This window comes from Desulfosporosinus shakirovi, from assembly GCF_020595055.1.
Lineage (GTDB): Bacteria > Bacillota > Desulfitobacteriia > Desulfitobacteriales > Desulfitobacteriaceae > Desulfosporosinus > Desulfosporosinus shakirovi.
Genome location: NZ_JAJDOO010000032.1, coordinates 1 through 55,464, shown reverse-complemented (window position 1 = coordinate 55,464; position 55,464 = coordinate 1). Strand labels below are relative to the sequence as shown.

Annotated in this window: 52 protein-coding genes, 2 pseudogenes and 3 riboswitches; of the genes and pseudogenes, 47 read left to right on the top strand and 7 right to left on the bottom strand. The window is 42.0% G+C overall.

What is annotated here, in order from left to right; translation table 11 throughout:
• Window positions 1-561 precede the first annotated feature (561 nt).
• The 23 genes from LJE72_RS20595 (at window position 562) to cydC (ending at window position 25,648) form a co-directional block, all read left to right on the top strand.
• Window positions 562-2,472 carry a sulfatase-like hydrolase/transferase gene (locus LJE72_RS20595; RefSeq protein WP_396391606.1) on the top strand — a complete coding sequence of 637 codons (1,911 nt, stop codon included), beginning with the start codon at window positions 562-564 and terminating at the stop codon, window positions 2,470-2,472.
• A 78-nt stretch (window positions 2,473-2,550) separates the two neighbouring features.
• Window positions 2,551-2,889: an ethanolamine utilization microcompartment protein EutS gene (gene eutS, locus LJE72_RS20590; RefSeq protein ID WP_229249865.1), complete on the top strand. Its 339-nt coding sequence runs from the start codon at window positions 2,551-2,553 to the stop codon at window positions 2,887-2,889.
• Window positions 2,889-3,338, top strand: coding sequence for a EutP/PduV family microcompartment system protein (locus LJE72_RS20585; protein ID WP_229249864.1), 450 nt, complete (start codon window positions 2,889-2,891; stop codon window positions 3,336-3,338). Before eutS ends, LJE72_RS20585 begins: the two co-directional genes overlap by 1 nt.
• Window positions 3,319-4,752 carry a sensor histidine kinase gene (locus tag LJE72_RS20580; protein ID WP_229249863.1) on the top strand — a complete coding sequence of 478 codons (1,434 nt, stop codon included), beginning with the start codon at window positions 3,319-3,321 and terminating at the stop codon, window positions 4,750-4,752. Before LJE72_RS20585 ends, LJE72_RS20580 begins: the two co-directional genes overlap by 20 nt.
• Entirely contained in the window at window positions 4,749-5,318 is a 570-nt protein-coding gene (locus LJE72_RS20575; protein WP_229249862.1) for an ANTAR domain-containing response regulator, read from the top strand. The genes LJE72_RS20580 and LJE72_RS20575 overlap by 4 nt, the downstream gene beginning before the upstream one ends.
• 295 nt (window positions 5,319-5,613) lie before the next feature.
• The gene (eat, locus tag LJE72_RS20570; protein WP_229249861.1) at window positions 5,614-6,978 is read left to right on the top strand and encodes an ethanolamine permease; all 1,365 of its coding nucleotides are present in this window, start codon (window positions 5,614-5,616) and stop codon (window positions 6,976-6,978) included.
• A gap of 52 nt (window positions 6,979-7,030) precedes the next feature.
• Window positions 7,031-8,440: an ethanolamine ammonia-lyase reactivating factor EutA gene (locus LJE72_RS20565; protein WP_229249860.1), complete on the top strand. Its 1,410-nt coding sequence runs from the start codon at window positions 7,031-7,033 to the stop codon at window positions 8,438-8,440.
• 27 nt (window positions 8,441-8,467) lie between these two features.
• Window positions 8,468-9,832: an ethanolamine ammonia-lyase subunit EutB gene (locus LJE72_RS20560; RefSeq protein ID WP_229249859.1), complete on the top strand. Its 1,365-nt coding sequence runs from the start codon at window positions 8,468-8,470 to the stop codon at window positions 9,830-9,832.
• Between the two features lie 14 nt (window positions 9,833-9,846).
• Window positions 9,847-10,725: an ethanolamine ammonia-lyase subunit EutC gene (gene eutC / locus LJE72_RS20555; RefSeq protein ID WP_229249858.1), complete on the top strand. Its 879-nt coding sequence runs from the start codon at window positions 9,847-9,849 to the stop codon at window positions 10,723-10,725.
• A gap of 174 nt (window positions 10,726-10,899) precedes the next feature.
• Window positions 10,900-11,235 carry a BMC domain-containing protein gene (locus tag LJE72_RS20550; RefSeq protein WP_229249857.1) on the top strand — a complete coding sequence of 112 codons (336 nt, stop codon included), beginning with the start codon at window positions 10,900-10,902 and terminating at the stop codon, window positions 11,233-11,235.
• Window positions 11,236-11,294: 59 nt separating this feature from the next.
• Window positions 11,295-11,942: an ethanolamine utilization microcompartment protein EutL gene (gene eutL, locus LJE72_RS20545; protein WP_229249856.1), complete on the top strand. Its 648-nt coding sequence runs from the start codon at window positions 11,295-11,297 to the stop codon at window positions 11,940-11,942.
• A 22-nt stretch (window positions 11,943-11,964) separates the two neighbouring features.
• Window positions 11,965-13,458 carry an acetaldehyde dehydrogenase (acetylating) gene (locus LJE72_RS20540; RefSeq protein ID WP_229249855.1) on the top strand — a complete coding sequence of 498 codons (1,494 nt, stop codon included), beginning with the start codon at window positions 11,965-11,967 and terminating at the stop codon, window positions 13,456-13,458.
• 69 nt (window positions 13,459-13,527) lie between these two features.
• Window positions 13,528-13,836, top strand: coding sequence for a BMC domain-containing protein (locus LJE72_RS20535; protein ID WP_073033545.1), 309 nt, complete (start codon window positions 13,528-13,530; stop codon window positions 13,834-13,836).
• 90 nt (window positions 13,837-13,926) lie between these two features.
• The gene (gene pduL, locus LJE72_RS20530) at window positions 13,927-15,330 is read left to right on the top strand and encodes a phosphate propanoyltransferase (protein WP_229249854.1); all 1,404 of its coding nucleotides are present in this window, start codon (window positions 13,927-13,929) and stop codon (window positions 15,328-15,330) included.
• A gap of 2 nt (window positions 15,331-15,332) precedes the next feature.
• Window positions 15,333-16,196, top strand: coding sequence for an HFCD family protein (locus tag LJE72_RS20525; protein WP_229249853.1), 864 nt, complete (start codon window positions 15,333-15,335; stop codon window positions 16,194-16,196).
• Window positions 16,193-16,486, top strand: coding sequence for a EutN/CcmL family microcompartment protein (locus LJE72_RS20520; protein ID WP_229249852.1), 294 nt, complete (start codon window positions 16,193-16,195; stop codon window positions 16,484-16,486). Before LJE72_RS20525 ends, LJE72_RS20520 begins: the two co-directional genes overlap by 4 nt.
• 10 nt (window positions 16,487-16,496) lie before the next feature.
• Entirely contained in the window at window positions 16,497-17,891 is a 1,395-nt protein-coding gene (locus LJE72_RS20515) for a 4Fe-4S dicluster domain-containing protein (RefSeq protein WP_396391598.1), read from the top strand.
• Window positions 17,888-18,436, top strand: a complete 549-nt coding sequence (locus LJE72_RS20510) for a BMC domain-containing protein (RefSeq protein WP_229249851.1) — start codon at window positions 17,888-17,890, stop codon at window positions 18,434-18,436. The genes LJE72_RS20515 and LJE72_RS20510 overlap by 4 nt, the downstream gene beginning before the upstream one ends.
• A gap of 83 nt (window positions 18,437-18,519) precedes the next feature.
• Window positions 18,520-19,194 carry a cupin domain-containing protein gene (locus LJE72_RS20505; RefSeq protein WP_229249850.1) on the top strand — a complete coding sequence of 225 codons (675 nt, stop codon included), beginning with the start codon at window positions 18,520-18,522 and terminating at the stop codon, window positions 19,192-19,194.
• A 376-nt stretch (window positions 19,195-19,570) separates the two neighbouring features.
• On the top strand, window positions 19,571-20,959 hold the full coding sequence (locus LJE72_RS20500; protein WP_229249849.1) for a cytochrome ubiquinol oxidase subunit I: 1,389 nt from the start codon (window positions 19,571-19,573) through the stop codon (window positions 20,957-20,959).
• A complete protein-coding gene (gene cydB / locus LJE72_RS20495) occupies window positions 20,950-21,954 on the top strand; it encodes a cytochrome d ubiquinol oxidase subunit II (protein WP_229249848.1) in 1,005 nt (334 codons plus the stop codon). Before LJE72_RS20500 ends, cydB begins: the two co-directional genes overlap by 10 nt.
• A 200-nt stretch (window positions 21,955-22,154) precedes the next feature.
• Window positions 22,155-23,915: a thiol reductant ABC exporter subunit CydD gene (gene cydD, locus LJE72_RS20490; protein WP_229249847.1), complete on the top strand. Its 1,761-nt coding sequence runs from the start codon at window positions 22,155-22,157 to the stop codon at window positions 23,913-23,915.
• On the top strand, window positions 23,912-25,648 hold the full coding sequence (gene cydC / locus LJE72_RS20485; protein ID WP_229249846.1) for a thiol reductant ABC exporter subunit CydC: 1,737 nt from the start codon (window positions 23,912-23,914) through the stop codon (window positions 25,646-25,648). The genes cydD and cydC overlap by 4 nt, the downstream gene beginning before the upstream one ends.
• A gap of 75 nt (window positions 25,649-25,723) precedes the next feature.
• Here cydC and LJE72_RS20480 read toward each other — a convergent pair whose 3' ends face one another.
• The gene (locus LJE72_RS20480) at window positions 25,724-27,061 is read right to left on the bottom strand and encodes a DNA recombination protein RmuC (RefSeq protein WP_229249845.1); all 1,338 of its coding nucleotides are present in this window, start codon (window positions 27,059-27,061) and stop codon (window positions 25,724-25,726) included.
• Between the two features lie 266 nt (window positions 27,062-27,327).
• On the opposite strand from LJE72_RS20480, the gene LJE72_RS20475 reads away from it, so the two are divergent.
• The 9 genes and pseudogenes from LJE72_RS20475 (at window position 27,328) to LJE72_RS20425 (ending at window position 36,047) form a co-directional block, all read left to right on the top strand.
• Window positions 27,328-28,434 carry a diguanylate cyclase domain-containing protein gene (locus tag LJE72_RS20475; RefSeq protein WP_229249844.1) on the top strand — a complete coding sequence of 369 codons (1,107 nt, stop codon included), beginning with the start codon at window positions 27,328-27,330 and terminating at the stop codon, window positions 28,432-28,434.
• 29 nt (window positions 28,435-28,463) lie between these two features.
• Window positions 28,464-29,141: pseudogene (locus tag LJE72_RS26840) on the top strand (HD-GYP domain-containing protein).
• A gap of 48 nt (window positions 29,142-29,189) precedes the next feature.
• A riboswitch (TPP riboswitch) is annotated at window positions 29,190-29,303 on the top strand.
• Window positions 29,304-29,467: 164 nt separating this feature from the next.
• Complete coding sequence (gene thiD, locus LJE72_RS20455; RefSeq protein ID WP_229249842.1) at window positions 29,468-30,268, top strand: bifunctional hydroxymethylpyrimidine kinase/phosphomethylpyrimidine kinase; 801 nt, start codon at window positions 29,468-29,470, stop codon at window positions 30,266-30,268.
• The gene (gene cytX, locus LJE72_RS20450; RefSeq protein ID WP_229249841.1) at window positions 30,268-31,494 is read left to right on the top strand and encodes a putative hydroxymethylpyrimidine transporter CytX; all 1,227 of its coding nucleotides are present in this window, start codon (window positions 30,268-30,270) and stop codon (window positions 31,492-31,494) included. The genes thiD and cytX overlap by 1 nt, the downstream gene beginning before the upstream one ends.
• A complete protein-coding gene (gene thiM, locus LJE72_RS20445) occupies window positions 31,461-32,273 on the top strand; it encodes a hydroxyethylthiazole kinase (protein WP_229249840.1) in 813 nt (270 codons plus the stop codon). The genes cytX and thiM overlap by 34 nt, the downstream gene beginning before the upstream one ends.
• On the top strand, window positions 32,266-32,892 hold the full coding sequence (gene thiE / locus LJE72_RS20440) for a thiamine phosphate synthase (RefSeq protein WP_229249839.1): 627 nt from the start codon (window positions 32,266-32,268) through the stop codon (window positions 32,890-32,892). The genes thiM and thiE overlap by 8 nt, the downstream gene beginning before the upstream one ends.
• A 212-nt stretch (window positions 32,893-33,104) precedes the next feature.
• A complete protein-coding gene (locus tag LJE72_RS20435) occupies window positions 33,105-33,269 on the top strand; it encodes a Spo0E family sporulation regulatory protein-aspartic acid phosphatase (protein ID WP_248286486.1) in 165 nt (54 codons plus the stop codon).
• 138 nt (window positions 33,270-33,407) lie between these two features.
• Window positions 33,408-34,142, top strand: a complete 735-nt coding sequence (locus LJE72_RS20430) for an SDR family NAD(P)-dependent oxidoreductase (RefSeq protein WP_282437934.1) — start codon at window positions 33,408-33,410, stop codon at window positions 34,140-34,142.
• 891 nt (window positions 34,143-35,033) lie between these two features.
• Entirely contained in the window at window positions 35,034-36,047 is a 1,014-nt protein-coding gene (locus tag LJE72_RS20425) for an AI-2E family transporter (RefSeq protein ID WP_229249837.1), read from the top strand.
• A gap of 166 nt (window positions 36,048-36,213) precedes the next feature.
• On the opposite strand, the gene LJE72_RS20420 is transcribed toward LJE72_RS20425, so the two are convergent.
• Together LJE72_RS20420 and LJE72_RS20415 are read right to left on the bottom strand one after the other, a co-directional pair.
• The gene (locus LJE72_RS20420; RefSeq protein WP_229249836.1) at window positions 36,214-36,519 is read right to left on the bottom strand and encodes a hypothetical protein; all 306 of its coding nucleotides are present in this window, start codon (window positions 36,517-36,519) and stop codon (window positions 36,214-36,216) included.
• Window positions 36,520-37,003: 484 nt separating this feature from the next.
• Complete coding sequence (locus tag LJE72_RS20415; protein ID WP_229249835.1) at window positions 37,004-37,177, bottom strand: hypothetical protein; 174 nt, start codon at window positions 37,175-37,177, stop codon at window positions 37,004-37,006.
• A gap of 284 nt (window positions 37,178-37,461) precedes the next feature.
• Here LJE72_RS20415 and LJE72_RS20410 point away from each other — a divergent pair, with 284 nt between their 5' ends.
• Window positions 37,462-38,301 (top strand): MBL fold metallo-hydrolase, encoded by an 840-nt coding sequence (locus LJE72_RS20410; RefSeq protein WP_229249834.1) that lies wholly within the window; start codon window positions 37,462-37,464, stop codon window positions 38,299-38,301.
• 292 nt (window positions 38,302-38,593) lie between these two features.
• On the opposite strand, the gene LJE72_RS20405 is transcribed toward LJE72_RS20410, so the two are convergent.
• Together LJE72_RS20405 and LJE72_RS20400 are read right to left on the bottom strand one after the other, a co-directional pair.
• Window positions 38,594-39,028 (bottom strand): thioesterase family protein, encoded by a 435-nt coding sequence (locus LJE72_RS20405; RefSeq protein WP_229249833.1) that lies wholly within the window; start codon window positions 39,026-39,028, stop codon window positions 38,594-38,596.
• A gap of 481 nt (window positions 39,029-39,509) precedes the next feature.
• Window positions 39,510-39,914 carry a MarR family winged helix-turn-helix transcriptional regulator gene (locus LJE72_RS20400; RefSeq protein ID WP_229249832.1) on the bottom strand — a complete coding sequence of 135 codons (405 nt, stop codon included), beginning with the start codon at window positions 39,912-39,914 and terminating at the stop codon, window positions 39,510-39,512.
• A gap of 782 nt (window positions 39,915-40,696) precedes the next feature.
• Here LJE72_RS20400 and LJE72_RS20395 point away from each other — a divergent pair.
• The 11 genes from LJE72_RS20395 to thiC all read left to right on the top strand — a co-directional run bounded on the left by LJE72_RS20395 (window position 40,697) and on the right by thiC (window position 53,274).
• Window positions 40,697-41,839: an acyl-CoA dehydrogenase family protein gene (locus LJE72_RS20395; RefSeq protein ID WP_229249831.1), complete on the top strand. Its 1,143-nt coding sequence runs from the start codon at window positions 40,697-40,699 to the stop codon at window positions 41,837-41,839.
• Window positions 41,840-42,059: 220 nt separating this feature from the next.
• Window positions 42,060-42,242 carry a hypothetical protein gene (locus LJE72_RS20390; protein WP_092330985.1) on the top strand — a complete coding sequence of 61 codons (183 nt, stop codon included), beginning with the start codon at window positions 42,060-42,062 and terminating at the stop codon, window positions 42,240-42,242.
• Between the two features lie 476 nt (window positions 42,243-42,718).
• Complete coding sequence (locus tag LJE72_RS20385; RefSeq protein ID WP_229249830.1) at window positions 42,719-44,275, top strand: acyl CoA:acetate/3-ketoacid CoA transferase; 1,557 nt, start codon at window positions 42,719-42,721, stop codon at window positions 44,273-44,275.
• Window positions 44,276-44,295: 20 nt separating this feature from the next.
• On the top strand, window positions 44,296-45,081 hold the full coding sequence (locus LJE72_RS20380) for an acyl-CoA dehydratase activase (protein WP_229249829.1): 786 nt from the start codon (window positions 44,296-44,298) through the stop codon (window positions 45,079-45,081).
• An 18-nt stretch (window positions 45,082-45,099) separates the two neighbouring features.
• On the top strand, window positions 45,100-46,368 hold the full coding sequence (locus LJE72_RS20375) for a 2-hydroxyacyl-CoA dehydratase subunit D (RefSeq protein ID WP_229249828.1): 1,269 nt from the start codon (window positions 45,100-45,102) through the stop codon (window positions 46,366-46,368).
• Window positions 46,361-47,479, top strand: a complete 1,119-nt coding sequence (locus tag LJE72_RS20370; protein WP_229249827.1) for a 2-hydroxyacyl-CoA dehydratase subunit D — start codon at window positions 46,361-46,363, stop codon at window positions 47,477-47,479. The genes LJE72_RS20375 and LJE72_RS20370 overlap by 8 nt, the downstream gene beginning before the upstream one ends.
• A 214-nt stretch (window positions 47,480-47,693) precedes the next feature.
• Window positions 47,694-49,082 (top strand): FAD-binding oxidoreductase, encoded by a 1,389-nt coding sequence (locus tag LJE72_RS20365; protein WP_229249826.1) that lies wholly within the window; start codon window positions 47,694-47,696, stop codon window positions 49,080-49,082.
• Between the two features lie 2 nt (window positions 49,083-49,084).
• Complete coding sequence (locus tag LJE72_RS20360; protein WP_229249825.1) at window positions 49,085-50,389, top strand: (Fe-S)-binding protein; 1,305 nt, start codon at window positions 49,085-49,087, stop codon at window positions 50,387-50,389.
• Between the two features lie 173 nt (window positions 50,390-50,562).
• Window positions 50,563-51,228: a hypothetical protein gene (locus LJE72_RS20355; protein ID WP_229249824.1), complete on the top strand. Its 666-nt coding sequence runs from the start codon at window positions 50,563-50,565 to the stop codon at window positions 51,226-51,228.
• 69 nt (window positions 51,229-51,297) lie between these two features.
• A riboswitch (TPP riboswitch) is annotated at window positions 51,298-51,396 on the top strand.
• A gap of 52 nt (window positions 51,397-51,448) precedes the next feature.
• A riboswitch (TPP riboswitch) is annotated at window positions 51,449-51,547 on the top strand.
• A 163-nt stretch (window positions 51,548-51,710) separates the two neighbouring features.
• Window positions 51,711-51,833 carry a hydroxyethylthiazole kinase gene (locus LJE72_RS20350; protein ID WP_229249823.1) on the top strand — a complete coding sequence of 41 codons (123 nt, stop codon included), beginning with the start codon at window positions 51,711-51,713 and terminating at the stop codon, window positions 51,831-51,833.
• Window positions 51,834-51,969: 136 nt separating this feature from the next.
• Window positions 51,970-53,274, top strand: a complete 1,305-nt coding sequence (gene thiC / locus LJE72_RS20345) for a phosphomethylpyrimidine synthase ThiC (protein ID WP_229249822.1) — start codon at window positions 51,970-51,972, stop codon at window positions 53,272-53,274.
• Window positions 53,275-53,351: 77 nt separating this feature from the next.
• Here thiC and LJE72_RS20340 read toward each other — a convergent pair whose 3' ends face one another.
• Window positions 53,352-54,008, bottom strand: coding sequence for an ABC transporter permease family protein (locus tag LJE72_RS20340; RefSeq protein ID WP_229249821.1), 657 nt, complete (start codon window positions 54,006-54,008; stop codon window positions 53,352-53,354).
• 14 nt (window positions 54,009-54,022) lie between these two features.
• The gene (locus tag LJE72_RS20335; protein WP_229249820.1) at window positions 54,023-54,475 is read right to left on the bottom strand and encodes a hypothetical protein; all 453 of its coding nucleotides are present in this window, start codon (window positions 54,473-54,475) and stop codon (window positions 54,023-54,025) included.
• Between the two features lie 162 nt (window positions 54,476-54,637).
• On the opposite strand from LJE72_RS20335, the gene LJE72_RS20330 reads away from it, so the two are divergent.
• The 3 genes and pseudogenes from LJE72_RS20330 to LJE72_RS26830 form a co-directional block, all read left to right on the top strand.
• On the top strand, window positions 54,638-55,003 hold the full coding sequence (locus LJE72_RS20330) for a transposase zinc-binding domain-containing protein (protein WP_229249819.1): 366 nt from the start codon (window positions 54,638-54,640) through the stop codon (window positions 55,001-55,003).
• Complete coding sequence (locus tag LJE72_RS26835; protein WP_396391583.1) at window positions 54,975-55,220, top strand: transposase; 246 nt, start codon at window positions 54,975-54,977, stop codon at window positions 55,218-55,220. Before LJE72_RS20330 ends, LJE72_RS26835 begins: the two co-directional genes overlap by 29 nt.
• A 4-nt stretch (window positions 55,221-55,224) precedes the next feature.
• Window positions 55,225-55,464: pseudogene (locus tag LJE72_RS26830) on the top strand (hypothetical protein); the annotation flags it as partial.

Here is a 55,464-nt window from a genome sequence, read left to right as displayed (position 1 = left end):
CCAGGGCCAAGGATACTTGGAGCATAGCTCCTGGGAAAGTAGAATCCACACGGCATGAGAATTCGTCATGGGACGCCGTGTGGCGAAAGCCTCGTTCGCCTTCGTGTGTATGGGCACAATTACCTGGTTGATATCCAGGCGGCAACTCAACCATTAGAATTTGTAATTGCCTGCCAAAGGGCGCTGATAGTATTTCAAGTTCTGGTTCATCCCCATATTTTATTTAGGACGAGCATTTTTTCTTACCATTTCCGGTGGGAATGGTTGGTCTGCTAAGAAATTTCTGGTAGGAACCTTGAGCGCATTGGCCATTTTTTGAAGGCTTTCTAATGAGAGGGAAACCTTGTCATTCTCCACTTGCTAATGAAACCTTCGTTATGCAATTGTAGAGCGGAGGGGGAAGACTTTTGACCATATTGGTTTAAATCCAGATTGCTTTTGTTAAAATTAATCTATAAGTCTTTATAACGTGATAAGAAATGCGCAACCTATTAAAGGAAAGTTAATGTTTTTGTCGAATAATACACAGTTGAACATTTTAAACGCAGAGGAATGGTGATTTTGGCTCGTTTAGAAGATGAACTCACAAAAAAGAATAAAATTAATGGATATTCTAATATTTTGTTTGAGTTATTTGAATGGATGCGTACTCTAGTCATATCTGGGCTGGGGCTTAAGTACAGCGTGTTTATATTTACGACTTTGGCAATGTTAGCTAAGTCTATCCTATTTATTGGACTTATTAATAATGAGAATGCAACCGAGTATAATCACCTGAAAGCTTTTTATAGTTTCAGCTCTTCCCCTCCTTTAGAAGTTTATGCCTTCTTTATCATTATACTATTGAGTTTCGCCTTTATGTTTAAGGGGAAGGCCCGTTTTTGGTTTCTGTTTAGTTGTAATGCCTTATTTTCCGCTCTGCTGATTATCGATTTAATGTATTACCGAGGGTATAGCAGCTTTGTTACTCCATATTTGCTAAGCCAAACAACAAATCTGGACAATCTTTTTAGCAGTGTAATATCAATGCTTCGCCAAATTGATTTTTTATTTATTCTGGATCTTTTGATTTTATTTGGTATCGGCATAAAGCATAAGACCTTGTATGTAAGGACTAAAAGAAATATTTATACTCTCTTTATCCTTTTGGGACTTTCAGTATCGTATATTTATTACCAGCATGTCCAATTGGATATTAAAGGTAATGGCGGCGAGATGTTGTTTAGAGTTTCTTGGTCTCCAAATCAGACGATGTCTAATCTTTCGCCGCTAGGGTACCATGGTTTTGATATTTACAACTATTTTAAAGACAGTAAGGATGCTGAAATAAAACCCGAGGAAAGTGAAGAAATCAAAAAATGGTTAGATCAAAACCAAGAGAAACTGCCAGCAAATGAATATAAGGGAATATTCAAAGGTCAGAATCTCATTATGATTCAAGTTGAGTCACTCGAGACATTTGTAATAAATCAAAAGGTTGATGGGCAGGAAATCACTCCAAATCTCAATAAACTCTTAGCGAATAGTTATTACTTTCCTAATTTTTACGAACAAGTATATAATGGTTCAAGCTCTGATTCCGACTTAATGGCTAACACTTCCGTTTATCCGGTTCGTACCGGTGCTACCTTTTTTAGATTCCCTTACAATACCTATAATTCTTTGCCTAAGATATTAAGAGAGGATGGGTATAACACCTTAGCTGTTCATCCAGATAAAGGTTCATATTGGAATTGGATGACTGCCTTGACGGCCATTGGTTTTGAAAAGACGATGGACGAATCACGATTTAATTTGGATGAGAAAATAGGCTTAGGGCTCAGCGATGGAAGCTATTTTAGACAGCTAGCGCCTATCATTTCGGAACAAAAACAGCCTTTCTACGATTTTATGGTGACTTTAACAAGCCACAACCCCTTTGACTTACCTGATCAATATCGATCACTTATTTTGAGCGAAGATTTAAATAAGTCAAAGTTAGGGGGGTATTTCCAAAGTATTCGTTATACGGATGAGCAAATTGGTGTTTTTTTAGAGTCGCTTGACAAAAGCGGGGTATTAGAGAATACAGTGGTTGTGATCTACGGGGATCATACGGGCGTGCATAAATACTATAATGACGAGGTCAAAGAAGTTCAGCCGATTGAAAGCTGGTGCCTCGATGATAGTAAACGAATCCCGCTTATTATCTATCACAAAGAAATGAACGGACGAGAGATTCCGACTAACGGAGGACAAGTTGATACAATGCCCACGATAGCCTATCTGTTAGGAATAAATGAAGACCGTTACAGTAATACTGTTTTTGGACGAAATTTGCTCAATACCAAAAAGGATTTTGCCGTGTTATCAACCAGATTGTATATGGGAGAATCAGAAAACAGCACGGAATTTGAGAATCATTTGAAAGGAATTGATATCGCAGATCTTGTGATTCGAAAAAATTACTTTAAAGAAGCCGGATATAAATAAGAGGACTTTGACACTTTACAACGAAATATTTTATTAATTGACTTCGTCATGAAAGAATAGGAAAGGTGGTGCCTAATTATGGCGGAAAAACAGCGCGTGATTCAGGAGTATGTTCCAGGAAAACAAGTGACAATGGCCCATATTATTCCGAACCCACAAGGAGATATTCATGAGCGCTTAGGGATTACGACTACAGGTGCCATTGGGATCATGACGATTACTCCCAGTGAGGCAGCGATCATTGCTGCGGATGCTGCGAGCAAAGCAGGGGATATTGAACTTGGGTTTCTTGATCGTTTTACGGGTTCTCTAGTGATCACAGGGGATGTTTCCAGTGTTGAAGCAGCCCTACGGGCTGCCGTAAATACTCTCGTCAACATTTTAGGGTTTTCAACAGCTGAGGTGACAAGAAGTTAATGGGTAGAATACTTCTTATTGGGGGAAGTGGTGCAGGTAAAACCTCTTTGAAGCAAATGCTTTTGAATGAGCAAGTTAGCTATCATAAAACGCAGATGTTAGATTTTTCTCATACTTTCATTGATTGTCCGGGTGAATATCTTGAGATCCCTCGCTTTTATCATGTTTTAATCGATGCGAGCCACCGGGTCTCGGAGATCTGGGCACTTCAAGATGCTACGAAACAAAGGTCATTTTATCCTCCGAAATTCTCAAAGGTTTTTCGCAAGCCCATTATTGGAATCATCACAAAAACGGATTTACCCAAAGCCAATATCAAACAAGCAACTGTTTTTTTAAATTATGCAGGAATCGAAGAACCTTTTTATTCAACATCCATCATGGATGAGGTAGGAGTTGCTCCTTTGCGTAAGCGATTGGAGGAGTTGAATGAATTGCATAACCATTAGGGACTTATGTATTGAATATACAAACCTCACCGAAGAAGATATTAAGATATTAGAATCAATGGCTCTTCAAATTCCAAATACTGCTGAAATGACGGGGACAGACATCTTCATTGATGCCCCCCTGAAAGACGGAGTAGATGCCGTGGTATTAGCATGGGCCAGCCCTAAAAATAGATCATTGTATAGACATAGTGTCGTGGGTGAATTAGCCTTAGCTGCCAGCGAACCGGCAGTTTATCAAACACTAGAGACTGGTGAAACTTGTCGTGATGTTCGAGGAGTCAGCCAAGAGGGGATTCCAATAGCCCAGACAGTTGTAGCTATTCGCAATCCTGCAGATAGCGTAATAGGGACACTTATCATGGAAAGAGATATTTCCGACGAATTAAGACAAGAAGAGCAAGTAGAGTTTTTAACGCAAACGGCCGAACGACTAAGTAACACGCTGATGCACTTGTCAATGACTGGTTCACAGTTTGAAAATTGGGTTGGAAACGGAATATTTGTCCTCAATAAATATAGTAAAATTACTTATGTAAATAAAAAGGCTGCTAAAATTTATCAGGATTTTAAAGGCTTTGCGGCTCTTGGACAAGATTTCTTGTTTGGCATGTTCAATTGTTCTACATTAAATGAGCTATTAGATACTCTGCAAAACCCAGCCGAGTTTTGTATTCTAGATAAGAGCTATCTCTTCGAGGCGTATCCCTTGGTGACTTATGGAGATTTAAGCGGGTGTGTAATTTCTTTTAGAGATATTACAGATCTTCGGGAAAAGGAACGAGAATTAAGTGCTAAGAGTACAGTCATCAGGGAAATACACCATAGAGTAAAAAACAATCTTCAAAATGTTGCAGCTTTGCTGCGTTTGCAGATGAGACGATCGGATTTAGATATCGTCAAAGCAGAGTTTTCCGCAAGTGTCAATCGAATTATCTCCATAGCAATGGTCCATGATGTTTTTGCCTGCCAAAACTGTGATTCCGTTGATTTAAAGGAGCTTTCTCAGCGTATTTTAAGCGCATTATTAGAAAGCTCTATGTCACCCGAACAGAGCATTAAGGCCCATATTACTGGACAAAACCTTCATTTGCCCAGTATTAAAGCTGTTCCTCTGGCTCTCGTCATTAATGAACTATTAACGAACAGTTTTAAACACGGGATTCGTCTCTTAGATAAAGGGATTATTACACTGGATATTATTGAGATAAAGGGACAAATACATCTTACAGTAAGAGATAATGGGCCAGATCCAGAAGTTCCTTTTGATAAAGTGAAGCAACGACGCCTGGGTTTGCAAATCGTTGACTCATTAGTGGGAGAACAATTGGACGGGGAGTTCAGAATGGAACGAATAGAAGGAATGACGGTTGTAACAGTAAGCTTTCCAAATAGCTCGGAGGGACAGTTATGAGCGAACTATCCATATTGATTGCGGATGATGAGGCCTTAATTCGCTTGGATATTAAAGAAATGTTACAAGGGGCTGGTCATATTGTTTGCGCAGAAGCAAACAATGGCTTGAAAGCGGTTGAGTTAGCTAAATCTTTCGCTCCAGATTTAGCAATTCTCGATGTAATGATGCCAGGATTGGACGGCTTGGAAGTTGCAAAGATCTTACACTCTATGAATATACCTGTCATATTGTTAACAGCCTATAGTCAGTCCAAATTTATTAATAGAGCAGAAAAAGTTAGTGTGTATGGCTACCTTGTTAAACCTATAACCGAACGTGATCTCTTCCCTGCAATTCAAATAGCTTACGCTCGTTGGAGGGAGATGCAAGATGTACGCTCAAAATTAGAAACGACTCAGCAAGAATTGCATAGTCAAAAACTAATTTCCCGAGCTAAAGCAATTCTGGCAACTCGCGAGGGAATAAGTGAATATGAAGCTCATCAATTACTAATCCATCAGGCCATGGATTTAAGAATTACAGCGGTTAAACTTGCTGCACAAATTATAGAAATGGCAGTTTAGATGAATAAAATGACTTTTAAAAAAATTCTATGATACCATCCTCACAAAGAAGGAATAATGAGTAAGATGGCGAATAATATCTATTTATAGATGAGACCATTCTTACCTAGTGAAGATATTTGTTTTACAAAGGAATAGTGGGCAATAATGCCCTTTATTACACCCTGAGTTATCGGGGTGTGGTAAAGGGCATTAATTTTTTGCTACTTGAAAAGAAAGGAGAAAAAGCCTTTAGGTTATATGCCCTTGCTAGGTATCCAATGTTTCATCTAGTAAAATTAAAGGAGGTTTTTCTGTGACAACGGAGACTAAACTTGTAACTCCAGGATCAGACGCACATTTGTCTAGAGTACTTAAACCAATTCACCTATGGGCTCTTGCAGTAGGCTTAGTCATCTCGGGAAACTATTTTGGCTGGAGCTATGGATTTGGTGCAGGTGGGCCAATGGGATTAGCCCTTGCCCTAATTCCAGTTACGATCTTTTATGTAACATTTATTTTGTCATACTCTGAGCTGGCAACAGCAATACCTCATGCTGGTGGTCCTTCTGCCTATGCACGCAGAGCAATGGGACCATTTTGGGGATATATGAATGGTATCAGTTGTTTAATTGAATTCGTGTTTGCCCCGCCTGCTATTGCTCTGGCTGTAGGTGGGTACATTAACTTTCTCATTCCATCCGTACCAACATTGACGGCAGCGGTCGCCGCTTTCTTATTTTTCATTTTTGTGAACTACTTGGGAATGAAAACCTCAGCTATGGTAGAATTAGTGGTTACCATTATTGCGCTGGTTGGTTTAGTCATTTTCTGGGTTGCCGCAGCTCCTCACTTTTCAATGACAAGAGTTATGGCAGAACCGCTCCTTCCTTTCGGTATGAAAGGTGTTATGGCAGCTGTTCCTTTTGCAATCTGGTTCTATCTCGCAATTGAAGGAGGAGCCATGGCTGCGGAAGAAATGGTGAACCCACAGAAAGATATTCCAAAAGGTTTCTTAAGTGGCATGGGAACTTTGATGGTCATGGGCTTTTTAACCCTCTTTCTGACGGCAGGTATTGCCGATTATAATTTAGTCTCAGCGGTAGACTTTCCTTTGCCCATTGCTTTAGCCCAAGTCTTCGGTGAGAATGCTTTTATTGTTGTTTTAGTCAACATCATTGGTTTATTTGGCTTAATTGCTTCCTTGCATGGGATTATTGTGGGTTATTCACGTCAAACTTATGCAATGGCACGAACTGGCTATTTGCCAAAGTTCCTGGCGTATGTTGACCCTAAACGTCATACTCCGGTATGGGCATTGTTAGTTCCGGGAATCGTTGGATTGGGTGTCGTTCTCACAGGGCAGACAGCGATCGTGATTACCATTGCAGTCATAGGTTCTGTTGCTCTTTATATGCTTAGCCTCGTCAGTCTGTTTATCTTACGTTCGAAAGAACCTAATCTCAAAAGACCCTTTAGAGTATCGTATCCAATAGTCCCTGTCATTAGCTTTATTACGGGTATTTTTCTGACTGTAAGTGTCGTTGTTTCAAGTGTGCCAGCTTTGAAATGGGCAGCGCTTGTTTATGTCATTGCCATTGCCTACTACTTCATTTGGGGCAACAAGAATATCAGACCGTTTGAAGAAGAGTTCGGCGTTTTAGATGAACTGGATGCCTAATATGTATCCGGGGAGAGGAGCCATCTTAATACAATGGCGTTAGAGAAACATTATGGCTAAAGAGATGACTCTAGTCAGTGTGGGGATCGATGTCGGGACAACAACGACTCAGTTGGTCATTTCGCAACTCACCTTAGTTAATGTAATGCCAGGCAGTCAAGTACCAAAAGTAGAAATTACTCATAAAAGTATTTCCTATATGGGTAAGGTTCACTTCACTCCCTTTGAAGATCGCGGGCATGTTGATGGTACTGCGCTTCGAGAAATTGTCGCTAAGGAATATGAGAAGGCAGGAGTGAAGCCTGAACAGATTGACACAGGGGCTATCATCATTACTGGGGAGACCGCTAAAAAGGAGAATGCCTCGGAGATCATTCATTCTTTGGCAGATTATGCGGGAGATTTTGTTGTAGCGACGGCTGGACCAGATCTCGAAAGTATGATTGCGGGGAAAGGATCGGGAGCTGAGGCGCTCTCCAAGCACTTACACGCGTGTATTGCCAACATTGACATCGGTGGAGGGACTACGAATATTGCTTATTTTGATCGAGGTAAGTGCATAGGGACAGCGTGTATCAATGTTGGTGGCCGCCTTTTTGAAGTGGATACAATTTCCCACGGTTTAACTTACGTTTCCTCACCCGCTCAGAAGATCATGAATTATTGTAATCCGAACAATTACCAAGTTCCCAACGGGAATGATTTAGTTCTGATAAAAAACTGTTTAAGAAGTATGGTGGAATGTGTCGAACGAGTCATTTTTCTAGAACCTCTCCTGCCTCAGGACAATTGTTTGGTAATGACGAATTTGTTGCCGGAGGTTAAGATCGACGGCGTGGTCTTTTCTGGAGGTGTTGCAAAATACATTTATTTGCCCGGAATCAAAGAATGGTGGATTCACGGAGATGTTGGCCCACTCTTGGCAGAGGCATTTCAGGAAAGCCGGATTAATAAATCCCTGCCCGTACATGAGGGGGCTGAAACAATCCATGCTACAGTCCTCGGTGCAGGAGCCCACACTGTGAATGTATCAGGATCGACAATTACGGTTAGTGAACATGCACTTCCGGTACGAAATGTGCCTGCAGTGTACCCGGAATTGGATATAACAGGTAAGTTTTCTTGGCTTAAACCCGCAGAGAACTACACTGACTCTTTATACAGAACAATCGCTCTGATAGTTCCACCTTTGCCTAATACGGACTTTCAAACAATTCTTAGCTTAGCTGAAACTCTTGCCTGCGAATTGCCATTAATCAAGGGCGAGCCTAAAGTAATCATCGCCCAACAAGATATTGCTAAAGTACTTGGACAAACCCTGCAAAGACTTCTTCCTGCCAGTCCTTTGGTTTGTTTAGATGGCATAGAGCTGGCCTTTGGAGATTTTCTGGATATTGCTAAACCGTTACCCTATCAAGATGCAGTTCCAGTGATTGTCAAAACTCTAATTTTTGCCCGATAATACTTTTCCAGGAAGGGATGTGAAATCGTGAATCTGAAGACACGACTTTTTGGTCAAACCTTTAAGTTTAAAGATGTAAAGGATGTTTTGGCTAAAGCAAACGAAATTAAGTCAGGAGATATTCTCGCCGGGATCGCGGCCGAAGATGCAGCAGAACGGATCGCGGCCAAACGAGTCTTATCGGAATTAACCTTGGAAGATTTACGCAGGAACCCGGTTGTACCACTGGAGGAAGACGAGGTGTCACGCATTATTGATGCTGATGTCAACGAACCGATCTATCATACAATTAAGAATTGGAGTGTTGCAGAGTTTCGGGAGTATGTTCTTAGAACCGAAACTAATGGATCTGCCCTCCATAGGATTAGTCGCGGTCTCACCTCAGAGATGGTCGCTGCCGTTGCCAAACTTATGAGCAATCTCGATCTGATATTAGGTGCTGCCAAAATTCAAAATTTGGCCCACTGCAATACGACGATTGGCAAAGCTGGGTGTCTGGCTTCACGGCTTCAACCGAATCATCCTACCGATGGGGTTGATGGAATTTTAGCTAGTTTGCGTGAAGGATTGTCCTATGGTGTAGGAGATGCAGTGTTCGGACTTAATCCGGTTGACGACTCTGTACCCGCAACCATCCGCAGCTTGGAAACCCTCTACAATTTTGTTGAGGAGTGGCAGATACCTACTCAGGTTTGTGTTTTAGCGCATATTACTACTCAAATGAAGGCCTTGAGAAAAGGTGCTCCGGTTCATTTACTCTTCCAATCTATTGCAGGGTCTCAGATTGGAAATGAAGCTTTTGGAGTCACTAAAGAAATTTTAGACGAAGCATATACCCTGGGATTGAAAGAGGGGCGTGCAACCGGACCTAATATTATGTATTTTGAAACAGGGCAAGGTTCTGAGCTTTCATCTGAGGCACACCACGGTGCCGACCAAGTTACCTTGGAGGCACGCTGTTACGGTTTAGCTCGTCATTACAACCCCTTTTTGGTGAATACGGTTGTTGGTTTTATCGGTCCGGAATACCTTTATGATACTCGACAAGTGACTAGAGCAGGTCTGGAAGACCATTTTATGGGTAAACTTACGGGCTTGCCAATGGGGGTTGATGCTTGTTACACCAACCACATGAAAGCAGACCAAAATGATATTGAAAATCTAGCGACTCTACTTGCGGCGGCAGGGTGTACTTACTTTATGGGGATCCCTATGGGGGATGATGTGATGTTAAATTACCAGTGCACTAGCTACCATGACATTGCAACTTTGAGAGAACTTTTTAACCTAAGACCGTTGCCTGAATTTGAAGCTTGGGCGGAATCCATGGGAATCCTGGCTAAGGGTAAGCTTACAGCCCGTGCCGGTGATGCAACGATATTCACAAGGTAAGGGGGGATAAGAAAATGAGCTTAGAAGATAGTGTTCGCTTAATCGTTGAAGAGTTGCTGAAAGGAATGGAAAAGGAAAAAATCCAAAGTTCAAATAATAAATTACCTTTAGCAAACTCATCAATTATAGACGAATGTGAGATAACAGATTTAGCAGAAATCGATTTGCAGCGTTATTTACAAGTGCCCAATCCGGTCAATAAGGAACTTTATGAAGAAATGAAGCTTTCGACACCTGCTCGTATCGGAGTATGGAGAAGTGGACCTCGTCCATTGACAGATACATTACTTCGTTTTCGTGCAGATCATGCAGTAGCCCAAGACTCTGTGCTCGGTGTCGTTCCGGAAGAATTTCCCACAAAGTATAATATGGTTTCCATTCAAACCCTATGCAAGTCGAAAGATGAATATCTTACCAGGCCGGACTTAGGAAGAAAACTTGATGAAGAAAATTTGGAGATTCTCAGAAAAGGATGCCTAAAAGGCGCGATGGTCCAAATCATCGTTTCCGACGGACTTTCCAGTAAAGCGGTTGAAGCTAATATTCCTAATCTTCTTCCAGCCTTAACTCAGGGCCTTGAAGGAATGGGTGTGAGACTAGGCACTCCAATCTTTGTTCGTAACGGTCGGGTAGCGGTTATGGACACGATTGGTGAAGCGCTGAAACCTGAAGTTGCTGTAATTCTAATCGGGGAACGCCCTGGATTAGGAACCGCTGAGAGTATGAGCGCCTACATGGGATACAATCCACGACTGGGTATGGTCGAGAGTGAGCGAACTGTGATCAGTAATATTCATAAAGGTGGGACTCCGGCAGCGGAAGCGGGAGCGCATTTGGCCAGCTTAATCAAAAAGATTCTGGATACTAAGGCATCAGGTGTTAATCTGGAGTAGAGGTTGGCAACATGTCCTCTTGGCATGATCAATATAGATTTAATGATTAATTTGATAGGTGCTTGTCACAAAAGGTTCTATGGTTAATTTTGGGTTCCTCTAAATGGAGAGTAAAATTATAATTAATGATGTTTACAATTTCTAAAAACAAGAGAGTGAAGGGAGAGAGCACAAATGGCTATAAGAGCAGATCTCGTAGCACTGGGTATGGTAGAAACACGCGGAATCGTAGGAGCCATCGAAGCAGCCGATGCCATGGTTAAAGCAGCTAATGTAACCCTAATTGGGAAAGTAAAAGTAGGAGGTGCCTTAGTTACGGTCATGGTTCGAGGAGATGTCGGTGCTGTCAAGGCCTCGGTTGATGCCGGAGCCGCTGCCGCTGAGCGAGTTGGAGAGCTCGTCAGCTGTCACGTCATCCCCCGTCCCCATCCGGAACTTGAAGACATCCTGCCTAAACTACCAGTCATCGAAGAAAAGCCGAAAACTAAAAACGCTGAGAGCACAAAGTGAACTCGTTAATTAGTTAAATCGTCGGAACTAATAATCCGGCATTAATAGGGAGGGTAACCATGATAGAGCCCATTAAGCCAAAAGTATTAGCCGTTAGATTAATCCCTAATGTGGCCCCTGATCTCGCCGAAAAATTGGGCCTAACTGGCTATCAGCGTTCCATCGGCATGATCACTGCCGACATTGATGATTCAACCTATGTAGCCTTAGACGAAGCAACGAAAAAAGCAGAAGTCGAAGTCGTCTATGCCAAAAGTTTTTATTGTGGAGCAGCTCGAGCTTCAGGTCCGCTGTCTGGAGAAATCATTGGAATCTTAGCGGGCCCGAACCCAGCCGAAGTGAGAGCAGGAGTTGATGCCTGCATTGACCATCTGGAAAATGAATGCTTCTTCTATACCTGTGATGGGGGAAAAACCGCATGGTTTCCGCACACTGTCTCGCGAACAGGAAGTTATCTCTCTAAACTGGCAGGAATCCAAGAAGGGGAGGCCCTGTCTTACCTTATCGCGCCCCCAATCGAAGCAATGTTTGGGTTAGATGCGGCACTAAAAGCGGCAGAAGTTACAATGAAAGCATTTTACGGGCCACCCACCGAAACTAACTTCGGCGGCGGGCTTTTAACCGGATCACAAAGTGCCTGCAGATCTGCCTGTGAAGCCTTCCAGAGAGCTGTCATGGACGTCTGTGAAAATGGCCTGAAATTTTAGCGAAAAGGGAGGTGCAGCTAGTATGGAACTCGATCGAGACCTGTGTTCCTTACAAGAAGCCCGAAATTTAGTACGAGCTGCGCGGGAAGCCCAAGAAGCTCTTAAAGACTTCACGCAAGAGCAAGTGGACCATATCATTGACATGATGCGCGAAGTTGGCGAAGCAAATGCAGCACGATTGGCCATGATGGCCGTCTCAGAAACGGGAATGGGAAATTATGAAGACAAATGCTTTAAAAACTACTTTGCTTCCCGTACTCTGTATGACTTTATAAAACCCATGAAAACCGTAGGAATCATTCGTGAAGATCACGACCAAAAGCTATGGGAAATCGCCGAACCTGTCGGCGTTATCGCAGGGATTATTCCTACGACCAATCCCACCTCAACTGTTATCTATAAAGCCATGATCGCCATTAAATCCCGCAATGCCATCGTATTTTCCCCGCATCCCAGTGCTGTACGATGCACAAACGAAGCCGCTAAAATCATGCATCAAGCTGCCGTCGCGGCGGGTGCTCCGGAAGGAGTGATCGGGTGCATCTTAAATGTTTCAATGGGTGCCACTAACGAACTTATGAAACACCCCAATGTCGCTATGATTCTGGCCACTGGTGGAAGCGCCTTAGTCAAGGCGGCCTACAGCAGCGGGAAGCCCGCCCTAGGCGTTGGCCCTGGAAACGTTCCGGCCTTCGTCGAACGGAGCGCAGACCTCGCCAAAGCTGCCGAATATATCGTCATGGGAAAAACCTTCGACAATGGAACCATCTGTGCCTCTGAACAAGCCGTCGTTGCTGAAAACTGCATTGCCGATGAACTCATAGGCCAACTGAAACGATTTGGTGCCCATTTCCTAGACTCTGAAGACGTCAAAAAAGTCTCCAAGGTCGTTATGCTCCCAAACGGCGGTGTTAATCCCAAAGTTGTCGGGAAAGACCCGAAATTTATTGCCCAGCTTGCAGGAATCAATATCCCTGAGCGAACGAGATGCCTGATTGCTCCCTTAAGCGGCGTTGGTTCGCAATGGCCTTTGTCCTACGAAAAGCTCACCACAGTCCTTGGATTTTACCGAGTAGCCGACTGGCATGAAGGGTGCGAGCGTTGCTTCCAACTTTTAGAAGCTGGCGGAGTGGGCCACAGTCTTGTCATGCACTGTAACAACGAAGAAATTATACGAGAATTCGCCCTCAAAAAACCCGTCAACCGATTGCTTATCAATACCCCCGCAGCCATGGGAGGTGTCGGAGCCACTACAGGCTTAGCTCCTTCATTTACCCTAGGGTGTGGAACCTGGGCAGGATCGAGCGTCTCAGAAAACGTCACGCCCCTGCACCTGCTCAACATAAAACGGGTCGCCTGGCATTTGCAAATCCCAGACCGCAAACACATAGAACCTATGACCTCTGGGGGAAGCAATGAGAGAGCCCAAACTCAGAGTCAGGCTCAAACACTGCAAGTTGATGACCGCATGGTCCAAGAAATCATTAAACAAGTCATGCAACACTTAACTAAGTGAAAAGCTAACGCATAAGCCTCGAACCACGAACAACGAATATCAAACTACGAATTTGGGAGGGAATAAAAAATGGCACAAGATCGAAGTGTAATAGCCCTAGGAATGATAGAAACCAAAGGACTAATCCCAGCCATCGAAGCAGCCGATCAAATGTTAAAAGCGGCCAATGTCACATTGTGCGGGAAAGAGCACGTCTCCGGTGGATTGGTCTCAGTCATGGTACGAGGGGATGTCGGAGCGGTCAAAGCTGCCGTCGATGCCGGAGCTGCTGCAGCCCAACGAGTCGGAGCACTCCTCAGCGTACATGTTATACCGCGCCCCCACCAAGATGTTGAGTATATATTACCAGTCGGTGACAACAAAGTTTATGGGGAATAATAAGTAAAGGTCAAATGTTCGAGCCAGAAGTAAAAGGAAATAGTCTGACCTCTGGCTTCTGATCTCTGACTTCTGTAATGAGGTGAGGACTTGATCGTCACAGAGTATGAACTAAGGGCCAATTGGCATAAAACTAAAACCAAGATTATTACACTACCGCCTGGAAGTGTAATCACTCCTTCGGCGCGAGACTTTATCCGCTCTAAGGGAATTGATGTCCAAATCGAAGGAAACGGGCTTCAGGATATTCATAAAAGTACCTTTTCCAGTGCAAACCAAAGCATCGATAGAAGTAACAGACTGCAATCCTTTCAAGAACCAAATGTACTTCGTGAAACCCAAACTCAAACTCAGACTCAACCCCAAGCTATAGCTCAAGCTCAAACAAGTATTTCTTCGGGCGTTAAACCCGAACACATGACCCATTTGCGTACTGGGGCTTTAGTCAGCAAGACCCATCCGGTGATTGCCTACCGAGGGCAATTGGACCTGTTTCAATGTGAACTTATCGAAGCCCAAGGCTTTTTCCTGGAGGCAGGGGAAGAGGAACTCATTCTGAAATTAGAAGAAATCTCTTCCCTTTGCCGAGAACTGATGGTTAGTGAAGTCAAACAGGAGCCCTTTCAATGGGCAACTCTGATGGGGTTAACCCCTGAAGAGTTGCGGGAACGATCCCATCATCCCAAGAAGTATTTTGGAATGGATCACACTCCCTTAAGCTATTCCCATGGACCCATCGCAGCCAAACTTCATCATCTAAGAGCCAAGTCACGAGAAGTCGAACTCTATGCCAACCGAGCTTTCACAGATGAAACCGGGGTATGCAGCAGGACGGATCTGATTCAGGCCTTAAACCGGCTATCCAGTGCTTTCTACATTCTTGCCTGTCAAGTAAGAAGTCGTAAAACTCAGGATCATAAAGTAAAACGAGTTCCCTTGGGAACTTCAAATCGCCATATCCACCTTTCCCAGGCCGACCTGGAGGTCCTCTTCGGTGAAAACTATGCCTTAAGGGTTCAAAAAGAACTCTCTCAGCCCGGCCAGTTTGCAGCTCAAGAAACTGTAACCTTAGTTGGACCTAAAGGAAGTTTAGAGAAGGTCCGTGTCTTAGGCCCTGTGAGAAAAAACACGCAAGTGGAAATCAGTGTCACGGATTGTTTTAAATTAGGCATTAAGCCTGTCATCCGAGATTCTGGGCAACATGAAGGAACTCCCGGACTTGAGATCGCAGGTCCAGTCGGTAATGTCAAGCTCGAAGCAGGTGTCATGGTAGCGAGCCGGCACATTCATCTGCACAGTGACGATGCGAAAGAATGGTCCTTAAAAGATGGAGACCGAGTGCGGGTAAAAGTCGAGAGTCAGCGTCCCATGGTCTATGAAGACGTGTTGATTAGGGTAAGTGACCAATACCGTAAAGAAATGCACCTGGATATGGATGAAGCCAATGCGGCACTTATTGACGCAACGAGCCAGGGCAAACTCATGGGGGTATGACCATGAATGAAGAATTGATCAACCAAATCCTGCGTCGTATCCTGTCAGAGCCTTCTTTGCAAGGGTTACTCCAAGGAAAGGGAGGCCGGGAAGGGGATCAGCCCCTTAGATCAGAAGCCTTAGTTCTCTTGAACTATGTCTCGGATTTCCCCCGGGTCTTAACTGCAGTTCAACGAAAGTGGGGAGCCAACTATAAGCTCAGCATCTTGCCAAGTGACCAGGTTTTCACAGCTAAGCTGGTACTGCCTGCAGGCATGACCTGGACTACGGTTGAAGAGGCCATGGGCAAGTCTGACTGGCAAAAACTAATCCTGCCAACCTGTTCCCCGAATACCTTGGCTAAAGCCGCCTTAGGGATACGAGATAACCCCATCTGTGAGATGATTGGGCGAGGGATAAGTAAAGGATGCGCCATCGAGCTTGTGACGGAGTATCTTGGCTTAACAGCACAAACTCCTCAAGCCTACAGAGACCTCTATGAAGGATATCTGAAAAAAGTACAGACTTACGGTTTCATTCTCAGGGAGACCCTGGAGAAAGATGACACCTTCACTTCAGATAATAGGACAGTTCCTGCTCCACAAAGCACAAGCATAGGAAGAACAGTCCAACAACAAATGATTCATCCTGATCAGACATCATGGACTTGTGAGCAGAAGCAAACGGACTCATATGCAGAGTGTATTTCCAGGCAGAGAGGGATCTGCTTCGAGAAAAAATTCTTAGGTGATAAACAGGCCTATTCATTTCCTGAAGACTCAAAAATCTTCGTAAAACAGGGAACCGTCATTTCACCGCTGGCCCGAGATACTCTAAAGCTTCGCCGAATTGAGTTGTGTATAGAGAAGGAGGCAGGACGACAATGATTTTAGCCCGTGTCATAGGGAATGTATGGTCAACCCGTAAAGAAGAATCTTTACGCGGTCTGAAGTTTCTTGTCGTTCAACCCGTTACTCTCACTTACGATGAAGCGGGATTACCCAGGCTTATGGAATTTGGGAATTCCCTCGTAGCCGCGGATCAAATCGGAGCAGGAGAAGATGAGATAGTCATGGTTGCCAGCGGCTCCTCGGCCCGGCAAGGGTTAAGCAATCATAATATCCCTGTTGATGCTACCATCGTAGGAATTATTGACAAAGAAACCTTCGGAGCGTGAGCTGGAGTAGGTGAAAGAAAGAGATATGATAGAAGAAATCAAGAACGTCAGTTTTAAGGGCTTAAGTATAAACGAGATAAGCGCAGATCAGCTTAGCCTGTATGTAAGGGATGCTGGTGTCGTCGGAGCCGGGGGGGCTGGCTTTCCGACTCATGTCAAATTATCAGCTAAGGCTGAGATCGTCATTGTAAATGCTGCTGAATGTGAGCCCCTGCTCAAAACTGACCAGCAACTTGCCGCCCGATATCCGGAGCAAGTGGTTAAAGGTCTAAGTATAGCCATGAAAGCAACCGGAGCTCAACAAGGAATTATCGCTTTAAAAGCAAAATATCATGAAGCGATAGCAGCCTTAGAGCCCCACCTAAGCGCTAGCATGCAATTGTCGATCCTGCCGGATATTTATCCTGCAGGAGATGAAGTCATCACTATCTGGCTAACAACCGGACGTCGAGTGCCTCCTGGGGGTATACCATTAAATATCGGAGTCGTTGTAAATAATGTTCAAACTCTAATTAATGTGGCTTATGCAGCAGAAGGAAAACCTGTCACCACTCGGACCCTTACCCTCACTGGGGCGGTTAAAAAGCCGATCACAGTCACTGTTCCCATCGGGACCTCCTTGCACGATGTACTCCAACTGGCAGGCGGCGTTGATAAGGAACTTACATATATTAACGGCGGCCCGATGATGGGGACACTGATTCCTGATCTTTCGGCACCTGTCACAAAAACCACGGGCGGGTTAATCGGTCTGCCAAAAGACCATCCACTTATCAAACGAAAAACTATGAGCGTAGAAGCCGTCTTACGGATCGCCAAGACTGTCTGCGAGCAGTGCAATTTCTGTACTGAGCTTTGCCCCAGACACATGATCGGACACGAACTCTCTCCCCATAAACTCATCCGAGCAGTGAACTACAAAAGCATCGGAGATCCCTTGTTGATAACCAGTGCCTTAACTTGTTCCGAGTGTGGTGTGTGTGAAGCCTATGCATGTCCCGTGGGAATATCCCCCCTTAGAGTGAATGTCGCCTTAAAAGCAGAGCTTCGAGCCCAGGGTATTAAATATCAGGGAGAACTGGGGAAAGAAGATCCCATGGCCAAACATCGCTTAATCCCCTCATCACGTTTAATGGATCGTTTGAGACTTCGGCCCTGGTATAAAGAAGCCCCTTTATCCTTAGAGGTGTATGAACCCGATGAAGTTACCCTGAAACTTCAACAGCACATTGGCGCACCGGCAGTCCCCGTTGTCAAGGTCGGAGACGTAGTTCGAAGTGGACAACTCATAGGAGAAATCCCAGTAGGTGTCCTAGGAGCAAAAGTCCACGCCAGTATAGACGGGACTGTGACGCAAATCACCCCTCTAGCCATTACGATACGGAAAGGTGGTGCTACCAAATGATTCATGCCATAGGGCTGGTCGAATTAACAAGCATAGCACAAGGCATCGAATGTGCCGATATCATGGTCAAAACAGCTGACGTGACCATTTTGGCAGCTAAAACCATCTGTCCGGGAAAATATATCGTTTTGGTCAGCGGAGATGTATCGGGAGTTCAGCAGTCCGTGAACGCCGGCATTGACTTAGGAGCGGAAACGGTGGTGGATTCCTTCGTCATCCCCAATGTCCATCCCTCCATACTGCCAGCCATTGGTCGCGCCAATACACTTAAGGATATCAAAGCCTTAGGGATTATTGAAACCTATAGTGTGGCATCCTTAATTGAAGCTGCAGATGCAGCCGTTAAGGCAGGGGACGTTGAGCCTTTACTCATCCATCTGGCCTTTGGAATCGGCGGCAAGAGCTATACCCTCCTTACCGGAGAAGTAGCCTCCGTCAAAGCAGCCGTGGAAGAAGGAAGCACCTTAGCGAGTGAGAAAGGTTTGCTTATCCGCCAGGTTGTCATACCACGCCCCGCGAAGCAATTAATTGAAAGCTTATTATAAGCATAGCGCGAAGCTCGATGTTCAGTGTCCAAAGTCTGATCTCCGGCTTTTGGCTTCTGACATCTAATTTTAGGAGGTGTACTATGGGACGATTTATCTCGGCTAACGTTTTACGAGATATGGCCAAATTAGACAAAAATATTGTTTTGGAAGAAGATAGTGTACTGACTCCCTCCGCTAAAGATTTAGCCAAAGAGTTAGGGATTACAATAAGCAAAGGGAGACAAGAAATTATCAGTCATACTGTTGTAGGGCAATCCGTCGGACAACTAGTGAATTTACAATCTAGTGTTAAAGAAGTCCCAGTTCCCTCTGGAACCGTTAAAGACGCAGAAAACCAAAGGGACGACCTAAAAAAAGCAGTGCAGAAAATTCTGGGTGAGGTTCTCAAACCGGCTTGTGAGAATCCGAAAGCGACTCATGTCAAAGGGGAAACCGTGGTAATCCAGCCCTTCCCGGAAGCTCCTCCGGGGCAAAAGGTGGGACTTGTCGATGTGATTGACTCACGCGTAGGAAATCTGGCTTCGGGTTTCATGACCTTTGATCATTCTAAGTTGCCATGGCTTCTAAACTATGATGAGGTTGATTATGTCATAGAGGGAGAGTTTGTTCTAGAAGTTGAGGGGCAAGTCTTTCACGCTAAAGCGGGAGATGTGCTTTATATTCCAAAGGGAAGTCAAGTGGTCTTTTCTTCTCCGACGTTTTGTAAAATATTCTATGCAACCTATCCTGCGAACTGGGCAGATCTTTGCGATTAAGGACATTAAGATAATCTAGGGCTATAATTACTCTTCCTGAAAAGGAAGAGTTTTTTATGCCACAAGTTGTTATCCAATTTAAAAGCTAACTAGGATTTGTTTATTATTTCCACTTTCCACTTGACCGGGGGCAGTTCATAATAAGAAGTCTGTCTTGTTTGAATTGATAAATATTTGATTTCAATTAAGTAATAATTAGTTGACCACCTAAATAATAATTAGTATAATAATAAATAAGGTTAACCAACTTAAATATCTATATTTTAGGTATATAGATTTAATTTTTCAAAGCAAGAACAAACAAGAGACAGAAGGGAGGAGAATGATCAAAAATTACTACATAGGCGCTTAATACTGATAAATTGGAGGTGTAACTATGACTGAACTTATTTTATCAAGATTACAATTTGCGGTAATCACGTCATATCATTTCTTGTTCGTGCCATTGACATTAGGACTAGGAGTCCTCGTTGCTATGATGGAAACTTGGTATGCTAAAACAGGAAATGAAACCTATAAAAAAATGACCAAATTCTGGGGGAAATTATTCTTAATTAATTTTGCCATGGGTGTCGTTACTGGTATAGTTCAAGAGTTCCAATTTGGTATGAACTGGTCGGAGTATTCACGTTTTGTTGGGGATATTTTTGGCGCGCCTTTAGCTATTGAGGCTTTAGTGGCGTTTTTCCTGGAGTCTACCTTTTTAGGATTATGGGTTTTTGGCTGGGATAAATTATCTAAGAAGGTTCATTTAACAACTATCTGGATTGTGGCAATTTCTTCAAACATATCGGCGTTCTTTATTCTAGTTGCTAATTCATTTATGCAAGAACCGGTTGGATATATTTTACGTAATGGGCGCGCCGAAATGACCGATTTTTTTGCTGTAATTACAAATCCTCATGTAATATATCAATTTCCTCATACCGTACTTAGCGGATTTGTGACGGCTGGTTTTTTTGTCATGGGCGTTAGTGCATACCACCTTTTGAAAAAGAGTCATCTTGATGTTTTTCGGCGTTCGTTTCATATTGCTGTGATCTTTGCCTTAATTAGTACCTTGGGAGTTGCGGGAGTAGGGCATTTACAAGGAATGCACCTTGTAGAATCACAACCTATGAAGATGGCTGCTGCTGAAGCACATTGGGAAACAGAAAATCCTGCAGGTTTATCGTTATATGCCTCAATCGATGAGCAAGGACAGAAAAACAACTTTGAAATCAAGATTCCCGGGATGTTAAGCTTCCTTTTGTATAACAGTTTTACAGGCGAGGTTAAGGGAATTCATGAGCTTCAGAACACCGCAGTTCAAGAATATGGGCCAGGAAATTATGTTCCGCCGGTAGCGTCTTTGTTCTGGAGTTTCCGAATTATGTTGACCGCAGGTATGTGGTTAGTATTGATGGCTTTGCTAGGACTTTACTTCTATAAAACGAAAGCCTATGAACAAAATACTTTGTTTTTGAAACTCTTGCTCTGGACGATCCCAGTTCCCTATATAGCTAATATTGCGGGTTGGTTTTTAGCAGAAGTCGGACGTCAACCTTGGATTGTCTATGGGTTACAAAGAGTTGAACATGGTGTATCAACCTCAGTTTCAATGTTATCCATGTTGATTGCATTTGTGGGCTTTATGCTGGTATATGCAGCCTTGGCGGCAGCAGATCTTTACCTGATGGTTAAGTATATTAAGAAAGGTCCGGAAGAGGCTGATCTCGATGAACACCTGAATAGTGAAGTTAAGGGGGCGTCATTATGGACTTAAATATCCTCTGGTTCATACTCATTACCGTTTTGTTTGCAGGCTTCTTTTTTCTGGAAGGGTTTGATTTTGGAGTAGGGATTTTGCTTCCCTTCCTGGGTAAAAACGATCAAGAACGTCGTGTCCTTATTAATACGATCGGACCGCACTGGGATGGAAACGAAGTTTGGTTGATTACGGCTGGTGGAGCCATGTTTGCAGCATTTCCAAATTGGTACTCCACCTTGTTTAGTGGCTTTTTTCTCGCGTTGTTTCTAGTGTTAGTTTCCTTAATAATTCGTGGTGTTGCCTTCGAATTTCGAAGCAGTGATTCCAATCCCCTTTGGCGAAGTACGTGGGACTGGATGATTTTCACGGGAAGCTTCTTGTCAGCGCTTCTTTGGGGCGTAGCAATGGCAAATCTGGTCAGAGGAGTACCGATTGATGCGAAAATGCAATATGTTGGAACCTTCTTCGATCTTCTCTCTCCATATGCCATAGTTGGCGGTTTGACCACACTGTTCGTTTTCATGTTTCATGGTGCCTTGTTCCTGAGCCTGAAGACCACTGGTGAGATGGCTGAGCGGGCTATGAAAGCGGCCCAAGGTATTGCATTAGCAGCAATTCCCGTAGTTACACTGTTAGCTGGTCTAAGCTATTTCCAGACGGATCTCTTTGCAAGTTTAGGTGCGAGTATTACCTTAGTTGGTTCCGGTGCAGCCCTTATCTTGGCCTCAATTTTGATACGTTCTCGTAAAGCAGGTTGGGCGTTTATCCTGAATGGTATAACCATTCTGTTGTTTACCGTATCCTTATTCTGGGGGCTTTTCCCTCGCGTGATGGTTTCTAGTCTCAATATGCAGTGGAGTCTAACTATTTATAATGCATCATCAAGCCCATATACCCTGAAAATAATGACGATCATAGCTTTGGTTATGGTACCCATTGTGCTTCTGTATCAAGGATGGACTTATTGGGTTTTTCGCAATCGCATCACAGAAAAAAACCTTCACTATTAAGAAGGTTTTCATATAAAATAAGGGGCAAGATATATATCTTGCCCCTTATTTTATATGACCTCAAAATAACTCAAGAACCGTCTCCACATTCTACCCGTTCTAAGCCCTGCTGACCAGAATTTAAGGGGGGCAATTGCAAAGTGAACATTTTAGTGGAGTGAATGGGGAACGTGTGTGAATGTGTGCTAGGAGATGACAATATGTTTAATAAACGGTTAATCCGGGAGGGGAAGTCTGTTTGGGGATTTCTGTCGCTCACGGTTGGCCTCAATATAGGGATTTCATTACTCGCAGTCCTTCAGGCCTGGTTTTTCTCCAGCATTGTTGCATGGGTCTTCTTGGAGGGGGCGTCTCTTAAAGCAGTCTGGAATTCTCTGCTAATGATCCTTGGAATCTTTGGTATAAGAGCAGTTTTTCAATGGTGCAGCGAGATATGTGCTTTTGAAGCATCCTCCCGTATCAGGATAAGTTTACGGGAACGTTTGCTGAACCATATCATGTCCTTAGGCCCAATGTATGCTCGAGGAGAACGATCAGGAGAGTTAATCACAACGGTGGTGGATGGAATAGAAGCCCTTGAGGATTATTTTTCCAAATCCCTACCTCAAATGGTTCTGGCGGCGGGGATACCGCTCTTAATGCTAATATTTGTGTTTTCCCTGGATTGGAAGTCCGGCTTAATTCTACTTTTGACAGGTCCCCTCATTCCAATCTTTATGATGTTGATCGGAAAACTGGCAGAAAAAAAGTCACTACAGCAGTGGCAAAGCTTAAGTTGGATGAGTGCTCATTTTTTAGATGTATTACAGGGTTTAACAACACTTAAGGCTTTTGGCCGCGCAAAAGATCAGATACATGTAATCGAAAGAGTCAGTGATTCTTTTCGAAAAACAACACTCAGTGTCTTGAGAGTAGCTTTCTTATCTGCGTTGGTCTTAGAGTTTCTAGCCACAATTAGCACAGCCCTGGTTGCAGTTACTATTGGATTGAGGTTGGTCAATGGAACCCTCTCTTACTCATCAGGGTTGTTTCTCTTACTGCTAGCTCCTGAATTTTATACCCCGCTTAGAAACCTCGGCTTAAATTTCCATGCTGGGTTGTCTGGGGTAAACGCTTCTGTTCGTATCTTTGAAATATTAGATCTCCCTTTGATGAATGAGATCAAACAGCAAACAGTCAATGATGATTTCGTTGCAAATCGTCAAGATCAGGTGTTACTCTCGAAGTTTAATATTTCTTTCAAACAAGTTAACTTAACTTATCAAGCCGGAGAGGCTCCCACTCTAAAAGGGATTAATTTTTCCATAAATTCAGGAGAAAAGATAGCTCTCGTCGGTCCAAGCGGAGCAGGCAAAACATCCATTGCTCACTTGCTGCTTCGTTTTATTGCCCCTGCTTCAGGACAAGTTTTCGTCAATGAAACTTTGCTCGACATAATTTCTGTGGACAAATGGCGGGATCAGATCGCCTACGTTCCTCAAGATCCACATTTATTTGCGGGCAGTATAGCGGAAAATATTCGCTTTGGCAGGTCTTCTGCAACCTTAGAAGAGGTTGTCAGAGCAGCTCAGGAGGCCTCAGCCAATGAATTCATCATAAATCTTCCGGATGGATACCAAACTCACCTGGGAGAAGGAGGCACTCGCTTAAGCGGGGGACAGGCCCAAAGGATTGCACTTGCCAGGGCATTTTTAAAAGATGCCCCACTTCTTATCTTGGATGAAGCAACTTCAAACTTAGACTTAGAGAGTGAGTATCTTGTTCAGGAGGCCTTGCAACGCTTATTAAGAGGGAAGACTGCCTTAATCATTGCCCACCGGCTGGATACGGTTTTCCAAGCAAGTCGCATCCTGGTAATGGATCAGGGGCAGATCATAGAAGAGGGTACCCATGAGGAATTGATGGAAGTGCAGGGGCTTTATTTTCGCATGGTGAAAGAATATCGAGGTGAATTAAGATGAAGAGTACAATCTGGTTAATTCATTTGATATTACCTTATTGGCGGCGAATCCTGCTTGCTTTAATATTGAGTGCCCTGACAATTACGAGTCATATTGGCTTAATGGCAACGTCCGCCTATCTTTTGGCCCGTGCGGCTCTTCATCCGCCAGTTCTCGATTTAATGGTAACCATTGTTGGTGTTCGTTTCTTTGGGCTCTCCCGTGCGGTCTTTCGCTACTTAGAACGTTATGTTTCTCATGACGTGACATTCCGAGTGTTAAGCCGAATACGAGTGAAGTTTTACCAAGGGCTAGAACCTTTGGCTCCGGCTCGATTGATGAATTTTCGCAGTGCAGACCTTCTTAGACGGATTGTTGCAGATGTTGAAACTCAACAAAATCTATTTCTGAAGGTTTTGTCTCCGCCTATTGTAGCCGTACTGGTTCTCTGTGGATATGGCTTTTTTCTCGCTCGTTATGATATGAGGTTTACCGTCATTTTGGCGGCCGGGTTTCTTATGGCTGGGCTTGTGATTCCATGGCTAATTAAAAGTCTGAGTAAAAGGGCAGGGCATCACTTAATTACGTTAAGAGCAGAGTTGAATTCGCAGGTTGCCGACAGCCTTTTAGGAATTACTGAATTAGCAGCTTACGGTCAGGTCCAATCGCACTTAGAGAAAATTCGAGATACTAACCAGAAATTGACCCATCATCAACGACGAGTCGCTTGGCTGTCAGCGTTTTCCTTAGCTTTAACAGGGATGCTCGCTAATCTTAGCATGTGGATGATCCTCGTTCTGGGAATAATCCTCGTAGAAAAAGGAAAATTGAGTGGGGTTAACTTAGGAATGTTAGCCCTTGGAACCTTTAGCAGCTTTGAAGCGCTCTTTCCTCTGGCGCTTGTTCCCCATCATTTGGAACAAAACCGTGCTGCGGCGGACCGCTTGCTTGAATTGATCGAGGCTGAACCTGCCATTAAAGATCATGAAGCAGTGTCTGTTAAACCTCAAGAAATGAGTCTTACCTTCCATGAAGTATGTTTTAAGTATGGGGAAAGTGAACCATGGGCTTTGAAACAATTATTATTGCAAATTGCCGAGAAGGGAAAAGTAGCAATTGTTGGAGCGAGCGGGGCAGGTAAGACTAGTATAGTAAATCTTCTCCTGCGTTTTTGGGAATACAATGAGGGTCGCATCGAATTGGGAGGGCAGTCTCTTCAGCAGTATACACAAGAAGAGGTTCGAGGCTTTGTAGGAGTTGTGACGCAACGAACCCACATCTTCAATGCAACAATTCGAGAAAATCTTCTTTTAGCAAAACCTGAGGCAAGTGAAGAGGAACTAATCCTAGCGTCAAGGAGAGCGAAGCTTCATGATTTTGTACGATCATTGCCTAAAGGATATGACAGCTTGGTCGGAGAAGGCGGTTTCAAACTCTCTGGGGGACAAAGGCAGCGGTTAGCAATTGCCCGAGTCTTACTAAAAAACGCTCCGATTTTGATCCTGGATGAAGCCATGGAAGGATTGGATCCGATTACAGAACGTGATGTCATGGAGGAAGTGTATAAACTTATGGAAGGGCGAACCACTCTAGTAATAACACATCACATATCTGGGTTAGAGAGAATGGATGAGATCCTTGTTCTCGACCAAGGTCAAGTTGTCGAGCGCGGTGAACACTGTGAGCTTCTTCAAAAGAAAGGCTTTTATCGTAAGCTGTGGGATAGGAGAGAAGTAACACCAATAAATAAATAGTATAAAACAAAAGTGACGAAGTTGGTGAAATCTCTTTTAGTATGCCTAAATAGAGCAATTATTTTAATTTGAAGATTAAGCATCAGGTTGCTCTTCGTGCTCTGTCTCATTGTCCAGCATTAAATCAGCTTCACTGGCAGGAAGAGTCTGGACATCCTTAAGCTTTCGTGCAATTGTGCGGCTCTTTCTGGTTGCAGTATCAATAGTATTGCTTGCTTCCTGAAGTTTTTTCTGGGTTTTTTCCAGGATCTCAACAAATTTCCCAAATTCAGTTTTAACGGCGCTAAGTAAATTCCAAACTTCACTGGAACGTTTCTCAATAGCCAACGTCTTGAAACCCATTTGCAGGCTATTGAGGAGGGCTGCCAGTGTGGTTGGTCCTGTTATGATAACCCTGTACTCTCGTTGGAGAAGTTCACAAAGACCAGGCCGACGCAGTACTTCAGCATATAATCCTTCAACCGGTAAGAATAGAATGCCAAAATCGGTTGTGTTGGGCGGATCGATGTATTTATCTCTGATCGTTTTCCCCTCTAGTTTAATACGGTTTTCAAGAGATTTGCCGAGCTCTTCGATGCGCGGTAGATTGGCTTGATCTTGTGCTTCAATTAACCGCTCGTAATCCTCAATAGGAAATTTGGCATCGATAGGAAGCCATATAATATTGTCCTGTCCGTCTCGGGCAGGCAGCTTAATTGCAAATTCTACTCGATCGTTACTCCCGGCTTTAGTAGTTACGTTGGAGGCATATTGTTCCGGAGTAAGGATCTGCTCCAACAAATTGCCGAGTTGTATTTCCCCCCAAATCCCTCGTGTTTTAACATTAGTCAGGACTTTTTTTAAGTCACCAACGCCAGAAGCCAGGGTTTGCATTTCTCCAAGCCCTTTGTGCACTGCTTCTAATCGTTCGCTGACTAATTTGAAAGATTCTCCTAAACGTTGCTCAAGGGTGGCGCTGAGTTTTTCGTCTACGGTCGCACGCATCTGGTCTAGTCTTTGACCATTATCTTGCTGCAGTAGGAGAAGACGTTCTTCCACAGTTTTGCGCATTTGTTCTAATTTAAGATCATTCGTTTTTGAAAGGGTGCCTAACTGAGCGGCGAAAATGTCCAATTGGTTGCGTTGAAGGTTAGCGATTTCAGCCATACGGGCCAGTACGGAATCGTTAAACGAACGGACGGATTGATTTAATTCCTCACGGACCTGTCTTGCGTTATTATTTGATTCTTCACGATTCTTGGATATTTCCCCATTGACAAGTCGTTCGTTACGTTCGAGATTTTTCTCTAGAGAATTAAATTGATTCTCGAGCTTACCAAAGGGATTCCGTGTCGAACGGATAATTAAGATTATAAGTAAAATGATGGTGATGAGGACAAGGATGATTAGTCCTATCAGTAACTGTTCTGTCATAGCGGCCTCCTGTTATTATGTATTGTATTTCGCTTAATACTTTATCATAACAGGGAGACAAACTGCTGTTTTTCAATAGATATTTGTTAAAATTAAGTCCCTTCAAAGTCCATTTATTTCCTTATTTAGAGAAACTACTCGAAATATGTTGAATAAACGAAAGTATAAATTTTTTTTGTAGACAAAAGTAATTTTTTGCGGGATAATCAAATTATAGATAGAAGTAATTAGTAAAGTTTGAAGAAATAGATTACTTTAAGAAGGTTATGTCAAGTGGTCAGTCAATAATATCCGATCCCATGATATCCAGGGGAAGCAAGAATCCGATTATTGTAATCGCTGCACCAATTATCAAAGATAATAAGGTGATTGGTATGGTAGGTGGAAATATTATGCTGATGGATCACAACAGAATTGTTACGTTAAAAATTATCGGAGAGATAGGCAGCGCTCATTTAGTTCAGCAAGACGGATTAATAATTACTCATAATCCTAAATTAATGCTGACCTACAATCCACTTAATGATGACGATGCAGCACCGGACTTAAAAATAGTATTTCCAAAAATGACTCAAGGGGAAACAGGATTTACCAGATTTTCTGTTAATGATGAAGCTCAATATTTAGCCTATGTACCTGTGCCAGGTGTCCAATGGTCTATGGGGGTAACGGTTCCGGCGACTTATGTTACCAATCAACTTCTTACAGGTATTTTAGATAAAGATGGCCGTTTGATTTTTGTTAACGATTTTGCCTTAGGGTTGACAGGTTATGAGAAAGAAGAGGTTATCGGAGAAAGTTTTTTTGATATTTTTATTCCTGATGCGACAAGAGAAAATGCGATCAGATGGTTTAAAGAGTGCTTAAATAACAAAAAAATTACTGTCAAGGATTACGAACCGATACAAACTAAAAATGGAGAAATACGATATGTTGATTGGAACCATACCCTCCTGTATGATTCTGAAGGGAATGTCACGGGTGTTGCCAGCATTGGAAAAGATATTACAGAGATAAAGAAATTTCAAGAGAAGTTCGAACATATGAGCTTTCATGACGCTTTAACCGACTTGTATAATCGAACTTATTTCGAAGAAAAAATGCGTCTTCTCGAAAAAGGGGACAGTATCCCGGTCGGGATAATTGTTTGTGATATTAATGGGCTAAAACTAGTCAATGATTCCCTTGGACATAGTGCAGGGGATAAACTGCTTAGGCTCACAGCAAGCCTTATTAAAAAGAGTTTTAGAGAAGAGGACCTTATATATAGAATTGGTGGGGATGAGTTTGCCATAATCTTACCTAAAAGCGAATTACCTGTGGTGGAACAAGCCTGTATAGACTTCGAAAATCAGTCGAAAGGTATAATGTAGAAAACGAGAAATTTCCTCTTAGTTTGTCTATGGGTTTTGCGGTGAGTGAAAAAACCAATCTTAATCTTGACGAGGTGTTTAAAGAAGCGGACGATGGCACGTACCGCCAAAAACTGCATCGCAACAAGAGTGCTCGCAGTGCAATAGTACATGCGATGATGAAGGCGCTTGAGGCTAGAGATTTTATCACGGAAGGGCATGCAGATCGTTTACAAAATCTTGTGGTTTCACTGGGAGGAGCAATGTCTTTATCCCAACGAACTCTCGCAGATTTACGCCTCTTGGCAAAATTCCATGACATCGGGAAAGTAGGTATTCCTGATCGCATTTTTTTCAAGCCCGGACGTCTGACTGAGGAGGAGTTCAAGGAAATGCAACGGCATAGTGATATCGGACATCGAAAATTGCGCAATCGGCTCCCGACCTGTTGACCATCGCTGACTTCATATTGAGACATCACGAATGGTGGAATGGTCAGGGCTATCCCTCTGGGGCTCAAAGAAGAGGAGATTCCCGTAGAGTGTCGTATAGTGGCAATAGCTGATGCATACGATGCTATGACAAACAATCGCCCTTATCGGAAAGCTATGAGCCAAGAGCAAGCATTTCAAGAGTTAAATAACCATATGGGAATTCAGTTTGATCCAAGACTTGTACCAATCTCTAATTCGTTCGGAGGGATATGTTCACCAAAATATAGCGTCTGACCATTGACTTTACGCTTCTTCCATGTTAACTTTATAACAAATAAATTATGTTATGGGCAGGGGAGCTGGAAAGGCCGGCTGAGATTTAGACCCTAAAAAGTCTAAGACCCTTTTTAACCTGATCTGGATAATGCCAGCGTAGGTAAGCGGTTTACTCTTTTGTGGAAATAAAAGAGCACAAATCTTATTCTGGAGATTTGTGCTCTTTTTTGTACTCCGGAAAGAATACCTAATACGGGCAACGAAGGCTGTTGCCATCGCCTGAATGCTTGGCGTTAACCAAGTTTTCTAATTCAAAGAGACTAAAAAGATGCAGGAGGTATGATATGAAAAAGGTACTTACCATAGCCGGTTCAGATTGCAGTGGGGGAGCGGGGATTCAAGCTGATCTTAAAACCTTCTCTGCCCATGGGGTATTTGGAATGAGCGTAATAACGGCAGTTACAGCTCAAAATACCCAAGGAGTGTTTGCTGTACAAGATATCACCAGAGACGTCATTGCGAAACAAATAGAGGCGATTTTTGACGATATTGAAGTCGACGGAGTAAAAATTGGTATGGTTTCCCAAGTTCAGACGATCGAGGTTATTGCAGAACAGTTGAGTAACTATGCACCTCAGACCGTTGTTCTGGACCCGGTTATGGTGTCTAAAAGCGGGTATCACTTGTTAAATCCAGAGGCGGAAGCAACGTTAATTAAGGAATTGTTGCCAATGGCGATGATCGTTACCCCTAATATTCCAGAGGCTGAGGTTATGACAAATAGTTCCATCCGAACGCCTAAACAAATGGAAGAGGCTGCCAAGGCTATATTTCAGATGGGGGCTAAGAATGTACTGCTCAAGGGGGGGCATTTAGAGGAAGATTCTATCGATATTCTTTTTGACGGTCAGGAGTTTAGTTATTTTTCCTCTTCTAGAATTGCAACTAAGAATACGCATGGAACGGGATGTACACTTTCGTCTGCCATCACCGCCAACCTGGCTTTGGGGCACACTCTTAACAAAGCTGTTTCGCTGGCTAAGGAGTATATCACTATTGCTATTCAGAATTCTTTGTCAATTGGAAAGGGCGTAGGCCCGACGCATCACTTCTACACACTTTACAAAAAGGCAGGATTAATTTAGTGGATTCAACAAAAAATAATTTAAGTATGTTTAATTATGCCACTCTCTGGTTTGGCGCTTCAATTTCGGTTGCGGAAATATTAACGGGTGGTATGTTAGCCTCCTTGGGATTTAAGATGGGGGTTTTGGCTATTATTCTTGGACACTTGGCTGGAACAACTATTTTAGTGCTGGGAGGAATCATCGGGACGGAGGAAAGAATTCCTGCTCTGGTTTCAACTCGTATTTCCTTTGGGCAATACGGTTCTTACCTTTTCTCCATTTTGAATGTTTTGCAGCTGCTTGGGTGGACAGCTGTGATGATAATTGTTGGAGCTCGGTCCGTAAACCATATCACTAAAACTTTATGGTCTTTTGACAATCTAACAGTTTGGAGCCTAATGATTGGTATTTTAATAATGTTTTGGTTATGGCTTGGTAAGGATAGCGGCTGGAAGAAGGCAAACAACATTGCCGTTGTACTGTTGTTCTTTTTGACTATTATTTTGAGTATTATCATTTTTGGCAATCATGAGCTGTTTACTCGAGAGAGTACAGGAGCTATCTCCTTTGGGAATGCGGTAGAATTTGCAGTGGTTATGCCCTTATCATGGTTGCCGCTGATCTCGGATTATACACGATTTGCTAAGACAAAGCGAGGCAGTGCATGGGGCAGTTGGCTTGGATATTTCATTGGCAGCAGCTGGATGTATATTATTGGCTTAGGAGCAGCGATCATTGCCTCAGATGCTGACCCGACCGCTATGCTATTAGCTGCTAATCTTGGAATTGTCGCCTTGGGAATTATCGTCCTGGCGACGGTAACAACTACCTTTCTAGATGCTTATTCGGCGGGGATTTCATTTTTAAATATATTTCCTAAATTAAAAGAAAAAACAGTTGTCCTAGTTATAACCGCTATAGGAACAGGACTTGCAATCGTTGTGAATATTCAGCAATATGAAGTTTTCCTCTATGCCATTGGATCAGTTTTTGCGCCTTTGTTTGCCATCTTGTTAACGGATTACTTCTTATTAAAAAGAAAGAAAATCCAACCAGAGCTTGTAATTAATTGGGGTACGCTTCTTCTCTGTGCATTGGGTACAGCATTATACTATCAGTTTATAAAGTTTGATTTTGTGATGGGTTCCACGATTCCTGTGATGCTGATTATTAGCATCTTACATTTTATAACATGGAGGTTAACTGCCAAATGGAAATACGTGAAAAAATCTGTACAGGCTTAAAACTAATTAAAGAAAAGAGTCCGTTGATTCACCATATAACTAATTATGTTACCGTCAATGATTGTGCTAATATAGTACTAGCTATCGGAGGTTCCCCTGTAATGGCGGATGACTCGGCAGAAGTAACAGAAATGGTTAGCTTTGCTTCGGCTTTAGTTCTTAATATCGGCACTCTTAATACCAGAACAATCGAAAGCATGCTGATAGCCGGATTAAGTGCGAAGGAGTTGGGTGTCCCTGTAATTCTTGACCCTGTAGGTGTAGGAGCCACAAAATTGAGAACAGATACCGCAGAAAAACTTATTAGGGAACTAAAACCTGAAGTTATACGGGGTAATATGTCTGAAATCAAAGTCCTGGCAGGCTTGGAAGCAGCTATAAAGGGAGTGGATTCTCTCGCAGATGAACAAGGCAGTTCTGTGGTTGCTAAAAAGCTTGCCATTGAACTAGGTTCAATCATTGCCATTACCGGAAAAACTGATGTTGTTTCCGATGGAAGTCAAGTGTGTCTGATTGATAACGGACATCGAATTTTAGGGGATGTCACGGGCACAGGGTGTATGACAACCTCCCTTGTGGGTACTTTTTGTGGCGCGACTAAAGATTACTATGCGGCTGCGGTGGCCGGAATAATAAGCATGGGTCTCGCGGGAGAGATCGCTCACGCTTCCTTGCGTCATGGAGAGGGAATAGGAACGTTTAGAGCCAGGTTATTCGATAGTATCTATAATCTCACTCCTGAAATTCTAGCTAAAGAAGGTAAGATCAATTATGAGTAAAGTCAAAATTGACTATAGTCTTTATTTAGTAACAGATCGAAAACTTCTCGGAGAACGGGATTTAGCTCAGAGCATTGAGCTAGCCATACAGGGCGGAGTTTCCTTGGTTCAGCTTCGGGAAAAATCAATTTCTACCAAAGATTTTCTGAATTTAGCTTTGAGAGTGAAAGAGATAACATCTAAGTATGAAATCCCCCTGATTATTAATGACCGTCTTGACATTGCCCTTGCAGTTGATGCTGAAGGATTACATGTCGGGCAGGATGATCTGCCTATGCTAAAAGCCAGGGAACTTTTGGGTCCCGATAAGATTATTGGAGTCTCTGTCCGAACCTTGGAAGAAGCGCTTCTTGCCCAACAACAAGGTGCCGACTATTTGGGAGTAGGGGCGGTCTTTAGAACATCGACTAAGTCTGATGCTAAGGAAGTAAGTCTTGAGCAACTGGAATATATAAAGAAATCGGTCTCGATACCTGTTGTAGCAATAGGGGGAATCAATTATGGGAACATACAACAAGTTAAGGCAACAGGTATCGATGGCATCTCAGTTGTATCGGCTATTTTAGTTCAAGATAATATTTTTATGGCTGCAAAGCAGTTGAAAGAAATTATGGGTTGAATTAGCTACGGCAAATCTTCTAAAAAGGTATGCCTATTCTAAAAACAGCAATACTATAATTTCTAACTGTTCTTAATAAATAGAGCTATTCAGCTTGAGCTGAATAGCTCTATTTAGCTTGGTCTAGAAAGTCAAATAATAGTTAGTATATAATGTTAAATTAGTGACAAAACAAACAAACAAACAAGTGGAGGGGAAAAGTGTCTCAGACGATGAATCAACTAATAAAGCAAATCGAAGAATTTAGATTAAATTTGATTAAGATTAAAGAAGGCAGAGCTTATACAGATCCGAAAGTAGTAGGGGCAAGTCAAGCATTAGACGAAGTATTGGATAAATATCAGGAATTATTGCTAAAGAACAAAGGGAAAAAGTAAGAATGCTTACCTTATTCTGAGCAGGTCCAATTCTCAACGGATATTGTTTAAACTAAATGTCCTTGTCCCAGATTGGCCTGTGAGTTATACTAAATAGCATTAAGACTAATTATTCCTATGTGAGGGAGGAGCAGAAAATTGAAAAATAAAACAGCACTGATTACTGGGGGCGGAACCGGAATTGGAAGGGCTATCGCTATGTTATTAGCCAAGTCGGGAGTTAATATAGCTTTGAACTATTCTCGTTCGAAAGAGGATGCCTTAAAGACTTGTCAAGAGATAGAGAACCTTGGAGTTCGCAGTTTAGCCTATCAAGCAGATGTATCTCGGGATGCTGAGGTTAGGTCAATGGTTAGTCAAGTAGCGGCTGATTTTGGAACTTTAGATATTCTAGTTAACAATGCGGGAATGACTCATTTTGTAGATCACACTGATCTTGAGGGCATGAAGGAAGAGTATTGGGACGATATTTTGAGAGTCAATGTTAAGGGTGTGTTCTTCTGCTGTCGGGCGGCAGCCGATGAACTTAAGAAAAGCAAAGGCTGCATTATAAATATTACATCGATAGCAGGGTTAACTGGATTAGGCAGTTCTATCGCATATTCGGCGTCTAAAGCTGCAGCCATAAGTGTTACTAAATCGCTGGCTCGAGTTTTGGCTCCCGATGTAAGAGTTAATTCTGTAGCCCCAGGAATTGTACAAACCCGTTGGGTAGAGGGAAAAGAAGATCACATCGCTCATCTTGCTGCCGGTACACCGCTTGGCCGAATTGCTGGTCCGGAGGATATAGCTGAAGTAGTCTATTCTTTGATTGCTCATGCAAGTTTTGTGACTGGTCAAACCATCGTTGTCGACGGGGGGAACTTCATTTAATATTCCAAGGTCCCCCACTTTTTGCAAGGGGGGCCTTGGGAATTATTTTTTACTTTATCTTAATTTTGCTCTTGACAATACAGCAGATTGAGATATAATTTAGCCATAAGAGGTCAATTAAAAATAATTCAGTTTCATCAAAGGTTATTGGTCGCGTGCTAGGAAAAGTTTCGATTCATCGAAAGTAGGCATTGCAATCATTTCGCAGTTAGTAATGCTGAATTTCGAGAATTAGAACCACCTAGTGAGGTGGTTTTTGAGTTTTCTATTAAAGAAAGATTTCCCGCAAAGTTCCTCCCAATCTGCCAGTCGGTCAGAGTAAAATTGTTTTTGGAGCCCCATCAAAGAACTAGGAAACTGTGAAAGAATTTGGGTGATTTTAAAGCTTAAGTTTGTCTCGGGTGAATAGGTGTTAGAAGGTTGACCGCAGTTAGATCAAAGTTAACAGATAGTGGAAGATTTGTCCAGATTAGTTTCCCCTACGTTACCAAAATGTTTATTGGTTGATTTGCTTTTCAAGTAGACAATGTCCCTACCCCTTACCAGATTAAATTCCGGAAGAATTTTGTTTGCTAGTTGTAAAGTGTGTTGGTGTAAGCCTATAGTCTGGTTAATAAATGTTGGTAAAGTTTTGTTGAAGATTAATCTTGAGCCGTGTATCCATTAGTTGTGGAGGAACTTTGCGGGATCATTTAGATTTAGGCCACTCATTTGAGTGGCCTTTTTATTGCGAAATTTCTATAATCAAAATTAAACTATCTATGACCTGCGTGGTTATAGTAAGGGTTTAGAACCCCCTTTATACTGCGGGGGTAACGTGGTATTATGTAAGATAATAGAATAAAAAGTAATTATTTTAGAGATGATGAAGCAGGAGGCAAAAAACTCATAATGAAATTAGAGAAATTCTTTGAAAGCAATTTGTTTAAAAAGGGCCTATCGTTACTGCTGTTATTAGGAATAATAATAGGCATTAAACCTATGATGAACTTACTGCTGTTAACCTTTATGTTTTCTTTTATACTGTATGGTATCCAAAATTACATTTTCTTGAAGATTGTTAGATTAATCCCTATTAACAGGACCGGAGTCACGGTCGTAGTTTTTGCCTTAGTTGCTTCATCAATTGTCTTTATAATCTATAGATATATTCCAATTTTAACAAAGCAGTTAATGTTTATAGGTATACAGCTTAGTAACTTTGATATCAATAATTATGAGGATGCGATTAATCCACAAATAAGGGAAGCTATCAGCACAAGTATTCAATCTTATGTCGTTAAAGGCGGGACATATTTAATTCATTCGGTAACGAATATTTGGGAATTTAGCTTAAATATTTTCATTGCCCTGATCTTAAGTTTGTTTCTTATCTTGGAAAAGGATAAGACCATAAGATTCTTGAATAGGTTTGAGCACAGTAAAGTCAGCTTTGTATATAAGTATTATAAGAAATTAGGTAAGAATTTTGTGAATTCCTTTGCTAAGGTTATGGAAACGCAAATCGTAATATCCTTTATAAATTCTATTTTATCAGCGGTCGCTCTGAGTATCATGGGATTTCACCAAGTAGTAGGATTAGGGTTTATGATCTTCATTCTCGGGTTAATACCCGTTGCCGGTGTTTTGATCTCATTAATTCCGTTGTCAATCATTGCGTTTAAACTGGGTGGACTAATTAAGATACTTTATGTGCTGGGGATGATTGTTGCATTGCATGGTATCGAAGCTTATTTTCTAAATCCCAAACTTATGTCCATCAAAACGAAACTTCCTGTTTTCTTTACTTTCGTAGTATTATTACTAGCTGAGCATTTTCTGGGGGTATGGGGACTATTGTTTGGAATACCGCTTTTTCTATTTATGCTGGATATACTTGATATTGGAGAATCAGATTATAACTAATTGCCATAAAAGTCACTAGAAGCTTTCTCATGTTATGGGAGACAGCTTCTAGTGACTTTTATGGTTTAAATATTGTTAAGTAAAATTGTTATAGGGTTAATATAAAGATATAATAGGGTGCCCATAGGCATAATCAGTTTAAGAGAGTGAGAAGACTTCGGGATAATTAGTTAATGACATTAATCTTACGACCAGTTGGAAGATAAATCATCTGTGTAATAGTAGCATGGGGGATAGTGTTCTCTAATGCTTCCAATTTAGTGTTGTCTGAATCGCAGTTATTGAAAGTATTGGTTTCTTGATCATTGCTAGTAGTTTCTTCAAGTAATTGACCTTCGCTAACCTCATTTTCTTTCCCTGCGGACCCAATTTGGATTTGTTCACCATTCTGATAGAACACGATGATTTTTTCAATTGCGTTCTCATTTGTCAGTGTTTCATTGAGTGTTTCTAGTAGTTCATCTTTGTACATGTTTTGGCATCCTTCCTTAACGAATTTAATTGGAACAGAGTATGGGGCAACACTCCTAATTGCAGAGAGCCTCACGATTGGATGAAAGTCACCTATATGCAGGTTAATAAAAGTCTTGTGTATTATATGAGAACTTCTATAAATAGGTACCTCGGGAATGAAGAAGTTCACTTCTTACATGTTAATAAGTTTACCGGCATTTGTTTTAAGAACTCTACCATTGGTGAGTGCGACTTGCCCGTTGATTAATGTATAGTTAATACTGGGAGGGGTTATTATAGTTTCCTGGAGCATTAATTATTTCGGGGTCAAAAATTACTAGATCTGCTATATAACCAGTAATTCCTATTTGTTAATGCACTGACAAGAAAAACCCCCTCACATAAGACACAGAAAGAGAACCAATAATGTGGTTCTCTTTTTTGTGTCTGTTGCAAGGGGATTATACTGTTTTGACGGGCCTTTTTAAGCAAATAATCAATGACTACTCGGCCTTTTTAAAAATCGACCAAGGTGTATCAACGGGTTTACCATCTTCTAACATTTTCTGAACAGTTCCGGGAGTATAGAAGCCAGCCTTTTCTGTTTTGAATAGGCACTCTTCTAAAGATATTTCTTCCCAAGTATCTTCGCCTTTTAATTGAGTTAAAAATCTCATATAACTAATCCTCCGTTTACGAATTTTAAAGCCAAACTTATTATAGCAGGAATTAGATCTCAAATAAATCCTTATTTCCAACCTTTTTGAAAGGATAACAAGACAGAGATGGAGAAAACAGTTTGTTTTCCATGGATATGCTAGTATTATGGTTTGTAAAATTACGGATTCATTAAGTATTTAAACAGGATATGAGTAAGACTTAGTGAACTCATTAATAGGTTTTTCTTTGGAACGGAGTATATAGAGGGTATGCTGATAGGCATTTAAAGGAGGGGCTGAAATTGACTAAGTCGAAAGTGACAATCTTAGTTGAAAACACTGTTGGGGTTCCTTTAGGGCTGTTAGGGGAATGGGGATTGTCTATGCTCTTGGATTTTGGAGATGAGAAGATCCTGTTTGATGCAGGAGAGCAGGGCAACCTTGTCAATAATGCCCAGATTTTGGGCTGTGATCTGCGACAAGTTGATAAGGTGGTCTTAAGTCATGGACACTATGATCACACGGGAGGACTTTACAAGTTATTGCAATATAAGGGGACAACGTCTGTCTACGCTCATCCGAATTTATTTGCAGGCCACTTTGCTAAAGGTTCCGGTACTCATACAAACCGCTATATCGGTGTTCCTTATTGTCAGCAGCAATTAGAAGGTTTAGGTGCCAGCTTTCACTGGCATAGTGAACCATTTGAATTAAGGCCGGGACTGTGGTTAAGTGGAGAAATCCTGCGAGAATCATCCTTTGAGCACATAGATGACCACTTGGTTGAATTTGCAGGAGAGCAGGTTGTTCAAGACAGTCTTAAAGATGATCTAAGCATGTTTTATGTGACAAATGGAGGTTTAATCATCCTGCTGGGCTGCGCACATTCCGGATTGGTAAACATTGTAGAGCAGGCGAGGCAGATAACTAAAGAAAGTAAAGTGAGAGGGATCATCGGCGGAACTCATCTTGGACCGGCTTCTGCCGAACAACGGCAGCAAACTATTGACTATCTTAAAAGCCTTAATCTGGAGTGCCTGGCACCCAATCATTGTACAGGATCTGCTATGTTGACTAAGTTAGCCACAGAGTTTCCTAAGGCATTTAGATGGGCCATGGCTGGGGTTGTTTTAGAATTTTGATGTGTTTCGAAACCGGAAAAATTTTAATTGGTTTAAAAAAGAAACATGTCCAGTGTGGCCGGGAGTAAGTATCCATTGCCAATCGGAAAACCTGGGATGGTATGAGACGCAATTGGCGGCCACGTTTCTTTGGTCAAAAAGCTCCCAGCATTTGGCTGGAATATATAGCGGCCACGGCCTCAGTCATCTGCATGTCTTCCTTCGGATTATCAATGGTAAGCGCAAAAGTCTTATCCCCTGCCGTACTAAAGGTTTTAGGCAAAGTGTTCTAACAGTGCTGTTCTTGGGCTTCTTATTCAGTTATGCTTTCAATCTCTGATTTCCGGTTTACTTTTTTATTAAACTTAGCCGCATCAATGATGAATCTCTCATGAGTACCTTCAGAAATTTGGTCTACCCCATCATGGGCTTCGACATGAAACAATAATCTTTTACCTTCGATCTTTTCTAACCGTAGTTTAACTGTAACAGTTAAACCTGGCGGTGTAGCGGCAATGTGGCTTAATTTGACATCGGTTCCAACGGTTTGTTCGTTAGGCCAATCCAAATGAGGATTGATAGCTTTAATACATGCCCATTCAAATAAGCCCACCATAAATCCCGTTCCAAACACTTTAGGCATTGCTTGGAATTCTGCCGATTCAGGGTAAAGATAAGGAACAGTTTTATTTTCTGGAACAGTAAACTTAAACTCATAATACAAACCAGATTGTAAAGTGCTTTTCATTTGAAACCCTCCTTAATTTAAAGTGAATCTATCTAAGTATTCTTTATTAAGCAAATCAATTAATGTCATTAGCGTAAATTAAAAGTATAAATTAAATTTTTTTGATTTTCTTAAGTAAAGAGATCGAACCAACGTTTAGTAAAGTTTTCTAGTGGTCAAGAGCTACCTATAGCGTTGAATATTCTATACTTTCTGCTTACTTCCTGCTATGTGAAATAATTAATTTAGAATATTATGAATAAAATGGCAAAACGTAACAACGCCGTTCATTGGAGAAACCTTCCTGGGCTTTCGAGACTGGGAAGGTTTTTTGTGTCTACCTTAGATTATGACCAATTTGACACTGGAATCCCACCCTGGCGCAATAGAACATAGTGAATAGTTCCGTGTGTCAAAATACTTGCTAACAAATAGTTTGTCAACAAAATAATCTGTTAAAAAAAATAGGCTTTCTTCAGCCAGTCTTTTTTATAATTGTAGTTTAAATTCGCTCTAAAAATTTCTTTAATTGAGTTTGTTCTTCTGAACTAAATTGTTTTAATACTTCTATATTTACTTCTTCAACAATTTTACCTATTGGATCACGCAATTTGAATCCCCTTTCAGTTAATTCAACATTAATGGTTCGCCGATCTCCTTTACAAGTATTCCTCATAATCAATGCTTTGTTTTCCAATCTATCAAGGATTCCAGTGATAGTTGAACTATCTAAACCCAAAACATTCCCAATTTGCTTGGGGTTTTGACTGCCCTTATCCCAAAGACATTGTAACACTCCATATTGCACAGGCGTTACGTTAAACGGTTCAAGTTCCGACTTTAAACATTTAAAAACTTTTTGTTGTGCCTGAGTCAGTAAGAAATTAATACATTCAGTCATTTCCATAATTATAGCACCTCTATTTTTTAGTTATATAAACCACTATATTTCAAACCTATTAATCTTGTCAATCAAGTTTACAAAGCTTCAGAGCTGAAGCCATGATTTCCTTAAAATAAAAATCCAACATTGTCCTATTTCAACCCAAGACTATCGTGGGCTGGAGTTTAATATGCCTCAAAAGAGACGTCATAGTGTAGTTAGCAGCTTAATAGCTAATTTAACTTGAAATTTCTCAGAGGAACTTTAAGTCTGAAATACTATATTTATACATATTTATTTGTTGACAAAATACTTGCTAGCAAGTAATATTTAATTATCAAAAGCTTTTGAATATTAAACTAAATTGAAAATTTAAGGAGGGGATATTGGATTCTAGTATGCGATATGGAAACATCAACTGAACCTATATTTAAGTAGAGGACAGTCATCATAGGCAACGGTGAAGATTCCGCCGGAACAATGCTCGCGAGAAGTAGGAGAACGGAATCTTGATACGTTGGTGAGAAATAAGTATAGGTTTCAAAGCGACACCCTAAATTTAATAGAGTTGGTTCCCTTGCCATTCAATTATGAGGACGTTTTGAGAGAGTCATGTGTTGTTAGACGTTTATAGGCACATCGGAAAACTATTTATTCCACGTGAATTTCCAGTTTAGCTCGATAAAAACAAATATCCTCCCACTAAAAGTGGGAGGATGCAATAAAGTTGGATCAAGGAAACCCTTGTCCCGACTGCCTCAGCGAATGCCGAGAGGCTGTTTAAAATTTAGGAGGAGGCAATTAAGATGGATTTTCAGTTATCAGAAGAACAAGAAATGATTCAGAAAGTGGCTAGGGATTTTGCACAAAAGGAACTTTTACCTATCGTACTTGAGAGCGACGAAACTAGTACATTTCCTGTAGATCTTTATAAGAAGATGGGTGAGATGGGTTTATTGGGCTTACCGTTCCCATCAGAATATGGTGGTTCCGACGGAGATTATTTATCCTACATCTTAGCCGTAGAAGAAATTTCCAAGGTGCATAGTGCTGTTGGTATCTCATATTCTGTAAATACCTCTCTCTGTGCAGGCGGAATATATCAAAACGCTTCAGAGGAACAAAAGAAAAAATATCTCCCGGATGTATGTTCCGGAAAGAAATTTGGCTCTTTCGGATTAACTGAGCCAAATGCGGGCTCAGATGCAGCAGGTGTAAGAACTAGAGCTGTAAAAGATGGAGATCACTATATATTAAATGGTTCCAAATGCTTCATTACAAATGGCCCTCTATCAGAGACCTTCTTAGTATTTGCTTCAACGGATCTAAGTCAAGGAACAAAAGGATTATCAGCGTTTATTCTTGAAAAAAGTTTCCCGGGATTTTCAATAGGCACTATTGAAAACAAATGTGGGATAAGAGCAACTAAAGTTTCAGAACTGCTTTTTGAAGACTGTATCGTCCCAGCTGAAAACTTAGTAAAACAAGAGGGAAAAGGTTTTGGGATAGCAATGAAAACTCTTGATGGTGGGAGATTCGGAGTCGCCGCACAAGGACTTGGTCTTGCAGAAGGAGCATATGATTGTGCGGTAAAATATCTGAAAGAAAGAATACAGTTTGGCAAGCCTTTATTTAAGAATCAGTATTTAGCATTTAAAATGGCTGAATTAGCAATTGAAATTGAACAAGCGAAGTATCTATTGTATAAAGGAGTTCTCGATAAACAAGCAGGAAGACCTTATTCAGTTTCAGCAGCTAAGGCAAAAATGGCTTGTACAGATGCAGCCATGCATGTAACTGTAGAATGCGTTCAGATGCTTGGTGGAAATGGCTTCATGAAGGATTATCATGTTGAAAGAATGATGAGAGATTCTAAGATAACTCAGATCTATGAAGGAACAAATCAAATAATGAGAATGATTATTGCTGGAGAAATTTTTAAAGATTAGATCCCCAATATAATAGATTTGCGTTTATGGCAGAAGGCAGAATGAATACACTTAGATATTTTCGTATTAAAACACCACGGTTTTATCGTGATTGCTCTTTTAATCACTTTCCATTTTGAGTTATGAGATTTCCATAAATTCGAGGTTGAATGATGAAGAAGGAAATATAAAGACAAAACGACGGTTTATGGAGTGATATCGTTATGTAGAAAGGAGAAATATGAAAGAGTGTATTGCTTGTCATTCAGGACAAATAAAACAGGTGGATATCAAAACAAGAGATGATGTATTTACCTTAATTGAGAATAGTGAAGTGGTTGTTAATCCGCAAAGCCAAAACATCATAAAATTTGTTTGTTTAAATTGTGGATTTATAAACCTTTATGCAGAGGACTATTTTTAAGAAAACATTCCCACCAAATAGTTTGCAATATGAATCTAAGGCAGCAAGTAGAATTAATACACGTCTCCATTACGTCGCTGTTATTACGCTCTTATCGATCACCCATAGTGTTTTTTCTCAGTTACTTATTAAGACAGGGACGATATCGTGTTCATGTTTGCTTTAAAACAGAAAATTGATCCTTCTGAGTACTTATCAAGATAGACTAGTCGTATACTTAAGCCAAAATTTTTTGAATATTATATTAAGAGCTTTAAGTATCTTTCTAAGTAATTTTTTGGTACTCAGGTCCTTCCGGCCGGCTAAATGCCTTTAGTCCTGACTTGATCAAGTCTAAATAACAGATAAAAGCCGGAAGTTCTGAGTTAGCTTTTATTGATGAGCAGTTCCTTACCCTTTTTATTTGTACTGTTTAAATGCCCCGCAATTTGCGGGGCAGGTTATATCACTGAGGATAACATTGGAGGAGGACAAATATGAAGAAGGTTATTATTCTTACAGCAGAAGAGGCTGTTGATTTAGTTAAAGATGGGGACACTCTTTGTACCAGTGGATTTGTTGGAAATAGTCTTCCGGAAGCACTTTTTAAGGTTATAGAAAAGAAATTTTTAGAGACTGGCTATCCTCAAAATATAACTTTGTTTTATCCAGCATCACAAGGCAGCAGGAACGGCACAGGCGGTGATCATTTTGCTCACGAAGGTTTGGTTAAAAGAGTAATAGCAGGTCATTTAAATACTGCTCCAAAGTTAGGCGAACTGTGTCTAGCTAATAAATGTGAAGGTTATAATTTACCACAAGGTGCTTTGGAATATGTTATTAGAGATGCTGCGGGTCATAGGCCTGGTACAATTACACATGTTGGATTAGGTACTTTTGTTGATCCAAGAAATGGCGGAGGCAAAATAAACGCTAGGACGACAGAAGATTTGGTAGAAGTTATAAAAATCGGCAATGAAGAAAAGCTTTTCTACAAAGCATTTCCTATAGATATCGCCTTCCTTAGAGGTACTTATGCGGATGAGTATGGTAATGTAACCCTAGAAAAAGAAGTAGCTACTATTGAGGTTACATCTATAGCACAAGCAGTTATAAATAATGGTGGAAAAGTAATTGTTCAAGTGGAAAAGGTTGTAAAAGGTGGTACTTTAGACCCCAGACTGGTACAAATACCAGGCATTTATGTTCATGCTGTTGTAGAAGTAGTTGATATGAAAGATCATGAACAAAGTGTTGGACATGAATATAATCCAGCACTTTGCGGGGAAGTAAGAGCACCTGAAGGTAATGTTGAAATAACCCCATTGACTATTAAAAAAGTTATTGGCAGAAGAGCAGCTATGGAATTAGTAAAGGATACAGTTGTTAATTTAGGTGTAGGAACACCTGAGTATGTTGCTCAAGTTGCAAGTGAAGAAGAAATAGCAAGTTATATGACTTTAACTGTTGAATCAGGGGCAATAGGGGGCAGTCCTCAAGGTGGAGCTAGATTTGGTGCTACTTTAAATCCTGACGCTATTATTGACCAAAATAGTCAGTTTGATTTTTATGATGGCGGCGGTCTGGACATGGCATTTTTAGGCTTAGCTGAATGTGATGAAAAGGGTAACATTAATGTCAGCAGATTCGGTCCCAAAATACCGGGATGTGGTGGTTTCATCAATATCACCCAAAATGCTAAAAAAGTATTCTTCTGCGGTACATTTACAGCAAGAGGTTTAAAACAAAAAATTGAAGATGGCAAGTTAATAATAGAACAAGAAGGAACGCAAAGGAAATTCATTAAACAAGTTGAACAGGTTACATTTAGTGGAAGATATGCGGTTAAAACTGAACAACCTGTTTTATATATAACAGAAAGAGCGGTATTTGAATTAAAAGAAGAGGGACTTAACTTAATAGAAGTTGCTCCCGGAATTGATATTCAAACACAAATTATAGATTTAATGGATTTTGTCCCTACGGTTGACAAAAATATTAAACTTATGGACTCAAGACTTTTTAGTGAAGAACTAATGAACTTGAAGAAATAATCAAAAAGGGAGATTAATCGATGTTTACAATGGGGATTGATATTGGGTCCTCATCCTCAAAGGTTGTCATACTTGAAGATGGAGTTAATATTATCGCTGGAGAAGTCATTCAGATTGGAACAGGTTCGACAGGACCTAAACGTGTACTAGATGAAGCTCTTTCCAAAGTAGGTCTTAAATTGGAAGACATGGCTAAAATTATTGCTACAGGCTACGGAAGATCTTCTGTGGAAGAAGCACACAAACAAATTAGCGAAATCAGTTGTCAGGCTAAGGGAGTTTTCTTTTTAGTTCCTTCAGCAAAATTAATTATTGATATCGGCGGTCAAGATGTTAAGGCAATCAGACTTGACAGTAAAGGCGGCGTTAAGCAGTTTTTTATGAATGATAAATGTGCCGCCGGAACCGGACGTTTTCTCGATGTTATGTCACGAGTACTGGAAGTTAATCTTGATGAAATGGCAGAATACGATGCTCGGGCAACAGAACCTGCCACAGTCAGCAGCACTTGCACAGTTTTTGCAGAATCAGAGGTAATATCTCAGCTTTCCAACGGAGTTGCTAAAGAGAATATTATTGCAGGGGTTCACCAGTCAGTTGCCAGCAAAGCCTGTGGACTTGCCTATCGATGTGGGGTGGAAGAGGACATTGTTATGTGCGGGGGTGTCGCCAAAGATTTAGGGGTTGTCCGGGCAATCAGCAAAGAACTGAAAAAACCAGTCATTGTAGCTCCTAATCCACAAATTACAGCTGCCCTTGGAGCTGCTATATTTGCCTTCGAAGAAGTTAGGGGAGCTAATATATAAAGGAAAGAGGTATGAGAAATGACTGATACAACAAATATGAGTGCCAAAGAATTGTTAGGTTTCTATCAGGAAGAATTGTATGAAGAAGCGAGACGGGCAAAAAAAGAAGGAAAACTTGTTTGTTGGTCTGCATCTGTTGCTCCTTCGGAGTTTTGTGTGGCTATGGATGTTGCGATGATATATCCTGAAACCCATGCTGCGGGTATTGGGGCCAGAAAAGGTGCCTTAGATGTGCTTGAAGTTGCCGATGAAAAAGGCTATAACCTGGATACTTGCTCTTATGCAAGAGTGAATCTTGGTTATATGGAACTTTTGAAACAAGAGGCTTTAACAGGAAAAACACCGGAAAAGCTTGAAAAATCCCCAGCGGCAAGAATACCGCTTCCCGATTTTGTAATAACCTGTAACAACATTTGTAACACATTGCTTAAGTGGTATGAGAATCTTGCCGTTGAATTAAATATTCCTTGCATCATCATTGATGTTCCCTTTAATCATACAATGCCCATTCCACAGTATGCCAAGGATTATATTGCGGAACAGTTTAAGGAAGCTATTACTCAGCTTGAGGAAATTTGCGGCAGGAAATTCGACTACGACAAATTCTTAAAAGTACAGGAACAAACCCAACGTTCTGTTGCCCAATGGAACAGAATCGCTTCTTTGTCAGGACATAAACCATCCCCTTTAAATGGTTTTGATCTTTTCAACTATATGGCCCTGATCGTTTGTGCAAGAAGCAAAGACTACGCGGAGATTACGTTTAAAAAGTTTGCGGATGAACTTGAAGAAAATCTTAATAAGGGGATCTTCGCCTTTAAAGGGAATGAACAAAAGCGGGTAACTTGGGAGGGCATAGCTGTTTGGCCGCACCTTGGCCATACGTTTAAAGGATTAAAGAATCTTGGCGATATCATGACAGGTTCAGCTTATCCCGGTTTGTGGAATCTTAGTTATACACCCGGGGATATGAGTTCAATGGCGGAATCTTATACTAGAATTTATATCAATACTTGTCTCGATAACAAAGTTAAGGTTCTTAGTGACGTAATTAGCGGAGGAAAGTGTGACGGTGTTATTTATCATCAGAACAGAAGCTGTAAGCTCATGAGTTTTCTGAATGTTGAAACGGCTGATATGCTCCAAAAAGAAAATCATTTACCCTATGTAAGCTTTGATGGAGACCAAACTGATCCTCGTAACTTTTCTCCTGCACAGTTTGATACACGTATCCAGGCATTAGATGAAATGATGAAGCAGAATAAGGAGGGAGTTTCCAATGAGTAGACTCGAAACTATCATCAGCGAATTATCTTCAATTTCAAATAATCCCCGCAAGGCTATGGAAGATTATAAGAAAGAAACCGGTAAAGGGTCGGTAGGGGTTATGCCTTATTATGCTCCTGAAGAAATAATTCATGCTGCCGGTTTTCTTCCCGTAGGTATTTGGGGAGGACAAAAGAGTATTTCCAAAGCCCGTGCCTATTTACCTCCATTTGCTTGTTCAATTATGCAATCCGTTATGGAAATGCAGCTTGAAGGGGTATATGACGATTTAGAAGCTGTACTTTTCCCAGTTCCTTGTGACACTTTAAAATGTCTTAGCCAAAAATGGAAAGGAACATCACCTGTCATCGTATTTACTCATCCTCAAAACAGAAAACTGGAAGCAGCCAATAAATTTCTTGCTGAGGAATATAGGCTTGTTCGTGAAAAGCTACAAACAATATTGAATGTAAAGATTACGGATGAAGCACTCAACCAAAGTATTGAAACTTATAACGAAAATCGTAAAGCAATGCGTGAATTTACGGACTTAGCTGCTAATTATCCTCAGATTATTGATCCCAAAAAACGTCATGCGATTATAAAAGCAAGATTTTTTATGGAAAAATCTAAACATACCGCTATGGTAAAAGAATTGAATTCAGAGCTTAAATCGTTACCTGTTGAAGCCTTTACAGGTAAAAAGGTTGTTTTAACAGGAATTATGGCTGAACCCAATGAAGTATTAGACATTTTAAAAGATAACGGTTTTGCTGTTGTGGCAGACGACCTGGCCCAGGAATCCAGACTGTTCAGAAATGATGTTCCGTCAGGTACAGACCCACTATATCGATTGGCTAAATGGTGGCAAGAATTCGATGGTTGTTCTCTTGCTACAGATGCGAAAAAATCAAGAGGTCCCATGATGATGGATATGGTTAAAGGGTCTAAGGCCGATGCAGTTGTGGTTTGCATGATGAAGTTCTGTGACCCTGAAGAATTTGACTATCCAATCTACTATAGACAGTTTGAAGAAGCCGGAATTAAGAGCTTATTTATAGAAATTGACCTGGAAACAACATCCTTTGAACAGACTAAAACCAGAGTTCAAAGTTTTAGTGAAATGCTGTGATTTCTAAGTTAATAGAACCTTTAAGTTATCTCTCTTGTTGATTATTTGTAGCATGACTTGGTGGGAAGAGGTAGTATAGTATTTGCGCCCCTTCCCACTTTGTTTTTTCAGCAGAGAATTATAGTTGCTTTATTGAAGTTTCGCTTAAATTGATTATTTTAAAAGTGGTCTGACAGGCGTGCCATATTCGAAGCGTTATAAAGGAGGGTATAGGATGTTAGCTCGTGAAGTCTTGGAAGAACTTGTTCAAGTGCTCGGTCGTGAAAATGTCCTCACAGAGCATGAAGACTTATTGACCTATGCTTATGACGCAACTGCGGCGATGAAACATCATAAGCCGGATGTTGTGGTTGCACCTCTATCGACAGAACAGGTGGCAGATGTGGTGAAAATCGCCCTGCGTTATCATGTCCCTATTTATACACGTGGTTCCGGAACGAACCTTAGTGGGGGAACGATTCCCATTGAAGGGGGTATGGTTCTCTCCATGCTCCACCTCAACAAAATTCTGGAAGTAGACCAGGACAATTTAACGGCAACGGTTCAACCTGGGGTGATCATTCAGGCTCTCAATGATGAAGCGGCCAAACACGGCTTATTGTATCCGCCGGATCCCGGTACAGTCACCACAGCAACTATGGGTGGCTCGGTTTCGGAGTGTTCAGGTGGATTGCGTGGTCTGAAATACGGTGTAACCAAACATTATATTATGGGCTTGCAAATGGTCTTGGCGAATGGAGAAGTCACTCGTTGGGGAGGAAAAACAGTAAAGAACGTGACAGGGTATGATTTAGTGGCTCTCTTTACCGGGGCTGAAGGAACCTTGGGGATTATCACTGAAATAATTGTCAAACTCATTCCGGCTCCGGAAGCACGTAAGAGCATGTTAGCGGTCTTTGATGACGTTGATAAAGCTGGGAGGGCCATCGCAGCCATTATTCGCAATAAAGTTATTCCGGCCACACTGGAGATCTTGGATAATGTGACGATTCAGACCGTGGAAAACTTTGTCCATGCGGGACTCCCTATGGACGCGGAAGCGGTCCTCTTATGTGAAGTGGACGGCTACAAGGAAGTTGTCCAACGGGAAGCTGTATTGGTGGAACGAATTATGAAAGAGGAAGGAGCCGTTCAGTTAAAAATAGCTAAAGACGATAAAGAGCGCGACCTTTTGTGGTTGGCTCGTCGCAGCGCCCTTCCTGCCCTTGCTCAAAAACGACCGACCACCGTACTTGAAGATGCCACTGTTCCCCGGAGTAAAATTCCGGATATGCTTAAAGCAATCCGCAGTATTGCAACAAAACACAATCTTCAAATTGCCACATTCGGGCACGCAGGAGACGGAAATCTGCATCCCACTATTATAACTGATGAACGCGACGCAGAAGAAATGAAAAGAGTGCACCTGGCAGTGGACGAGATTTTCGAAACGGCGTTAGCCCTGGGAGGAACCCTTTCCGGTGAACATGGGATTGGTATCGCCAAAATGAAATATCTTAACAGGGAATTTGGAGAAGCAGGTGTGGCGGCCTTGAAGCGCATTAAAGAAGCCCTGGACCCCAACTATTTGTTGAACCCTGGGAAGATTGTAAGGAGGGACTGATCGTGTCCGTATATGATTCACTGGATTCGATTACCGAAGAACTCCATAAATGTATGAAATGCGGCAATTGCATGGCGGTATGCCCCATTTACAAGGAAACACGCCAGGAAGTCGGAGTTGCCAGGGGAAAGATTAGTTTAGCGGAATACATTCTCTCGGGCGAAACAGAGATGACAAAGGGAATGGGGAACCGTTTTTCCCTTTGTACTACCTGCATGGCTTGTAATACCAACTGTCCCTGTGGGGTTCGGTTTGATAAAATTATTCTTGCAGCAAGAGCGGAAGCCGTCCGTAAAAAAGGCCTGCAGTCGGCCAAAAAAATTGCCTTTACTGCCTTGAAGATGCAGCGAGTGTTTGATTTTGGGATGAAGGCGGGAAGTATCTTCCAGGGTGTTGCCTTAAAAAACATACCGAATCGACACAGCAAATTAGCACGTATGCGCGTGGATGTGGGGATAGGTAAGGAGAAAGTCTTCCCCATGTTGGCCAAGAAGACCTTGCGTTCCGAGTTCCCTGAAGTGATTAAGGTTAAAAACCCTAAGCTGAGAGTTGGGTTCTTCACGGGCTGCATGATCAACTATTTTTACACGGACATCGGCAGAGCGGTGATCGCGGTGCTTAGGGAAAATGACATCGAAGTGGTCATTCCTAAGTTCCAGGCTTGTTGTGGTATCCCAGCCTCGGTCAATGGGGATGTGGCTTCAGCCCGTACTTTGGCTAAACGCAATTTGCGGGCCTTTGAGAGAATAGGGGCAGATGCCTTAGTTGTCGCCTGTTCTTCTGGTGGTACTGCTTGGAAGCACGTTTTTGGAGAGCTGCTGGAAAATGATCACGAACTTAAAGCCTTGGCGGATAAATGGGCTAAGAAATCCTATGATATTTCTGAGTTCCTGATTCATCAAGTTCCCTTTAAGAAAGAAGGTTTGGGTCGCGTAGCGCGTAAAGTGACGTATCACGAACCTTGTCACTTAAACCGTGGACAGGGGATTAGTAAAGAACCGCGGGAAATTTTAAAAAGCATTCCCGGTGTAGAATTGATTGAAATGAAAGAGCCGGGTCGTTGTTGTGGTATGGCTGGATCATTCAGCCTGGTACACCCGGATCTCTCCGGACAAATTTCTGATCGTAAAACAGCAGATATCCAGACGACAAAAACTGATACAGTAGCAACGGGTTGTCCGGCTTGTCGGTTGCAACTGCAAAGCGGGGTCGAAAATGCCGGATTTGACGAAGAAGTGTTGCATACTGTTCAAATCTTGGCTGAGTCTTATCGAGTCGGTAAGGAAGAACTAAAACGTTCTAAATAGTTGGAATGATGGAAACGCTTTAAATAAGTGTTTCCATGTTTTTTGGTGTGCATTGACCATATTGTCTATGTACTTAATGGCAGGGCAGGGTAAGCGGCCGGGCTTGTACCAAGAATCTTACGCGGGTAAGATTCTTGGTACAAGCCCGGGAGAAAGAGTTCGCGGAATGAGTTATGAAATGGAGAAATGGAGCTGCCGGAAAAGGTTACAGGTTTATCAATGTGAATAAAGGTGAGGAGCGTGGAGAGATGGTTGAGAGCCATAAGAAAAAAATCAAGAGTGATTCAATCCGGTTGAGAGCTGTGATTCCTGAGCGACGCAGAACAAAAAATCCCTACGGATTGGAGTTCGTTCTCAACGACGATGAGTCAATAGATAGAATTCTTTCAACGTTCAGCAAGGTTTACGATACTCCTGAGGATTTTATTTCTGAAGTTGTGGAAGGCCTGAATTTCTCTTATGGAGTAAAGGATAAAAGTGGTGATGTTTTCCTGACGGGTTTAACATATGGTGCAAATTCTATTGAGCATTATAACCCTTTCGATCCGATAAGATTTGTAATAATAATCGGTGAGGAGCGGAACGTGCTTATGCTGGACTGCAGGCGTGACACTTCCGATGGCTCAATCCTCATACAAAGACCCTACGAAACGACTATGGCGATTCCTGCTAATTTTGACGAATACCGTGAAATTCTAACCCAGATGATTGCTTTTTACCGAAGTAAGCCCGAGCGCGATCATTTTGGGAAAATGGTCAAAGCCTTCTTAATCGTAGATGAATTAATGCCGCCAATAAGCGACGGGACAACGGTCTGTCATCGCAAATGCCGATGGTAAACAAAACACCCCCTCTAACTAAAAGCTTGACATGGAAAGCAACAAGAGATAGTATATGAGAAAAATTAAATAATTTTGCGGGGGGACTCTTAGGAGTTGAGAAGGTAAAACCTGACCCTTAGAACCTGTCAGTTAACACTGGCGAAGGGAAGCAAGCCACTATCAATTATGAAAAAGTGCTTTTCTTACTAAAGGAGAGCACTTTTTATTATTAAAACTGAATAAATTGCGGGGGGACTCTTAGGAGTTGAGAAGGTAAAACCTGACCCTTAGAACCTGTCAGTTAACACTGGCGAAGGGAAGCAAGCCACTATCGATAATGAATAAGCGCTTTCCTTGCTAAAGGAGAGCATTTTTTTATTATAAAAAACTGAGAAAGGAAGATTAAATGGATAATAAAGGGGAGATTCAAAACCAAATAGGCCGTTGAAACTGTAAGACGGACAAATCCTCTGGCAGGGTCGATCACCGACACAGTAACGATGAATTTTGTGGCTAATGCCCAGCTTGCCGTCGGGGGATCGGCGGCTATGGTTTATCTGCCTGATGAGGGTGAGTTTTTGGTAAAAGCCGGCGGAGCTGCCTACATAAATATACATGGGTAAGCTTCTGTATAAGGCAACCGCAGAGGATATTACTAACAATCCATTGGAAATTGAGGCGGTTTAGCGGGGGTATTAGTGGCAGTTAGAAGCGTACCCCTCTACCCATGTGAAATATCTATAAGGAGGAGAAATAGCCATGAGAGAATATGCAACCCAGATGGAAGCGGCAAGAAAAGGAATTATCACCGCGGAATTGAAAATCGTAGCTAAAAAAGAGCTGATGACGGCTGAAGAGCTGATGGCATTAGTTGCAGCCGGGAAAGTAGTAATCTGTGCGAACAAAAAACATAAATGTATCGACCCCCAGGGCGTGGGCTCAATGCTGAAAACAAAGATCAATGTTAACCTTGGTGTTTCGAGAGACTGCAAGGATTATGATATAGAAATGAAAAAAGTGCTGGAAGCGGTTAATATGGGCGCTCACGCAATCATGGATTTGTCCTCACATGGAAATACTATTCCTTTTCGCAGAGAGCTTACCTCCAAATGCCCGGCTATGATCGGAACGGTGCCGGTCTATGATTCAGTTATCCACTACCAGAGAGACTTAAACACCCTGACAGCAAAAGATTTCATTGATGTCGTAAGACTTCATGCTGAAGATGGGGTTGATTTTGTCACCCTGCACTGCGGCATTACCAGAAAAACCATCGAACAGATAAAAACCCATCAACGAAAAATGAACATTGTTTCCAGGGGCGGCTCTTTGGTATTTGCCTGGATGTCTATGACAGGTGAAGAGAACCCTTTTTATGAATATTACGATGAAATTCTTGATATCTGCCGAGAATATGATGTGACTATCTCGTTGGGAGATGCCTGCAGACCGGGATGCCTGGCAGATGCTTCGGATGTGTGTCAGATTGAGGAGCTTGTACGGCTGGGCGAGCTTACCAAAAGAGCCTGGGAAAAGGATGTCCAGGTAATGGTGGAGGGACCGGGGCATATGCCGATTGATCAGATTGCCGCCAATATGAAGATCCAGCAGACCATCTGCGATGGAGCACCATTTTATGTCTTAGGACCGCTGGTAACGGATATTGCACCAGGCTATGACCATATCACCTCGGCAATCGGAGGTGCCATTGCCGCTTCAGCCGGGGCAGCTTTTTTATGCTATGTGACCCCGGCAGAACACTTGGCGCTGCCGAATTTAGAGGATGTAAAACAAGGCATTATGGCCTCAAAGATTGCTGCCCATGCAGCAGATATTGCCAAAGGTGTAAGAGGGGCAAGGGAGATTGACGACAGAATGGCGGAGGCCAGAAGGGTGTTTGACTGGGAAGCACAGTGGGAGTGCGCCATAGATCCGGAAACGGCAAAAAAGATCCGTGCCGACAGGAAGCCTGAGGATGAAGACTCCTGTTCCATGTGCGGAAAATTTTGCGCAATACGAAGTATGAACAAAGCCCTGGCCGGAGAGTTTATTGATATTTTGTAATTGAATACACAGTGATGGAAGCTCTATCTGGCCTACAAATGCCCCGGTTGTTGATTACTCAATTTCGCGCAATCGTTCTACAATGCAATGCTCTGTTTTTCGGTTGTGTGATAAGCAAGCAAAGGAACCAAAATTCCCAGGACAAACAGCAACGGCAAAACAATCAGCAACGGCCAGAAAACAAAGTGATAACTGGTAAACCAGATTTGCCCGCACAGCGGACGCACAATCAACAGGGAGCCAGCGATACTCAAGACAACAGAGCTCACTGCCGTCAAAGCTGCATAATAACTGCCTTCAAAACACAGCATTGTCACAAGCTGTTTACGCGTATGCCGATGCTTTGTAGCATAGCAAATTCTTTGCGACGGGTCAGGATACTGGTCAAAATAGCGTTGATAAAGGTTCAGAACCCCAATGAGTCCGATGATCAGCGCTAAGGCACCGCCAATCAAAACAGCCGTGTCCTGTATGCCCTTCAGACTCGCCACCGCAGTAAACTTAGACTTATAATTCATGGTCGGCTCAACGCTGTCTGTATAGTGTTTCAAAAAGGTTTCCATATCGGCCTCTTGATCATCGCCTATGTTAAAAGCATAGCTCATAACATAGGCGTTGCCGGTTAGTTCTTTGTACACCTCACTTGGCAAAAAGAAGATGGAACCCAGCCAGCGGCCGTCTGTATTGGTGTTGGGGTTCTCAACCACATGGCCAAGGACGGTCATCTCCCGCACCTGATCGCCCCAGGTCAGGGGTGAGCACATCCCCCAACCTTGTGGTTGGCACTGTTCATTTCTACGTTGCCGTGATCATCTGTTTTAACGCCCTCCAGGATATAGTTGCCTGTGGCGAGCTTGTTGGCGTCAAGTTCACCATCCACAAGGCGCAGGCGGCTAAAGAGAAATTCCTCAAGGCCGTATAGGGCGGTGGAGAATGAACCATCCGGTTGCCGGTTCATGGTCTGGGCGTAGGTTTCGCTTTGATAGCTGCCCCAGGAACCATACAGACGTCCTCCTGTCTCAAAGCCTTTTTGACCACTTACCGTAGCGATGAACCTCTCGCTCAAGACACTTTCCTCACCGTCGTATTGGTGATTGAACAGATCGGCATGGCCAATCAAGAAGTCTAAATCGCAGAAGTTTTCCAGAGCTTTGTTGACGTCCACACTCTGAGATAGGGTGAATACTGTGTTGGTAAGCACAATGCTCAGGATCACCAGAAGGGTGCGTTTTTTATCGTATAGGAAAGTATATATTTAGGACCTGTGGATAAGTATGAGTGTGCATCAGACACTTTTTTTGTCGCACAGAAAAGAACTATATCGTAACTGTTGATAACTTGGTAAAATATTAATGGGCTCTCCATGGCACGAGGGATAATTAAACAGATATTTACAGAACAATGGGAAAAATTTGAAGCAAATAATAAGGTTCGAGACATAGTATCCGAAGAAATTAATAAAATGCTTAAATGTCGAGACTTAAGTGAAGGATATAGTGAATATCGTTGCCCAACATGTGGTGAGCGTAAATATGTAGCATTTAAATGCAAGAGTAGATTTTGTACATCCTGGGGAAAAAAGGCTACCGATGATTGGGTAGAAAACTTATGTCATGAGCGGCTAGACGTACCCCACCGACATATGGTCTTTACCATACCTGAGGAGCTAAGAATTGTTTTTTTAAGAGATAGGAAGATACGTGAGCCGACCGGCCATAGCAGAATCTAGGATAGAAAGCTATGATGGGAAAGAGGTTCATTTTTGGTATGAGCAGCATCAAGACGGTAAACGAGTTGATGTTAAACCTCCGGTCTTTGAATTTATGGGGAAGCTTATTAGACATATCCCAGAACGTCAATTTAAAATGGTACGATACTATGGGCCTCTATGCACGGCGGAGGAAAAAGAAGGCTCAGCTCATCATGTCTGTATGGAAGAAGTTTAAGAAATTGAGGAATAAAAGGACCTATTGGCGAGAGAGAATCATGAAATCCTTCAACCATGATCCTTTAAACTGTCCAAAATGTGGGGATGAAATGATCCTAAATGATGTGGCTTTTAAAAAATATGGAAGCATGTTAGAACGGCTAAAAAGAAGGATGGACGGAGCGTATGAAAAGGAAGAAAAAAGACTCATCGAAGAGTATGAGTCCCAATTCCCAGGGAGAAGTGTACCTATGCAAAGGTTG

What these genes read in the sequence shown, in the direction of transcription:
- eutS (WP_229249865.1), top strand. Translation starts at nt 2,551, where the DNA reads ATGGCGGAAAAACAGCGCGTGATTCAGGAGTATGTTCCAGGAAAACAA.
- LJE72_RS20585 (WP_229249864.1), top strand. Translation starts at nt 2,889, where the DNA reads ATGGGTAGAATACTTCTTATTGGGGGAAGTGGTGCAGGTAAAACCTCT.
- LJE72_RS20580 (WP_229249863.1), top strand. Translation starts at nt 3,319, where the DNA reads ATGAATTGCATAACCATTAGGGACTTATGTATTGAATATACAAACCTC.
- LJE72_RS20575 (WP_229249862.1), top strand. Translation starts at nt 4,749, where the DNA reads ATGAGCGAACTATCCATATTGATTGCGGATGATGAGGCCTTAATTCGC.
- LJE72_RS20565 (WP_229249860.1), top strand. Translation starts at nt 7,031, where the DNA reads ATGGCTAAAGAGATGACTCTAGTCAGTGTGGGGATCGATGTCGGGACA.
- eutC (WP_229249858.1), top strand. Translation starts at nt 9,847, where the DNA reads ATGAGCTTAGAAGATAGTGTTCGCTTAATCGTTGAAGAGTTGCTGAAA.
- LJE72_RS20550 (WP_229249857.1), top strand. Translation starts at nt 10,900, where the DNA reads ATGGCTATAAGAGCAGATCTCGTAGCACTGGGTATGGTAGAAACACGC.
- eutL (WP_229249856.1), top strand. Translation starts at nt 11,295, where the DNA reads ATGATAGAGCCCATTAAGCCAAAAGTATTAGCCGTTAGATTAATCCCT.
- LJE72_RS20540 (WP_229249855.1), top strand. Translation starts at nt 11,965, where the DNA reads ATGGAACTCGATCGAGACCTGTGTTCCTTACAAGAAGCCCGAAATTTA.
- LJE72_RS20535 (WP_073033545.1), top strand. Translation starts at nt 13,528, where the DNA reads ATGGCACAAGATCGAAGTGTAATAGCCCTAGGAATGATAGAAACCAAA.
- LJE72_RS20525 (WP_229249853.1), top strand. Translation starts at nt 15,333, where the DNA reads ATGAATGAAGAATTGATCAACCAAATCCTGCGTCGTATCCTGTCAGAG.
- LJE72_RS20520 (WP_229249852.1), top strand. Translation starts at nt 16,193, where the DNA reads ATGATTTTAGCCCGTGTCATAGGGAATGTATGGTCAACCCGTAAAGAA.
- LJE72_RS20510 (WP_229249851.1), top strand. Translation starts at nt 17,888, where the DNA reads ATGATTCATGCCATAGGGCTGGTCGAATTAACAAGCATAGCACAAGGC.
- LJE72_RS20505 (WP_229249850.1), top strand. Translation starts at nt 18,520, where the DNA reads ATGGGACGATTTATCTCGGCTAACGTTTTACGAGATATGGCCAAATTA.
- LJE72_RS20500 (WP_229249849.1), top strand. Translation starts at nt 19,571, where the DNA reads ATGACTGAACTTATTTTATCAAGATTACAATTTGCGGTAATCACGTCA.
- cydB (WP_229249848.1), top strand. Translation starts at nt 20,950, where the DNA reads ATGGACTTAAATATCCTCTGGTTCATACTCATTACCGTTTTGTTTGCA.
- cydD (WP_229249847.1), top strand. Translation starts at nt 22,155, where the DNA reads ATGTTTAATAAACGGTTAATCCGGGAGGGGAAGTCTGTTTGGGGATTT.
- cydC (WP_229249846.1), top strand. Translation starts at nt 23,912, where the DNA reads ATGAAGAGTACAATCTGGTTAATTCATTTGATATTACCTTATTGGCGG.
- LJE72_RS20480 (WP_229249845.1), bottom strand. Translation starts at nt 27,061, where the DNA reads ATGACAGAACAGTTACTGATAGGACTAATCATCCTTGTCCTCATCACC.
- LJE72_RS20475 (WP_229249844.1), top strand. Translation starts at nt 27,328, where the DNA reads ATGTCAAGTGGTCAGTCAATAATATCCGATCCCATGATATCCAGGGGA.
- thiD (WP_229249842.1), top strand. Translation starts at nt 29,468, where the DNA reads ATGAAAAAGGTACTTACCATAGCCGGTTCAGATTGCAGTGGGGGAGCG.
- thiM (WP_229249840.1), top strand. Translation starts at nt 31,461, where the DNA reads ATGGAAATACGTGAAAAAATCTGTACAGGCTTAAAACTAATTAAAGAA.
- thiE (WP_229249839.1), top strand. Translation starts at nt 32,266, where the DNA reads ATGAGTAAAGTCAAAATTGACTATAGTCTTTATTTAGTAACAGATCGA.
- LJE72_RS20435 (WP_248286486.1), top strand. Translation starts at nt 33,105, where the DNA reads ATGAATCAACTAATAAAGCAAATCGAAGAATTTAGATTAAATTTGATT.
- LJE72_RS20425 (WP_229249837.1), top strand. Translation starts at nt 35,034, where the DNA reads ATGAAATTAGAGAAATTCTTTGAAAGCAATTTGTTTAAAAAGGGCCTA.
- LJE72_RS20420 (WP_229249836.1), bottom strand. Translation starts at nt 36,519, where the DNA reads ATGTACAAAGATGAACTACTAGAAACACTCAATGAAACACTGACAAAT.
- LJE72_RS20415 (WP_229249835.1), bottom strand. Translation starts at nt 37,177, where the DNA reads ATGAGATTTTTAACTCAATTAAAAGGCGAAGATACTTGGGAAGAAATA.
- LJE72_RS20405 (WP_229249833.1), bottom strand. Translation starts at nt 39,028, where the DNA reads ATGAAAAGCACTTTACAATCTGGTTTGTATTATGAGTTTAAGTTTACT.
- LJE72_RS20400 (WP_229249832.1), bottom strand. Translation starts at nt 39,914, where the DNA reads ATGGAAATGACTGAATGTATTAATTTCTTACTGACTCAGGCACAACAA.
- LJE72_RS20395 (WP_229249831.1), top strand. Translation starts at nt 40,697, where the DNA reads ATGGATTTTCAGTTATCAGAAGAACAAGAAATGATTCAGAAAGTGGCT.
- LJE72_RS20390 (WP_092330985.1), top strand. Translation starts at nt 42,060, where the DNA reads ATGAAAGAGTGTATTGCTTGTCATTCAGGACAAATAAAACAGGTGGAT.
- LJE72_RS20385 (WP_229249830.1), top strand. Translation starts at nt 42,719, where the DNA reads ATGAAGAAGGTTATTATTCTTACAGCAGAAGAGGCTGTTGATTTAGTT.
- LJE72_RS20380 (WP_229249829.1), top strand. Translation starts at nt 44,296, where the DNA reads ATGTTTACAATGGGGATTGATATTGGGTCCTCATCCTCAAAGGTTGTC.
- LJE72_RS20375 (WP_229249828.1), top strand. Translation starts at nt 45,100, where the DNA reads ATGACTGATACAACAAATATGAGTGCCAAAGAATTGTTAGGTTTCTAT.
- LJE72_RS20370 (WP_229249827.1), top strand. Translation starts at nt 46,361, where the DNA reads ATGAGTAGACTCGAAACTATCATCAGCGAATTATCTTCAATTTCAAAT.
- LJE72_RS20365 (WP_229249826.1), top strand. Translation starts at nt 47,694, where the DNA reads ATGTTAGCTCGTGAAGTCTTGGAAGAACTTGTTCAAGTGCTCGGTCGT.
- LJE72_RS20355 (WP_229249824.1), top strand. Translation starts at nt 50,563, where the DNA reads ATGAAATGGAGAAATGGAGCTGCCGGAAAAGGTTACAGGTTTATCAAT.
- LJE72_RS20350 (WP_229249823.1), top strand. Translation starts at nt 51,711, where the DNA reads ATGAATTTTGTGGCTAATGCCCAGCTTGCCGTCGGGGGATCGGCGGCT.
- thiC (WP_229249822.1), top strand. Translation starts at nt 51,970, where the DNA reads ATGAGAGAATATGCAACCCAGATGGAAGCGGCAAGAAAAGGAATTATC.
- LJE72_RS20330 (WP_229249819.1), top strand. Translation starts at nt 54,638, where the DNA reads ATGGCACGAGGGATAATTAAACAGATATTTACAGAACAATGGGAAAAA.